44 protein-coding genes, 1 pseudogene and 1 riboswitch (2 of these 46 only partly in view) are annotated in these 57671 nt (G+C 62.0%); of the genes and pseudogenes, 23 read left to right on the top strand and 22 right to left on the bottom strand.

What is annotated here, in order from left to right; all coding sequences use genetic code 11:
* Positions 1-1130, bottom strand: the 5' portion of a protein-coding gene (locus tag KIO76_RS19245; protein ID WP_213324747.1) for an autotransporter outer membrane beta-barrel domain-containing protein. Its footprint begins 304 nt before the window's first position; the window shows 1130 of its 1434 coding nt (coding positions 1-1130); the start codon lies at positions 1128-1130; its stop codon lies beyond the left edge, outside the window.
* Positions 1131-1337: 207 nt separating this feature from the next.
* Complete coding sequence (locus KIO76_RS19250) at positions 1338-2537, bottom strand: pyridoxal phosphate-dependent aminotransferase (RefSeq protein ID WP_213324748.1); 1200 nt, start codon at positions 2535-2537, stop codon at positions 1338-1340.
* A 308-nt stretch (positions 2538-2845) separates the two neighbouring features.
* On the opposite strand from KIO76_RS19250, the gene KIO76_RS19255 reads away from it, so the two are divergent.
* The 6 genes from KIO76_RS19255 to aat all read left to right on the top strand — a co-directional run bounded on the left by KIO76_RS19255 (position 2846) and on the right by aat (position 8349).
* Positions 2846-4129 carry a M48 family metalloprotease gene (locus KIO76_RS19255; RefSeq protein WP_249729650.1) on the top strand — a complete coding sequence of 428 codons (1284 nt, stop codon included), beginning with the start codon at positions 2846-2848 and terminating at the stop codon, positions 4127-4129.
* 52 nt (positions 4130-4181) lie between these two features.
* Positions 4182-4964: a DsbA family protein gene (locus KIO76_RS19260; RefSeq protein WP_213324749.1), complete on the top strand. Its 783-nt coding sequence runs from the start codon at positions 4182-4184 to the stop codon at positions 4962-4964.
* A 262-nt stretch (positions 4965-5226) separates the two neighbouring features.
* Positions 5227-5721 (top strand): type II 3-dehydroquinate dehydratase, encoded by a 495-nt coding sequence (gene aroQ / locus KIO76_RS19265; RefSeq protein ID WP_213324750.1) that lies wholly within the window; start codon positions 5227-5229, stop codon positions 5719-5721.
* Positions 5718-6194 carry an acetyl-CoA carboxylase biotin carboxyl carrier protein gene (gene accB, locus KIO76_RS19270; RefSeq protein ID WP_213324751.1) on the top strand — a complete coding sequence of 159 codons (477 nt, stop codon included), beginning with the start codon at positions 5718-5720 and terminating at the stop codon, positions 6192-6194. Before aroQ ends, accB begins: the two co-directional genes overlap by 4 nt.
* A gap of 8 nt (positions 6195-6202) precedes the next feature.
* Positions 6203-7570 (top strand): acetyl-CoA carboxylase biotin carboxylase subunit, encoded by a 1368-nt coding sequence (accC, locus tag KIO76_RS19275; protein ID WP_213324752.1) that lies wholly within the window; start codon positions 6203-6205, stop codon positions 7568-7570.
* A 119-nt stretch (positions 7571-7689) separates the two neighbouring features.
* Positions 7690-8349 carry a leucyl/phenylalanyl-tRNA--protein transferase gene (gene aat / locus KIO76_RS19280; RefSeq protein ID WP_213324753.1) on the top strand — a complete coding sequence of 220 codons (660 nt, stop codon included), beginning with the start codon at positions 7690-7692 and terminating at the stop codon, positions 8347-8349.
* 78 nt (positions 8350-8427) lie between these two features.
* Here the strand turns inward: aat and KIO76_RS19285 are convergent.
* From KIO76_RS19285 to KIO76_RS19300, 4 genes and pseudogenes are all read right to left on the bottom strand, one after another.
* Positions 8428-8802: pseudogene (locus tag KIO76_RS19285) on the bottom strand (DUF2155 domain-containing protein); the annotation flags it as partial.
* Positions 8803-8947: 145 nt separating this feature from the next.
* The gene (locus KIO76_RS19290; protein WP_213324755.1) at positions 8948-9475 is read right to left on the bottom strand and encodes a GNAT family N-acetyltransferase; all 528 of its coding nucleotides are present in this window, start codon (positions 9473-9475) and stop codon (positions 8948-8950) included.
* Between the two features lie 72 nt (positions 9476-9547).
* Entirely contained in the window at positions 9548-10123 is a 576-nt protein-coding gene (locus KIO76_RS19295; protein WP_213324756.1) for a GNAT family N-acetyltransferase, read from the bottom strand.
* 280 nt (positions 10124-10403) lie between these two features.
* Positions 10404-10808 carry an NADH:ubiquinone oxidoreductase subunit NDUFA12 gene (locus KIO76_RS19300; protein ID WP_213324757.1) on the bottom strand — a complete coding sequence of 135 codons (405 nt, stop codon included), beginning with the start codon at positions 10806-10808 and terminating at the stop codon, positions 10404-10406.
* 813 nt (positions 10809-11621) lie between these two features.
* Between KIO76_RS19300 and KIO76_RS19305 the strand changes: the two genes are divergently transcribed.
* On the top strand, positions 11622-15392 hold the full coding sequence (locus KIO76_RS19305; RefSeq protein ID WP_213324758.1) for a vitamin B12-dependent ribonucleotide reductase: 3771 nt from the start codon (positions 11622-11624) through the stop codon (positions 15390-15392).
* Between the two features lie 226 nt (positions 15393-15618).
* Positions 15619-16878 (top strand): GGDEF domain-containing protein, encoded by a 1260-nt coding sequence (locus KIO76_RS19310; RefSeq protein WP_213324759.1) that lies wholly within the window; start codon positions 15619-15621, stop codon positions 16876-16878.
* 91 nt (positions 16879-16969) lie between these two features.
* Here the strand turns inward: KIO76_RS19310 and ggt are convergent, their stop codons facing one another.
* The 3 genes from ggt to KIO76_RS19325 all read right to left on the bottom strand — a co-directional run bounded on the left by ggt (position 16970) and on the right by KIO76_RS19325 (position 21157).
* Positions 16970-18673, bottom strand: coding sequence for a gamma-glutamyltransferase (gene ggt, locus KIO76_RS19315; protein ID WP_249729651.1), 1704 nt, complete (start codon positions 18671-18673; stop codon positions 16970-16972).
* 1018 nt (positions 18674-19691) lie between these two features.
* A complete protein-coding gene (locus KIO76_RS19320; protein WP_249729652.1) occupies positions 19692-20882 on the bottom strand; it encodes a lytic murein transglycosylase in 1191 nt (396 codons plus the stop codon).
* A 50-nt stretch (positions 20883-20932) separates the two neighbouring features.
* Entirely contained in the window at positions 20933-21157 is a 225-nt protein-coding gene (locus tag KIO76_RS19325) for a hypothetical protein (RefSeq protein WP_213324761.1), read from the bottom strand.
* Positions 21158-21164: 7 nt separating this feature from the next.
* Positions 21165-21267, top strand: a riboswitch (TPP riboswitch).
* Positions 21268-21399: 132 nt separating this feature from the next.
* Here KIO76_RS19325 and KIO76_RS19330 point away from each other — a divergent pair.
* Together KIO76_RS19330 and KIO76_RS19335 are read left to right on the top strand one after the other, a co-directional pair.
* The gene (locus KIO76_RS19330; protein WP_213324762.1) at positions 21400-22143 is read left to right on the top strand and encodes an ABC transporter permease; all 744 of its coding nucleotides are present in this window, start codon (positions 21400-21402) and stop codon (positions 22141-22143) included.
* 28 nt (positions 22144-22171) lie between these two features.
* A complete protein-coding gene (locus KIO76_RS19335; protein ID WP_291976464.1) occupies positions 22172-23131 on the top strand; it encodes an ABC transporter substrate-binding protein in 960 nt (319 codons plus the stop codon).
* A 202-nt stretch (positions 23132-23333) separates the two neighbouring features.
* On the opposite strand, the gene KIO76_RS19340 is transcribed toward KIO76_RS19335, so the two are convergent.
* Positions 23334-25808 (bottom strand): DUF4214 domain-containing protein, encoded by a 2475-nt coding sequence (locus KIO76_RS19340; RefSeq protein WP_213324764.1) that lies wholly within the window; start codon positions 25806-25808, stop codon positions 23334-23336.
* 445 nt (positions 25809-26253) lie between these two features.
* On the opposite strand from KIO76_RS19340, the gene KIO76_RS19345 reads away from it, so the two are divergent.
* The gene (locus KIO76_RS19345; RefSeq protein ID WP_213324765.1) at positions 26254-27099 is read left to right on the top strand and encodes an HD domain-containing protein; all 846 of its coding nucleotides are present in this window, start codon (positions 26254-26256) and stop codon (positions 27097-27099) included.
* A 115-nt stretch (positions 27100-27214) separates the two neighbouring features.
* Here KIO76_RS19345 and KIO76_RS19350 read toward each other — a convergent pair whose 3' ends face one another.
* Entirely contained in the window at positions 27215-27733 is a 519-nt protein-coding gene (locus KIO76_RS19350) for a hypothetical protein (protein WP_213324766.1), read from the bottom strand.
* A gap of 146 nt (positions 27734-27879) precedes the next feature.
* On the opposite strand from KIO76_RS19350, the gene KIO76_RS19355 reads away from it, so the two are divergent.
* The 7 genes from KIO76_RS19355 (at position 27880) to KIO76_RS19385 (ending at position 38635) form a co-directional block, all read left to right on the top strand.
* On the top strand, positions 27880-29028 hold the full coding sequence (locus KIO76_RS19355) for an alpha/beta hydrolase (protein WP_213324767.1): 1149 nt from the start codon (positions 27880-27882) through the stop codon (positions 29026-29028).
* A gap of 474 nt (positions 29029-29502) precedes the next feature.
* Positions 29503-30528: a helix-turn-helix transcriptional regulator gene (locus tag KIO76_RS19360; RefSeq protein WP_213324768.1), complete on the top strand. Its 1026-nt coding sequence runs from the start codon at positions 29503-29505 to the stop codon at positions 30526-30528.
* Between the two features lie 475 nt (positions 30529-31003).
* Positions 31004-32098, top strand: coding sequence for an efflux RND transporter periplasmic adaptor subunit (locus KIO76_RS19365; RefSeq protein WP_213324769.1), 1095 nt, complete (start codon positions 31004-31006; stop codon positions 32096-32098).
* Positions 32095-35184 (top strand): efflux RND transporter permease subunit, encoded by a 3090-nt coding sequence (locus tag KIO76_RS19370; RefSeq protein WP_213324770.1) that lies wholly within the window; start codon positions 32095-32097, stop codon positions 35182-35184. The genes KIO76_RS19365 and KIO76_RS19370 overlap by 4 nt, the downstream gene beginning before the upstream one ends.
* Complete coding sequence (locus KIO76_RS19375; RefSeq protein WP_249729653.1) at positions 35181-36359, top strand: efflux RND transporter periplasmic adaptor subunit; 1179 nt, start codon at positions 35181-35183, stop codon at positions 36357-36359. Before KIO76_RS19370 ends, KIO76_RS19375 begins: the two co-directional genes overlap by 4 nt.
* 93 nt (positions 36360-36452) lie before the next feature.
* On the top strand, positions 36453-37517 hold the full coding sequence (locus KIO76_RS19380; protein ID WP_213324771.1) for a patatin-like phospholipase family protein: 1065 nt from the start codon (positions 36453-36455) through the stop codon (positions 37515-37517).
* A 56-nt stretch (positions 37518-37573) separates the two neighbouring features.
* Positions 37574-38635, top strand: coding sequence for an AI-2E family transporter (locus tag KIO76_RS19385; protein ID WP_213324772.1), 1062 nt, complete (start codon positions 37574-37576; stop codon positions 38633-38635).
* Here KIO76_RS19385 and KIO76_RS19390 read toward each other — a convergent pair.
* Positions 38630-40396: a metallophosphoesterase family protein gene (locus KIO76_RS19390; protein ID WP_213324773.1), complete on the bottom strand. Its 1767-nt coding sequence runs from the start codon at positions 40394-40396 to the stop codon at positions 38630-38632. The genes KIO76_RS19385 and KIO76_RS19390 overlap by 6 nt on opposite strands.
* A 332-nt stretch (positions 40397-40728) precedes the next feature.
* On the opposite strand from KIO76_RS19390, the gene KIO76_RS19395 reads away from it, so the two are divergent.
* A complete protein-coding gene (locus tag KIO76_RS19395; RefSeq protein ID WP_213324774.1) occupies positions 40729-40941 on the top strand; it encodes a hypothetical protein in 213 nt (70 codons plus the stop codon).
* Positions 40942-41079: 138 nt separating this feature from the next.
* Here the strand turns inward: KIO76_RS19395 and KIO76_RS19400 are convergent, their stop codons facing one another.
* Positions 41080-42552 (bottom strand): alpha/beta hydrolase, encoded by a 1473-nt coding sequence (locus KIO76_RS19400; RefSeq protein ID WP_213324776.1) that lies wholly within the window; start codon positions 42550-42552, stop codon positions 41080-41082.
* Positions 42553-42914: 362 nt separating this feature from the next.
* On the opposite strand from KIO76_RS19400, the gene KIO76_RS19405 reads away from it, so the two are divergent.
* Both KIO76_RS19405 and KIO76_RS19410 read left to right on the top strand, forming a co-directional pair.
* A complete protein-coding gene (locus tag KIO76_RS19405) occupies positions 42915-43175 on the top strand; it encodes a YMGG-like glycine zipper-containing protein (RefSeq protein WP_213324777.1) in 261 nt (86 codons plus the stop codon).
* 246 nt (positions 43176-43421) lie between these two features.
* Complete coding sequence (locus KIO76_RS19410; protein ID WP_213324778.1) at positions 43422-43559, top strand: hypothetical protein; 138 nt, start codon at positions 43422-43424, stop codon at positions 43557-43559.
* A gap of 283 nt (positions 43560-43842) precedes the next feature.
* Here the strand turns inward: KIO76_RS19410 and KIO76_RS19415 are convergent, their stop codons facing one another.
* Both KIO76_RS19415 and KIO76_RS19420 read right to left on the bottom strand, forming a co-directional pair.
* Positions 43843-44277, bottom strand: a complete 435-nt coding sequence (locus tag KIO76_RS19415) for an acyl-CoA thioesterase (protein WP_213324779.1) — start codon at positions 44275-44277, stop codon at positions 43843-43845.
* A complete protein-coding gene (locus tag KIO76_RS19420; protein ID WP_291976462.1) occupies positions 44278-45435 on the bottom strand; it encodes an iron-containing alcohol dehydrogenase in 1158 nt (385 codons plus the stop codon).
* Between the two features lie 333 nt (positions 45436-45768).
* Here KIO76_RS19420 and KIO76_RS19425 point away from each other — a divergent pair, with 333 nt between their 5' ends.
* Positions 45769-47103 (top strand): MFS transporter, encoded by a 1335-nt coding sequence (locus KIO76_RS19425; protein WP_213324783.1) that lies wholly within the window; start codon positions 45769-45771, stop codon positions 47101-47103.
* A 483-nt stretch (positions 47104-47586) separates the two neighbouring features.
* A complete protein-coding gene (locus tag KIO76_RS19430) occupies positions 47587-49170 on the top strand; it encodes an arylsulfatase (protein WP_213325351.1) in 1584 nt (527 codons plus the stop codon).
* A 209-nt stretch (positions 49171-49379) separates the two neighbouring features.
* Here the strand turns inward: KIO76_RS19430 and KIO76_RS19435 are convergent, their stop codons facing one another.
* From KIO76_RS19435 to KIO76_RS19465, 7 genes are all read right to left on the bottom strand, one after another.
* Positions 49380-49667, bottom strand: coding sequence for a hypothetical protein (locus KIO76_RS19435; protein ID WP_213324784.1), 288 nt, complete (start codon positions 49665-49667; stop codon positions 49380-49382).
* A gap of 269 nt (positions 49668-49936) precedes the next feature.
* Positions 49937-50296 (bottom strand): hypothetical protein, encoded by a 360-nt coding sequence (locus tag KIO76_RS19440; RefSeq protein WP_213324785.1) that lies wholly within the window; start codon positions 50294-50296, stop codon positions 49937-49939.
* 96 nt (positions 50297-50392) lie between these two features.
* Entirely contained in the window at positions 50393-52183 is a 1791-nt protein-coding gene (locus KIO76_RS19445) for an aq_1923 C-terminal domain (RefSeq protein ID WP_213324786.1), read from the bottom strand.
* A gap of 363 nt (positions 52184-52546) precedes the next feature.
* Positions 52547-53656 (bottom strand): hypothetical protein, encoded by a 1110-nt coding sequence (locus KIO76_RS19450; RefSeq protein WP_249729654.1) that lies wholly within the window; start codon positions 53654-53656, stop codon positions 52547-52549.
* A 110-nt stretch (positions 53657-53766) separates the two neighbouring features.
* The gene (locus KIO76_RS19455) at positions 53767-54387 is read right to left on the bottom strand and encodes an Isoquinoline 1-oxidoreductase subunit (protein ID WP_213324787.1); all 621 of its coding nucleotides are present in this window, start codon (positions 54385-54387) and stop codon (positions 53767-53769) included.
* On the bottom strand, positions 54384-54953 hold the full coding sequence (locus tag KIO76_RS19460) for a (2Fe-2S)-binding protein (RefSeq protein ID WP_213324788.1): 570 nt from the start codon (positions 54951-54953) through the stop codon (positions 54384-54386). Before KIO76_RS19460 ends, KIO76_RS19455 begins: the two co-directional genes overlap by 4 nt.
* A protein-coding gene (locus tag KIO76_RS19465) for a xanthine dehydrogenase family protein molybdopterin-binding subunit (protein WP_213324791.1) crosses the window boundary here: on the bottom strand, positions 54950-57671 show its 3' portion. 41 nt of this gene lie beyond the right edge of the window; only the last 2722 of its 2763 coding nucleotides appear in the window; its start codon lies beyond the right edge, outside the window; its stop codon occupies positions 54950-54952. The genes KIO76_RS19460 and KIO76_RS19465 overlap by 4 nt, the downstream gene beginning before the upstream one ends.

Below are 57671 nucleotides of genomic sequence, written 5' to 3' on the forward strand. Positions count from 1 at the left end.
AGGCGTCCACCGACAAGCCCCCGGAGATTGTCGGCCGTCATGGTGCGAGCGAGTTCGGCACGAGCGGCCTCGGCTGCAGCTCCTGACCCCGCCAACACGATCCGGTCGAATTCCAGGCCGATTTCCGGAACGACCCGCATCCCCCACATCTTCACGACATAGCCGGCGAAGGCACTTCCCGACAGTCCGTAACCCGTCGCGCCGAGACGTTGCGTTGTATCAGTGGCAAAGACCCTCGGCCTAAGACCGTAGGAACTGAGCGATACGCCGAAATCGCCGCGTAGGATAAACGATCCGAGATCCGCGCGGCCGTAGATGGCCGCCTGGATGCCGTGGTGATCGACTGTGCCATTCGGGCTTCGACCGGAGGTAGAAAGATGGCCGATCATGCCGCCGACGAGCAGATTGCCGTAGTTTCGGTCAATCCCGGCGAAAACGCCCTTGCTGTCGTAGCGCAGCGCCCCGCCGCCAGTCGCGGTGGTATGCCCCAATCCGAGCACCGGTGACATCCAGAGCGTTCCGTCCGGGCGGCCGGGGGCCTTCGTGTCATTGGACGCTTGAGTTCCGCCTGCGTTCAGTTGATGCTGCGTCACGAGCGCTCGTCTGAAGCGTTGCGCCGAGAGCGCCATCTGCGCCACATCGATCCGCGAGGGGCCATGCCGCACATCGTTGCGCGCGGTCATGTCATCGGTATCGGCGGAAGGCGTTTGGGCACTGCTCTCGGCCTTCTGGCCTTCGCTCTGAGCGTTTGGCTCGTTACCCTTGTGATCGCCCTTATCGGCTTCTTTCGGCTGCTGCGTCCCAGTAACCGTGCTCCCGTTGTTGCCATTGCTGCCAGCTATAGCCGTCGTTCCAGTTGCGCCAGAATTCGCCGTCGGGCACGACGAAGGCGAAGGTTGGCGTGTATGCGAGCCGTCGCTGACCCATCCGGGATTGAGTTTGCCATTGCAATCGATCGGTCCAGACGGAGTGCCGGTTGGCCCCTGGGTTGCAACATCGCCTGTCACTTGCTCAAGCGTATACGCCCCCTGAAACGGCGGTGGAGCAAAGGGTAAGAAGGCCGCGCCCATAGGCATGTGAGTGTAGGTCGCGAGAAGAAGTCCACCGACCGAAGAAATAATATCCGTCATGAAAAACTCTTAAAAAAAGCAAAATAATCCACCTCAAATTGCATAAATATCTGCGGACAATAACGTTATCTGCGCCGGAATTAATGCATGATGCGCGAATATAAATATTTAATAGAAACTTCAGCGATTTATCAGATCGACATCAATTGTATAGTGATGCATGCTCACCCAGCCTCAGTCTCCACTCCAGAACATCACGGGTATGCTTCAGATATGCGGCAACCAATTGCGGAGCCGCTCGACAGTTCCCCGGCAATCTTCTTCTGAACCCGCAAATGAAAGCCTGAGATAGCGATGACCTTCGTCCTGATTGAAATCGAGCCCGGGCGTCGCTGCCACGCCCGTATCCGCCAGCAGGCGTTGGCAGAAGTCCATTGAATCGTTCGTGAAACGTGAGATGTCGGCATAGACGTAAAATGCGCCGTCTGCCGGCGCGAGGCGGCCGAGGCCGATCCCTGGCAGCTCGTTGAGGAGCAACGCGCGGTTGGCAGCATAGCCTGCCTTGATCGCCTCCAGCTCCTCCTCCGCGCCAAAGGCCGCTTCAGCAGCGATCTGGCTGAGGTACGGCGCGGAAATGAAGAGATTCTGCGCGAGCCTTTCGACAGGACGCACGATCCGCTCCGGCATGACGAGCCAGCCGATACGCCAGCCCGTCATGCAGAAGTATTTGGAGAATGAATTGACGATAATGGCATCATCATCGAAGGCAAGTGCTGTTTCAGCAGGCGCCTCATAGGTGAGGCCGTGATAAATTTCGTCGGAGATGAACCAGAGACCAAGCTCCCGGCAGAGCCGCCCCACCGCTTCGAGAGCCTCGCGGCCCATGAGGGTGCCGGTGGGATTTCCAGGGCTCATGGTCAGGACGCCCGAGAGCGGCGCCTCGGCATGGAGGCTGCGCAGCATCTCTGCCTGCATGACCCAGCCGGATGAGGCACTGGCTGGGACGGGCACCGGCTCAAGACCAAGCGCGAGCAGGATGTTGCGGTAGGCCGGATAGCCGGGCGAGGCGATCGCGACCCTTGCGCCCGGCTCGAAGAGCGCCAGGAACGCCAGCACGAATCCCCCCGAGGAGCCCGTCGTCACCGCTATGCGCTCAGGTGCCAGGCTGAGCCCGTAAAGCCGACGATAGTGACTGGCGATCGCCTCGCGCAGGCTCGGCAGGCCCAGTGCCTCGGTGTAACCGATGCGGCCGAGGGAGAGTGCGGCCTGAGCGGCCTCCCGGGCAAGACGGGGGGCAGCTGCGGTCGGCTCACCGATCTCCATGTGGATCACGCTGTCCCCCGCGCGCTCCTTGGTCTTGGCCGCGGACAGGACATCCATGGCCAAGAACGGGGCGACATGCGCCATCCGCGCGGCAAGACGAGGGCCGACCGGGTCTTGGGAAGCGGACGACAGCGGCTTGATCATGATAGACAAGGTCCTTGCAACAAGCAGGCGTCCGTTGTGATGACGCCTTTCTGATTTGACTGAATTTCGGCAATTTGTCCCGATAGCATGTCGTCGCGTGGGTCTGACGTGCAATCCTGGTCCTGATCTAAGAAAGAGTGCGTTTTATCAGCATGCGTTTCTCCCGATCTTTTCGCTTTCTCCGGCCGTCGCTGGCTCCGCTGAGGACGGCAACCACCATCACGCGGGGCCTGATTGCGGGCGTCAGTTGCGCAGCCATGATCGCGGTACCCGTCGCGGTCCGAGCCCAAAGTGGCGAACGGAACCAGATGATCGTACGGGACGCGGAGATCGAGAAGCTCCTCATGGACTATGCCACGCCGGTTCTGAAAGCGGCGGGCATTCGCGTCAGTGCTGTCAAGGTCATTCTGATTCAGAACCCCACTTTCAATGCCTTCGTCGCCAATGGGCAGAAGATCTTCGTCAATACCGGCGCGTTGATCGATTCGCGCACCCCCAACGAAATCATCGGCGTGCTCGCCCATGAAAGCGGCCATATCGCCGGCGGGCATCTCGCGCGCTTGCACCAGCAAATTGCCAATGCGAAAATCCTGTCGGTAGTCGGCATGCTGGCCGGTGCGGGTGCCCTGGTCGGCTCCGCCGGCGGGCGTGTGGGCCAGGGTGGCGTCGGTGCGGGCGGCGTGCTGGCCGGATCACAGGAACTCGTTCGGCGTAATCTCCTATCCTACCAGCGCTCGGAGGAACAAGCCGCGGATCAGGCGGCCGTTCGCTATCTGACCGCGACCGGGCAATCGGCCAAGGGCCTGCTCGACACAATGAAGCGCATGGGGGACAACGCGCTGTTCCGCACGTCCGGCCTCGACCCTTATGTGCTCAGCCATCCTCTGCCCCAGGAGCGGATGTCGGCCCTTGAGCTGCTGGCCACCAAGAGCCCTGCTTACAACGCGAAAGATTCCGCATCCCTCGTCGCCAGGCATGAGCTGATGCGCGCCAAGTTGTCGGGCTTCACAGAGCGGCCCGAGACGGTGATGCGCCGCTATCCCCCCAGCGACCGTTCGGTGGCGGCGCGCTATGCCCGCGCGATCCTCGCCTACAGGACAGCCCGATCCAGCCAGGCCGTGACCTTGATGGACGAACTTTTGCGGGAACAGCCCAAAAATCCCTATTTCTGGGAAATGAAGGGCCAGGCTCTGCTAGAGAGCGGCCGGGCACGCGAGGCAATCGCGCCCTTGCGTCAGGCCGTCGCCCTCGCCCCGTCCTCTTCGCTGATTCGTGCCATGCTCGGTCGCGCTATGGTCGCCTCCGGCGATCCAAGCACCACCGACCAAGCCATACGGGAGCTGTCGAACGCGACCCAACGTGAGCCGGAGCTCGCCGGCGCATTCCGCGATCTGTCGACGGCCTACGCCCGGAAGGGAGATATCGGCATGGCCGAGCTTGCGGCGAGCCAGTACTATTTCGCCCGAGGCGAATGGGACCAAGCCGCCACGCAGGCGACCCGCGCGAAAGCGAAGCTCAAGCCGAATTCGCCAGCCTGGCTGCGCGCCGATGACATTTTAGCCTATCAACCGGAGCGGCCGCCGGGTAAGTGACACAATCCGGGCGCACAGGGTGTGAACGCTTTTGACAGATTGGATATCGTGCATGCGCTTTTCGTTCCTTTCGCGCGCCGCAACCATCGCCGCGGTGCTCATCGCGACACCGCCACTTTTCTCTGTGCCAGCCGCGGCCGCGGAACTGTCGGCCACGGAAAAGACGGCGATCGAGCAGGTCGTGCGGGAGTATCTCCTTCGCAATCCCGAGGTGCTTCAGGAAGCTATGGTCGAGCTGGAGAAGCGCCAGCAGGAGAGCCAGCGCAAGGCGCAGGAAGATGCCGTGGCGGGGGAGATGGCCGCCCTCTACGAGGCCGAGGGCAATATCGTCGTCGGCAATCCGAAGGGCGACGTCACCCTTGTCGAGTTCTTCGACTATAACTGCGGCTACTGCAAGCGCGCTCTTGACGATGTCACCATGCTCGTGAAGCAGGACCCCAAGCTGCGCGTCATCCTGAAGGATTTCCCAATTCTCCGCCCTGAATCGCTGGATGCTGCGCTCTACGCGCGGGCTGCCCAGCATCAGCTCCCAGGAGAGAAGTTCTTCGACTATCACAGCCGCCTGATGAGCTCGAAGGGTCTCGTCGGCAAAGAGCGGGCGGTCGCCGTCGCGAAGGAAATGGGGCTCGATATGGCCCGCCTCGAGAAGGACGCGACCTCAGAAGCGCTCAAGGCGGAAGTAAGGGACACGCTCGCGCTGGGAGACCGGCTTTCCCTGACTGGAACTCCGGCCTTCGTGCTCGGCAAGGATGTGGTCTTCGGCGCGGTTGGGCATGATCCGCTGAAACAGGCCATTGCCGCTGTCCGTCAATGCGGGCGTACCACCTGTTCCTAACCCGATAGCGAGCCCTGCGCCGGTCGTTTGGGAGACGAGGTCGTCGCGCGACGATCGGTGCGGACCGCCTGCTCTTCCCCTCGCTCGCGGTTCGCGCTAATACGCGCCCTTGCGATGGAGCGGCAGGGCACCGTCGTGGCTCGGGAATTCTGTTGGCAGTTTGATCGCAGCCACCAAGTTCTCTTGCCATTGGGTCAATCTTGCCACTGAACTCAATCAGCCAAGACCCCCGTTTTCGTTTTGGCGTAACCTTCGAGCGGATATGGTCGCGATTCACGTCATCAACGGCCCCAATCTCAACCTGCTGGGACGGCGCGAGCCTGAAACCTATGGCAGCTTGACCCTGGCCGATATCGAGCAGCGCCTGCGCGATCGTGCGGCCGCTCAGGGTGACGTCGCATTGACCTTCCGCCAGAGCAACAGCGAAGGCGATTTGGTCACCTTCATCCAGGAAGCGGGGTTGGCCGGCGCCGGCATCATCCTGAACGCGGCCGCCTATACCCATACCTCCATCGCTTTGCGCGACGCGATCAAGAGCGTCGATGCCCTCGCCATCGAAGTGCATCTCTCGAATGTGCATGCGCGTGAGGAATTTCGCCACCACTCCACAATCGCTGCAGTCGCGATCGGGGTCATCTGCGGCTTCGGCGCAGCGAGCTACGATCTGGCCTTTGACGCGCTCGTGCCAATCCTTGAAAAGCGCGATCGTACCAAAGCTCACAAGACTGCCGCCAAGGCTACCGGAACCTCTCAATGACGAAACTGCCAACAGCCAAGCAAAGCCCGATCGATCCTGAACTCGTCCACGAACTGGCCCGCCTGATTTCCGAGACAGATCTCACCGAGATCGAAGTCGAGAAGGGGGACTTGCGCATTCGTGTGGCGCGCAACGTGACGACGGCGGTGCATGTGCCTGTTGCAGCTGCCCCCGTCCCGGTAGCGCCGGCCCCGATCCCGGCTGCGGTTTCCGCGCCGGCCAAACCCGACGCGCATCATCCCGGCAATGTGACGTCACCGATGGTTGGCACCGCCTACCTCCGCCCCTCCCCCGACGCCAAACCGTTTATTGATATCGGGACGCGTGTCGAAAAGGGCGACAAGCTTTTGCTCGTTGAGGCGATGAAGACCTTCAACGACATCGTGGCACCACGTGCAGGCGTCGTGACCGCCATTCTGGTCGAAGACGGGCAGCCGGTAGAATACGGCGAGCCGCTTCTCGTGATCGAATGACGATGCCGATGTTCGACAAGATCCTCATCGCCAATCGCGGGGAAATCGCCCTGCGAATTTTGCGCGCGTGCAAGGAACTCGGCATCGCGACGGTTGCGGTGCACTCCACGGCGGATGCGGATGCCATGCATGTGCGGCTCGCCGACGAAAGCGTATGCATCGGCCCGCCTGCTGCGCGCGAGAGCTACCTGAATATCCCCTCCCTGATCGCAGCCTGCGAGATCACGGGCGCCGATGCCATTCATCCCGGCTATGGCTTTCTCTCGGAGAACGCCCATTTCGCCGAGGTCCTCAACGATCACGGCATCACCTTCATCGGTCCGAAAGCTGAGCACATTCGGCTGATGGGCGACAAGATCGAAGCCAAGCGCACAGCACGCAGCCTTGGCATCCCTTGCGTGCCGGGGTCGGATGGTGGCATCACCGACGCCGAGGAGGCTGCACGGGTTGCGGCTGATATCGGCTATCCCGTGCTCATCAAGGCGGCGGCCGGCGGCGGCGGTCGCGGCATGAAAGTGGCACGCTCGGCCGGCGAATTGGAGCACGCCCTCGCAACCGCCCGTGCGGAAGCGCAAGCTGCCTTCGGCGATGACGCGGTCTATATCGAGAAATATCTCGAGAAGCCCCGTCACATTGAAATTCAGGTGCTCGGGGACGGCAAGGGCAACGCCATCCACCTCGGCGAGCGCGATTGCTCGTTGCAGCGCCGCCACCAGAAGGTGTGGGAGGAAGGGCCCTCGCCCGCGCTCAACCATTCCGAGCGCGAGCGCATCGGCGATACAGTCGCCAAGGCGATGCAGAAGCTCGGCTATCTCGGCGCGGGCACGGTCGAGTTCCTCTACGAGAACGGCGAGTTCTATTTCATCGAGATGAACACGCGCATCCAGGTGGAGCATCCGGTCACCGAGATGATCACCGGGATTGATCTGGTCAACGAGCAGATCCGGATAGCGGCCGGCAACCCGCTCTCGATCTCCCAGAAGGACGTCCAGATCGAGGGTCACGCCGTCGAATGCCGGATCAACGCCGAGCATCCCGCCACCTTCCGCCCTTCGCCGGGCACGATCACCTATTTTCACCCGCCGGGCGGTCTCGGTGTGCGTGTCGATTCGGCCGTCTATCAAGGCTACCGTATTCCCCCGCATTACGATTCGCTCGTCGGCAAGCTGATCGTCCACGGGCGCACACGTACAGAATGCCTGATGCGGTTGCGACGTGCGCTGGATGAATTCGTGGTGGATGGCATCGAGACAACCCTGCCACTTTTCCGGACCCTGGTCCGCAACCAGGATATCCAGAACGGGATCTATGATATCCACTGGCTGGAGCATTTCCTGAATGATGGCGGGGTCGACGAGATCATGGCCTCCGCCTAAGAGAAAAGCTAAAGCTATCTGACCAGATCAGCATAACGCTGTATCTATTTGATTTTCATTATGTTCTCTGGATATGGATCACCACTGATCCCTATCCTCCGTCTCGGCATAGGGCGGTGATGAATCGGTCGTCGGTCGAAATCACGCCGGAGATCCTGCTCAGGGCTTATGCGAGCGGGCTTTTTCCAATGGCTGAGAACGCCGACGATCCCAGCCTGTTCTGGGTCGAGCCGAAAGAGCGCGGAATCATTCCTCTCGACGGCTTCCACATCCCGCAGCGCCTGGCGCGCACCGTCGCGCTGGACCGTTTCGAGGTCACCGTCGACCAGGACTTCGATGCGGTGATTGCGGGTTGCGCCGCGCCGGACGATGGCCGCGAAGAAACCTGGATCAACGGCCGCATCCGCGAGCTTTATGGTGAGCTGTTCGACCTAGGCTATTGCCACACCGTCGAAGTCCGTGATGCAGGCCGCCTCGTCGGGGGTCTCTACGGCGTCTCGCTAGGCGCTGCCTTTTTCGGCGAGAGCATGTTTCACCGCGAGCGGGACACCTCGAAGATTGCCCTGGTGCATCTAGTCGCACGCCTCAGGCGCGGCGGCTACACCTTGCTCGACACCCAGTTCGTCACGGATCACCTGGCTCGTTTCGGCGCGCTCGCCGTGCCCCGCAAGGCCTATATGGCGGAGCTCGAGGCCGCGCTTGAGCTCCGAGGTGATTGGTGGAGCTGGCCCGCCGGACTGCGCGTCAGCGGAGCCGAAGCGCTGGCGGAGCTCGCCTGATAACCCATGACCTCAGCGGCGTGCTGACGGGGGACGCTGCGCAGCGGGCGCCTCTGGGGGGGCGGCATCGCCGCTTCCCTCTTTGGGTTCAACGATGACCTCGGTCCCCCCTTTGCAATCCGTCAGCCAGATATCGTAGACGGCATGTTCGATGCCGTGCAGACCGGGGCTCGCCGCGTACATCCAGCCTGAAAACAAGCGGCGGCGCTCGTTGCTGGCCGTCGTCACCTCATCCACGATCACGAAAGCGGTGGTGTTGGGGGTCTCGGTTGCCGGCCGGGTGTAGCAAGCGCGGGGCGTGAGCTGCAGGGCACCGAACTGAACGGTCTCATCGACAGCTGCTTCGAAAGAGACGATCCGACCCGTGATTTTGTCCAGGCCTGAGAAAACCGCGATGGGGTTTTTGATTCGGTCCGCCATGGCGGCATGGCTGGTGCCCACGAGACAGGCCATCGCCAGGGTAAGGACAGGCAAGAGCTTGGAATTCATCGTTCAATCTTACCGCAGCTCGATCAGGAGGGAAGCCGACGTGCCTGCATACACCTTCCGGCATCCCTTGCGACAGCCCTGCAGCGCGATTCGGGCGATGCCACTGATCTTAAATGGCCATATAGCCACAGGTGCTCGCATAAGCGGCGATGCGCCAGCGGCCATTCACTCTTCGCCACGCGCTGGTCGATTCTAGGTCGAGCTCCATGACATGGCCATCGCGCAAGAAGCCGAGCCGTTCATAGAATCCCCGGCTTTCGGGCGAACTCCTCAGCTTCAATCGGCGCATGCCTGGAATCGCGTTCACCGCGTGTTCGATCAGCGTTGAGCCCGCACCTTGCTGCCCCGGGTGGGTCATCAAGATCTCGACGGTGCCGATATCATCCGACACGGTGATCGATATAAGGCCGATAGCGCCCTGGCCGAAGAAGTAGCCGAAGTGAAACTCACCTCGGTCGAAATGTGTCAGCATGCGTGTCGACCCGATCCGGAAATTCCAGGCTTTGGCCGCTGGATCGTTTGTCTCCCCCCGGCAGCGCCAGAGATCAAGCTCGTGGCGGAAAGCGACACGGACCCGATCGAATTCATGATCGTCGATGGCGCGGATCGGCGGTTGCGGCAGCCATCTTAGGTCCATCAAGTACCCCCTTCTTGCCTGCCGCTGGTGGCTCCGTGCCATCTCTCGAGCGGGATAGCCACCGCTGCTCGCCTATTGCAGCCTCGCCTTCGGGGGCAACGGAGACGCCTCCTCACTCCAGGTCGCGAAACGTGGCAGATTGGCATAGGCTTTCAAGCGCCATCGCCCCTCAGCCCATTCCCACTGTGGGCTCCTGGCGAGGTCAAGGCACATCTGATTTCGCTCGAGCGACAGGAAGCCGAGACGCATATAGAAGGCCCTTGCCTCATCCAGCGTCGTGAGGCGAACCTCGGCGACCGGCGCCGGCCAGTCGTTGACGATATGCTCGATCAGAAGCGATCCGGCACCCTGCTGGCCAGGGTGTGTGGACAATGCCTTCAAGCGGATAACGTTCGCCGTCCCGTTGTCAGCGACCGCAAGGCCCGTCACAGACGCGCCCAGCATGCATACGAAATGTGCCGAACCCCTGAAGCGACCAATCATCGCCCTGACCATGCGAATCCGGTAATTCCAGACACTTGCATCATGATCCCGCGAGGACGGGAGCAGCCATGCCTCGACATCGGCCGCGAAGGCCCTCTCCAGACGGGCGAATTCCGTCGGATCGACGCGCCGCACAGGATTCCGACCGCTCCACACTACTGACATTCCGCTAACCTCCCGTCTGGGCACGATGGCGACGACGGTGGGCAGCAGCCTCAAACAGGAACGGCGAGGTACAGCTCTAACTCCGCGCCGCAACCGCGCGCGATAAGCTAACCTGATATCTTCGGAGTATAACAGGCAATCCAAGAAGAGCGGGTTGCCATCGCTGCCGGTCCCGCCGATGCATCGCGTTCATCAGCAGGGACGGCACCGGCGGCTTCCATGGCGGACGGCGCGGATTGCCGAGATTTAGGGATCTTGATCGGCGAGACTGTGTTTTCGGTCAGGGCGTCCAGGCGCTGTAGTCACCTGTTGCCTGTGGGCGGCGCCCTTCGGCGAGCGTCGAACCGGCCGGGCGATACGCCTCGGGCGTGCCCGTCATGTTCTCGCGATGCGGTCGCTGCCATTCCTTCGCCTGGTAGCCGTCCTGCGTGGGCGGCACGTCGGTCGTGTGGTGTATCCACCCATGCCAGCCCGGCGGGATGGCCGATGCTTCGGCATAGCCGGCGTAGACGACCCAGCGACGCTCGAAACCGAGCGCGGGATCCTTTGCCCCGCCCTTTGTCCGATAATAGGTGTTGCCGAACTCGTCCTGACCGACCCGTTCGCCAAACCGCCACGTCCAGAACTGCGTTCCGAACGTCTGCTTGTTCCACCAGGTGAACATGCGCAGGAGAAAGTCTTTCATCACCACATATCCCAAAAGCCGGGCCCGAGCCGACGATCGTCGCCGAGGTTATGGCCCCGTCGGTGTTGCTTGTCCAGTACGGCAGCTTGTCTCCCCTAGGGCTGCGAGCCGCGCCGGCACGTTGCTGACGGCATAATCTCTCAACCCTTTGACCTGAGATCGCCCGTCGCGGTGATGCCCAGCGACATGCCGTGACGTCTTGCTGCGATTCGCGCCAGACGCGCTGCCACAGGTACCCGCCGCGGTCGAGCGAGAATCACGAAAAGGCGCGCAAATACGACGCCGCAGCTGCATCCTATGGGGATGGAGGTGGAAAAATATATTGTGGTGAACAAATGGTGACACTGTGGCCCCTTTCCCCAGGAATGGGGAAAAGCCTTGTTTCCCATTACCATCAGCCGCGTTTATTCTAGTGGTGATGAAACGACGGTAAGGCAGGACAACGGCTCTAGAGATTGCGCGTCAAAAAACTTGAACCCCCTAGATATTGACGCACGGGGCAGGATCGCTCTAACTTCCAGCCATATTGCGTCAGGCGCGTTTTTGCTGATGCATCTCCGAATAAGTTTCACAAATGTGTCCAGCGGCAGGCGGTGTTGCAAAACAGCGTGGGCTGTTGCGTGTCTAAAATGTCCCCCGGGCCTGTCGGTACCGAGGCTTAAACGCGGCCTTTCATCGCGGCTCATCCCGCTGAGGAAGGACGCGGATGGAGCGCCACCCCCGGCGCCTCTATCCGTAGCGTTCAAGCTTGGTTCATGGCGAGCCACCCCCCATATATAGCGATGGCGGGCGACCGCCAAAGGGATCACATCAATGCGGATCGAGCGCCGGTACACCGAAGAGGGACAGTCCCCCTACGCCTCCATCGAGTTTCGAGCCGCGACAAGCGAGATCCGCAACCCCGATGGATCGACGGTTTTCAAGCTCGACGCCTTTGATGTCCCCGCGAGCTGGAGCCAGGTCGCCAGCGACGTCATCGCCCAGAAGTATTTTCGCAAGGCCGGCGTTCCCGCGCGCCTCAAGCGTGTCGAGGAGAACGACGTTCCCTCCTTCCTCTGGCCGTCCGTCGCCGACACCGAAGCCCTCGCACTCCTACCAGAGGCCGAGCGGTATACGTCCGAAACATCGGCGCAGCAGGTCTTCGACCGTCTTGCGGGCTGCTGGACCTATTGGGGCTGGAAGGGCGGCTATTTCTCCTCCGAGGCCGACGCCAGCGCCTTCTTCGACGAACTGCGCTTCATGCTGGCGAACCAGATGGTCGCCCCGAACTCCCCACAGTGGTTCAACACCGGCCTGCACTGGGCCTATGGCATCGATGGGCCGAGCCAGGGCCACTACTATGTGGACTTCAAGACCGGCAAGCTGACGAAATCCAAGTCGTCCTACGAACACCCTCAGCCGCATGCATGCTTCATCCAGTCCGTGAGCGACGACCTCGTCAACGAGGGCGGCATCATGGACCTGTGGGTGCGTGAGGCGCGGCTTTTCAAATATGGCTCCGGCACCGGCTCCAACTTCTCGAAGCTGCGCGGCGAAGGCGAGAAACTGTCGGGCGGCGGGCGTTCCTCCGGGCTCATGTCGTTCCTCAAGATCGGCGATCGCGCCGCCGGCGCCATCAAATCGGGCGGCACCACACGCCGCGCCGCCAAGATGGTGGTGGTCGATGTCGACCATCCCGACATCGAGACCTATATTGATTGGAAGGTGAAGGAGGAGCAGAAGGTCGCGGCGCTCGTCGCGGGCTCCAAGGCTTGCCAGAAGCATCTGAAGGCGGTGCTCAAGGCCTGCGTCAACTGCGAATCCCAGGGCGGCGAGAAGCCCGATTCCTGCTACGATCCGGAAAAGAACCCGGCGTTGAAGCGCGAGATCAAACTCGCCCGCCGCGCCTTCGTGCCCGACAACTACATCAAGCGCGTCATTCAGTTCGCCCGGCAGGGCTACACCGATATCTCCTTCGACGTCTATGACACCGACTGGGATTCGGAGGCCTATGCGACCGTCGCCGGCCAGAACTCCAACAATTCCGTGCGAGTGGACGACGATTTCCTGAACGCCGTGGAAGCGGACGGCGATTTCGCTCTGAAGGCGCGCCTTACCGGCAAGCCGGTCAAGACCCTGAAGGCCCGTGAGCTTTGGGAGAAGATCGGCTATGCGGCCTGGGCCTCGGCCGATCCGGGCATCCAGTTCCACACGACCATCAACGACTGGCACACCTGCCCTGCCTCGGGACCGATCGTCGCATCGAACCCGTGCTCGGAGTACATGTTCCTCGACGATACGGCCTGCAATCTCGCCTCGGCGAACCTCCTGCAGTTCTATGACCGCGCCACGCGCCGCTTCGACGTGGAGGCCTTCGAGCACGCCTGCCGCTTGTGGACGCTCGTCCTCGAAATCTCGGTGACGATGGCGCAGTTCCCCTCCAAGGAGATCGCGGAGCTTTCCTACAAGTACCGCACGCTTGGTCTTGGTTACGCGAATATCGGCGGCCTTCTGATGACGATGGGCCTCCCCTATGATTCAGCTGAGGCGAGAGCACTTGCCGGCGCGATCACCGCTGTGATGACCGGCACCTCCTATGCCACCTCTGCGGAGATGGCGCAGGAGCTCGGCCCTTTCCCAGGCTATGCCAAGAACTCGCCCCACATGTTGCGCGTCATCCGCAACCACCGCCGCGCGGCGCACGGCGAGGCCGCGGGATATGAGAAGCTGGCGACCGATCCCGTGCCGCTCGACCATGCCTCCGCCGCCAAGCTGGGCGAGCTCGGGACCACTCTGGTTGCCCATGCCGTCGCCGCCTGGGACAAGGCGCTGACGCTCGGCAAGGCCCATGGCTACCGCAACGCCCAGACGACTGTGCTCGCGCCCACCGGCACGATCGGCCTCGTCATGGATTGCGACACCACCGGCATCGAGCCGGACTTTGCACTGGTGAAGTTCAAGAAGCTCGCCGGTGGCGGCTATTTCAAGATCATCAACCGCGCGGTGCCGGATGCGCTGCGCTCCCTCGGCTACCGCGAGTCGGAAATTGCCGAGATCGAGGCTTACGCGGTCGGCCACGGCTCGCTCGCGCAAGCCCCTGCCATCAACAAGACGACCCTCGCAGCCAAGGGGTTCCCGGAAGAGAAGATCGCAACCCTTGAAGCGGGCATGAAGTCGGCGTTCGACATCAAGTTCGTTTTCAACAAATGGACCCTCGGCGAGGACTTCCTCACGGGCACCCTCGAAATCCCGGCCGAGCGTCTCAACGATCCGAGCTTCGATCTCCTCGCCCATCTCGGCTTCTCGAAGGCCGATGTCGAAGCGGCGAACATCCACATCTGCGGGGCGATGACGCTGGAGGGCGCGCCGCATCTCAAAACCGAGCACTATGCTGTCTTCGACTGCGCCAATCCGTGCGGCCGCACCGGCAAGCGCTACCTTTCGGTCGAGAGCCATATCCGCATGATGGCGGCGGCGCAGCCCTTCATCACGGGCGCCATCTCCAAGACCATCAACATGCCGAATGACGCGACCGTCGAGGACTGCAAGGAGGCCTATCTCCTCTCCTGGCGGCTCGCGCTGAAGGCGAACGCGCTCTACCGCGACGGTTCCAAGCTGTCGCAGCCGCTGAACTCCGCCCTCATCAACGAGGAAGAGGATGAGGTCGAGGACGCCGTCGATGCCCTTCTCGCCCAGCCCACCGCCGCACGGACCGCGCAGGTCGCAGAGCGCATCGTCGAGAAGATCATCGAGCGCGTCGAGCGGGTCCGCGAGCGCGAGAAGATGCCGGACCGCCGCAAGGGTTACACCCAGAAGGCCGTTGTCGGCGGCCACAAGGTCTATCTGCGCACCGGCGAGTATGCCGACGGCCGACTTGGGGAAATCTTCATCGACATGCATAAGGAAGGCGCAGCCTTCCGGGCGATGATGAACAACTTCGCCATCGCCGTGTCGCTTGGCCTGCAGTATGGCGTCCCGCTCGAGGAATATGTCGAAGCTTTCACCTTCACGCGCTTCGAGCCCGCCGGCTTTGTCGCCGGCAATCAGTCGATCAAGAACGCCACCTCGATCCTTGACTATGTGTTCCGCGAGCTGGCGATCTCCTATCTCTCGCGCTACGACCTCGCGCATGTCGATCCGAGCGAAATCGGCTTCGACGTGATCGGCAAGGGCGAGAACCAGGCCAAAGCCCCGGAGGGCACGCCTGCCCCCACCCAGCAGGTGATCTCCAAGGGTTTCGTGCGCGGCAAGCCGACGAACTTCCTCACCATTCCCGGTGACAAGCGCGATGCCCCAAAAGCTCCCGGCGCTACAGCCACCGCCCAGCCGTCCAGCGCCACCGTGGTGGCCTTCGCCGGCACAGGCGCCGTGGCATTGAAGAGCGAGCCGGAGCAGGATGAGGAGCCAGCGGGTGAAGAAGCCTTTGCCTCGCTCGGCTTCGCCGCCCCGGCCAATCAGCAGCGCAGCGTGTCCGACCGCCGGGCCGAGGCGCGGATGAAGGGCTACGAGGGCGAGGCCTGCCCTGAATGCGCGAACTTCACCCTGGTTCGCAACGGCACCTGCATGAAATGCGACACCTGCGGCTCGACGACCGGCTGCAGCTGAGCCTCACGCGCGTCTTCGCATTCGACACCGTCTCCATGGCCGGGCTCGTCCCGGCCATTTTCATGGGGCGTGATGGCGCCGCCGGTCGTTGCATCGCCGTCCCTCTTGCGCGGCATACCGCCTACGCTACAAGCAAAAGGATTGAAGGTTGCTGTCGTGGGTGCTGAGGGCAGCCTCGATGAGACAGCCTTGCCGGTAGGCCGAGGGAGTGAAGGTTGGCCGCCTCATGATGCTCGATGTACGGACCCTGTTCGTCGTGGTGGTTTTCATCACCATCGTTGCTGGCGCGTGGCTCAGCTTCTCGGCGCTGCAACACCGCGACCGGCGCCCGCTCGCCCTGTGGGGAGGCTGCTACTTTCTGGTCGGCTTCGGCGTCGCTGTCCTCGCGACCCATGAACTCATGCCCGATGCCGTGCGAATCATCATCGGAAACAGCCTTATCCTCTTAGGTTATGGCGCAGCCTGGCAGGGCGCGCGCGCCTTCGATGGGCGCCCGATGCAATGGACCGGCTTTTCCCTGGGCACCGTCATCTGGCTTGGCGCCTGCCTGATACCGACATTCCTGGAAACCCTCGCACTCAGGGTCATGCTCGTCTCGGGCGTCGTCGCCGCCTATTCCTTCGCGACCGCCATGGAGCTGTGGCGGGGGCGCGGTGAACTGGCGTCTCGCGTGCCGGGTGTCGTTTTGCTCTGCGTCCATGCGGCGATTTTCATCATCCGAGCCATCGACGCGCCGAACCTGCCTCTTCCCGACAGCGGTTTCCTGACCGCCTGGAATTGGAACATGGTTCTTGCCTTCGAGACCCTCATCTTCATGCTCGGCATGGCTTTCATCGCCACCGCCATCATGAAGGAGAAGCTCAGCTTCGAACATCGGCGCGAGGCATTGGTCGATCCGTTGACGGAAGCTCTCAACCGGCGCGGCTTCGAGCTGCGTGGCCTGCAGGTCTTGCGCCGGCATGCGGCGGCGCATGAGCCGATCGCGGTCATCGCTTTCGACCTCGATCACTTCAAGTCCGTCAACGACACATTCGGCCACGCCATGGGCGATGCGGTCCTCGTGCAATTCAGTCAGATCGCGTCCCGCCATCTCAGGTCAAGCGACATGCTGTTTCGCATGGGTGGCGAGGAATTCACCGCCTTGCTCCCTGGAGCAAGCGCCGATGATGCGCGTCTGGTCGCTGACCGGATCAGGAAGTCCTTCGTCGAAGCCGTGAGGCACTCCTGCGACGGTCGTGTGGTCACAGTCAGCGCCGGGATCGCCTCGTCCGGAACCCACGGTTACGACGCGCGGGAGCTTCTGTCGGCGGCCGACAAGGCGCTCTATCGCTCCAAGAACGAGGGCCGTAACCGCGTGACACAAGACGGCGATCCGCTACCGCCTCCCCCTCCGAGTGGAAGCAATATTGCGATCTTCCCCAATCGCGGTCGTAACGGCGCCCTGCCCCGCTCGGCCAATGGCAGCTCGTCCGAACCAGGGCGATAGATCGACCACGCCTCTCGCGCCGTCTCCAAACAAACGCAGACGAGTCGGCGCGACGCCGCGAATTGGTCCGGCGCGATTACGGTCGCGTGGCTCAATCGCCGATAGCAACGCCCTCCCGCCGGCTATCGGCCCCGCCCAGAAAACCGGACGGCGTCAGGACGATCGCCTGGGTGCCTGAGGTCATCTGCATGACGGAGACCTGATGGCCGAGCGCCTCGAGGGGAGCCTTCCAGGCCTCCGCTTCCGTCCCCGCCTCCAGCTCCGTCGGCCCATTGCGGCTTCCAACATTCGGCCAATCCACTGCGACCTGCGGATCGAGCTTCCAGTCGAGAATGGCGACGAGCGTCTTCGCGACAAAATTGATGATCTGGCTCCCGCCGGGGGATCCAGTGACCACGTAGAGCCGATCGAACGCATCAAAGACGATGGTCGGCGCCATTGAGCTGCGCGGCCGCTTGCCGGGTTCGACTCTGTTGGCGACCGGCTTGCCTCCTTCGTTCGGCGCAAAGTTGAAATCGGTGAGCTCGTTGTTCAGGAGGAACCCGCTCGCCGTCATGATACGCGCGCCGAAACCGCTCTCGATCGTCGTCGTCATCGACACGGCATTGCCGTTACCATCGACAATCGAAATATGGCTGGTGCCGTTCTCTATACCCTCGGAGGGCGCGAACAATTGCGATCGGCGGGCAAAGGGCGGTTCGCCCGCGGTGGCGCGGCCGATGGACCGGTCTGGCCGCATCAGTGCTCCACGACCCCGCAGATAGTCCGCATCGATGAGCCCCCGCACCGGCACAGACAGAAAATCCGGATCCCCGAGATACTGAGCCCGATCGGCATAGGCCAGGCGTCCCGCTTCGGCGATCCAATGAACAGCCTCCGCGCCCTGCCCCATACGAGGAAGATTCTGCTTCTCAAGCATCGCCAGCATCTGCGCGATCGCAATGCCGCCGGAGCTGGGCGGCCCCATGCCGCAGACTGTGTAGACCCGATAGGGGTGGCATATCGCCGGGCGCTCGGCGACCGCATAAGCCTTCAGATCCGCCAGTGTCATCCCGCCTGGGTTTTTCGGGTGGCCGGCAACGCTGGCAACGATGTCCTCCGCGATGGGCCCATTATAGAAAGCATCCATGCCATCCCGCGCCAGCATTCGCAGAGTCCCGGCCAAAGCCGGGCTCTTCAACAGGGTCCCCACCGCTTTCGGCTGACCATCCTCGCCATAGAAATAGGCGCTTGCGCGCGCATCCGCCCGCAGCGCCTGCTCCTGGCCAAGAAGCCCGTTCAGCCGCGGCGAAATCGCGAAGCCCTCTTCCGCCAACCGGATCGCCGGCTCGAACAAGCGCGCCCATGGCAACCTTCCCCAGCGCTTGTGGGCTGCCTCGAGCAGGCGCGGCGTGCCTGGAATACCCACGGAGCGTCCGCCAACGACGGCCTCCATAAAGGGCATCGGCTTGCCATCCCTTGTCAGGAAAAGGTCCGGCGTCGCGGCTGCGGGCGCGGTCTCACGCCCGTCGAGGGTCACAAGCGCACGCTTTGCCGCGTCCCAATGGAGCATGAAGGCACCGCCGCCGAGGCCGGAACTCTGCGGCTCTACGAGATTGAGGACGAGCTGCACCGCAATGGCGGCGTCCACTGCGCTGCCGCCCGCGCGCAAAATCTCGCGCCCGGCCTCGGCAGCCAGCGGATTGGCGGCGGCGACCATGAACTGGCGCGCCTCACCAAGAACACGGCTCGCGTGCTTGGTCGCGCCTTCCGGCGCGGGCGCGAGAGCCTGTGCCTCGACCGGGGATGATCCCATTGTCGCTGCCAGGGACATTCCAAGCACTGCTGCGCTGCACGCCCGGAAGAAAGACGCGTGCCAAGAGAAAAACGCGTGCCAAGAGGAAAACTGGCTCATTGTCGAGGCCCCTGTGCCATCAAGCGAACGGCATTATGGCCCGAGGAAAGGCGACTGCAAATTCTCCTCAACTCTCGCCTTTTCCTCAGTGGCGGAAGCCGGATCATCTGGAAGGCGTCGGTACGCCCCCTGCCTGCGGTGCCAAGCCTAGCATCCCCCCTGGAAGCGTAACTGTTCATTATCATGATGTGTTGGGAGCTGCGGCTTGTGGCGCGAGGACCGAACCGCAACTCTCCTCCGCATTTCTGGCGCCCATCTCCGACTTCAGACGTGGCGAAGATCAGATCGGGATCAGGCGGGCAGGCCCAAGGCGCTTGCCCAGACGCCGATCATGCTGACGAAAAGACCGAGAGAGGCGAGTTCGATCACGCGACCGAAGAACCATTGAACCATCGTCCTGCTCCTCTATGTTTTCTGTTTGTTCTCAATAATTCACTGTTTGTTCCTTCGCAATCCAAAGGGGCGCTTATGGATAATGGGGAATGAATCGCCCAATTCGCACATGTTTACTTTTTGTTCCGACCTGGCCACAGCCTCCGCCCGCGATCGCTCGTGCGCTGAGCGAACTCATGGCGAGCCCCGCCGACGACTGTCCGAAACCGCAGGCTTAATAAAAGGTAAATTGCCGGCTAAACGAAAAGCGTTTGGGCCTCGGGGCACCGGTGTCCCGACGTCCGCCGTCACCGTCCGCTCTCGGGAAAATGCCCGTCTTCTCAAGTTCTTGCTACGGCAACACATAGCCGACGTGAAAGTACGGCATAGAGGTGCCTTGGCGTTCGTGCGCAGAGAAATCAGTTAACCGGCTAATTGTTGGCACACAGGCTTGAACTTCGGATACCGCCTGCCATTTAGCTGCGGTCGACCGTCGCTGGCGATGCCAGCGACGGTGCACGCAAATCATTGCTTTGTCGCTTCTGCCCTATCTGCCGCCAAGCGCGCGGTAGATTTTGCTCCCGGCCCGACCTGTCGGCGGCATGCCTAGCGCCTGCTCGGCCGCGGCAATCGCCGCGCGGGACTGGGCGCCGATCTTGCCGTCTGGCTCTCCGACATCATAACCGCGCGCGGCCAGGAGCTTCTGCAACTGGAGACGCTGCGCCCGCGACAACCCCGGATCATCGGTCGGCCAAGGCGTCCGCAACGCGGGATAGCCGGCCATCCGATCGGCGAGATGCGAGATCGCGAGGGCGTAGGATTCCGCCTGGTTGTAGGCATAGATGGCGTTGAAATTTGGATAGACGAGGAAGCCTGGCCCGTTGGGGCCGGCCGGCAGCAGGAGCCCCGCCTCCCCCCCGCCCGATAGTGGACGGCCATCGGCCCGCGTCACTCCGCGACCGGACCACGTGGCGAGCGAAGCGCGATTGTTGCGGCCGGTCGGTCCCTTGTAACCCGACGGCACCGCCACCTCGATCATCCACGGCTGACCGGTGCGCCAGCCAGCCCGTTTGAGGTAATTAGCCGTCGAACCCAGCGCGTCCGGAACCGACTTCACCAGGTCGCGCCGGCCGTCCCCATCGAAATCCACCGCCAGCCGCTGATACGTGGTCGGAATGAACTGGGTCTGGCCGAAGGCCCCCGCCCAGGAGCCATAAAGCTCATCGAGCGTGAGATCCCCCTGGTCCACGAGCTTCAGCGCCGCCATGAGCTCGCCCCGCCAGAAGGCCTGCCGCCGCCCACCTTCGCACACGAGCGTCGCGAGCGCATGCGGAAGGAAGTTGTCGCCGGCCTCCGTCCCGAAATTGGTTTCGACGCCCCAGACCGCGGCAATGACGTGGCGATCAACCCCGAAGCGCTGTTCGGCGGCACGCAAGACGCGATCATATTTACGCATCATTGCCTGGCCATCCCGCACACGCTCCTCATCGACGAGGAAGCCTATGTAATCCCAGATCGGGGTCTTGAACTCCGGCTGGACCTTGGAAAGCCGCAGGACCTTGTCGTCGGGCTGGTTGATCGCCAACGCTTGGGAGATGACATTCTGGCTGATGCCGGAGCGCGCCGCATCAGCCCGGAGCTGGCTGATGCATTGCGTGAAATTCGCCGCCGCAGCGCCCGTTCCCATCATCCAGGCTGTCGCGATCAGGACCATGTGCCGCATATAAATCCTACCCATGCTATCGAGGGTTCACCATGACTTGGATCAGGCTATCATGGTTAATCCTTTTAAAATGTTACCACCGCCCGTAGTTGCGTAAGCGGACCTGATGCAAGATCCGGATTAAGGGTCTGGTCGACCACAACTCCCTGCAACCGGGAAGGTTGCTCCACCATCATCGATTGCCAGCACAGGCGCGCGCGATGCGCGAGGATGGCGGCGAGGCCAGATACTGCAACGGGCCGGCGCCTCCCTTCCACCTCCGGCTTGACACCCTCGGTGGCTTTTCCCATAGAGTGCTCTTATTCCGAGGGGCGTGCCGTACGGCACTGAGATAGCGATGAGCTGGACCCTTGAACCTGATCCGGGTGATGCCGGCGTAGGAACGGAATTGGGGACTTCCCGACACCCCTCTCTCCTCTTCGCATCGCCCTGGTCCTGGCCATTCGCTAAGGTTCACGCCATGCGTCTTGCAAGACCACATCGAGCCGCCGTCGAGCTACCCCACTTTAGCTTGTCCTGAAGGCAGGGCCGCATGCGCGTCACCATGGCCGCTCTTCGGATCACTGCAACGCTTCTCTTGGCTTGGCAGGCGCTGATCTGGATCGGCCGCCCCCCGGCCTATATCGTGCCGCCGCCGCTGGACGTGGCGGCCGTCTTCCTGCGCCAGCCCTCCTTCCTGCTGGCGAACAGCCTCATCACGCTTTCGGAGATCATGGCCGGATTCGCGCTGGGCGCCGTTCTTGGCATGGGCACCGCCATTGCCATTGCCGCCCTACCCCGCTTCGGCCGGCTGGTGTGGCCGCTGATGCTGGTACTGCAGGCTTTCCCCGTCTTCGTGCTTGCTCCGGTCCTGGTGCTGTGGTTCGGCTTCGGGCTCGCTTCCAAAGTGGTGATGACGACGATCATCATCTTCTTTCCCGTAGCTTCGGCTTTTGCCGATGGCCTCCGGCGCACCGATCCCGACCTGCTCGATGCCACAGCCCTGACCACCGCCACCCATTGGCAGACGCTCATTCATGTGCGCCTGCCTCTGGCACTGCCTTTCCTTGCGTCGGGCCTGAAGGTCGCCGCACCGCTCGCACCGCTTGGCGCAGTCGTTGGCGAATGGGTTGGTGCTTCAGCGGGCCTTGGCTTCGTCATGGTACAGGCCAACGCCCGCATGCAGACCGAGACGATGTTTGCCGCGATGCTCATCCTGGCTGCGGTGACGCTCGCGCTGCGCGCCATCGTCGATCACCTCACCCCCTATCTCACCCCTTGGACGCAGAACACCTGAACCGAGCCGCGCAGAGGAACCCACGATGATCCGCAGAACCCTCCTTGCAATAGCCGTCGGCCTCGCAACGACCGCAGGCGCCCTCGCGCAGGCGACGCCTCAGCCTCCACCTTCCGAGAAGGTGAAGGTTCTGCTTGAATGGTTCGTCAATCCGGACCACGCGCCGATGGTTGTGGCCAAAGAGCTTGGTCTTTTCACCAAGGCAGGTCTCGAGGTCGAGCTGCTGCCGCCGTCGGATCCGTCGATCGTGCCGCGCGCTGTCGCGTCCGGCCAGGCCGACATCGGCGTTCACTACCAGCCAAGCCTTTATCTCGACCACGCGGCGGGCATTCCCCTCGTGCGCTTCGGCACCCTTGTGGAAACGCCGCTCAACACCGTGACGGTGCTGGCGAATGGCCCGATCAAGTCATTGGCGGATCTCAAGGGCAAGAAGGTCGGCTTCTCCGTCTCGGGCTTCGAGGATGCCCTTCTGCAACGCATGCTGGCCTCGGCCGGCGTCGACAGGGCCGATGTCGAACTCGTCAATGTCAATTTTGCGTTGTCGCCCTCGCTGATCAGCGGTCAGGTCGACGCCACGATCGGCGGCTTTCGCAATTTCGAGCTCACGCAGATGCGCCTCAAGGGGCATGAAGGGCGCGCCTTCCTGCCGGAGGACAGCGGTGTGCCGGCTTATGACGAACTGATCTTCGTGACGCGGCCCGATCTCCTCAAGGACAGCCGCCTGACGCGTTTCCTCGACGCGGTGGAACAAGGTGCGATTTATCTCACCAACCATCCGGAGGAAGGCTGGAGACTGTTCACGAAGGCCTACCCAGATCTCGACGATGCCCTGAACCGACAGGCCTGGATCGACACATTGCCTCGCTTCGCCAAGCGCCCGTCGGCGCTCGACCGGCGCCGTTACGAACGCTTCGGTCAGTTCATGCTAGAGGCCGGTCTGATCAAGGCTGCGCCTCGCGTCGACGACATCGCTGTCGCGTTGCAGTAGCAGGCACGAGTATCCATGCGGGGAACGCGGCATCAGGGCAGCGGGAGGCCGCGCTGTTTCTTCCAAGGAGAGCAACTCCTATCACCTTGCGATAAAGGGAGCTTCTCTCCGTGGCCGCTCAAAGCGACGGTGTAAATCGCAGGTCGTATCGCTTGAGATCTGCTGCGAGACGGGCTTGTGCTGCTCCAGACAGGACTCGGGATCACTCGTAGAAATCCGGGTTTCGCGATACGCCGGCTGGGGCGATATCATCATAGGTATATTGCTCTTCTAACCCGAAATTCTGGCTATTGAAGATGATGCTCTTCGAAATTTCCATTTCGAGCAGTGCATTGTCTTCCCCCTCAAACGGACCGGCCTTCTGTGTGTAGACGCGTTCGCCGTTCAAAACCCAGCTATGCTCGCCCTTGCCGAAATGGAACTGCAACGTCACCCAGCCATTATCTTCGAAAGGTAGATAATAGTCCCAGCCGCCATCGGAATTCCCGAAACGGAAGCCCGTGAAGGTCTCTCCCTCGTCAAGTCCGGCAGCGGTACGCTCCGTCTGAGGCAATCCCAGCGAGGCCTCGGCATCAATATATTCGGCAATGACATATCGTCGGCCATTCGAGAGCGCCCCGCCGAGGTTCTGCAACTGGATCCAGACGCCGCTGAACTGCGCCTGACCATCGGCGAGCCAGTCCGCATCAATATAGAACTTGTACTCTGCGGTGCTAGCATCGGTGATATCGATGGGACCCGTCGCGAGGTCACGGACCAGCGTGCCTCGATACCTATTAGTCCCCGTCTTATCACCATCCGGGCTGATGACGAAATCGATCGCTTGGCCCGGATCATCGGCGTTGCCGGTGCGAATCTGCTGAAGCGCAGCGCAGTCCTTGATCCATTGGTCAACAACGCTGTTGCCTGCAGGGCTGTCGGGCCTACCGGGGCTCCCAAGCGATAGCCCATCGTTCATAGCGTCGAGATCGGCAACGATACGCACCAAATCAGGCCGATAGACATCGTGGTCGGCATCCCATTGATCGGCCTCCGAAAATTCCAGCGGCGGATAACCATCCTCATAGGGCCGGATACCGAACACCTTCGCGGCCTCAGAGCGCGGGTCGGGCTGCCCGGGGAAGCGGCCTTCTATCGCTGCATCCATCACGTTGGCCAGGAGATTGTCGTGCAGGGACTGCTGGCGCGCGCTGAAATCCGGCACGCCCCCCACTTTCGTCCGCACGATATCAGTGATCGCCGGCCCGCCCCTCTTAAGATACTCAACATAGAACTCAGACAGTATAAAAGATGATGCACTAGTATTCATTTTATATTCATTCCCACCGAGCGCTCCATCGTAGTGCTGTGCGTCTTCGTTAGCCCAAAACAGGATGAATTTCTCAGCGAGCTCGCCGCTTGTCGTACTCACGACATTCCATACAGCTGCTAGGCTGTTGTCGCCTGCAACGCGGACCGCCGAAAGATTCAACGCCTGATGCGATTGATGGCTTGCCGTAAGTGCAGGATAGGAGATATCGACAATCAGTTGTGCATCAACATCGACATCAATCTGCCGTGCTGATGTAAAAATCGCCTCGCTTCCGGCAACCGTAACCCTAGCTCCGTCAGTGATTGCTATTACCAGAAGGCTAGCTAACGGCACCTCCAGTGAAGCTCGTCCGGCGGCGCTCACGATGGCCGTCGTTCCATCGGCACTCAAGGCAACCGTCGCGTCGACCGCAGCGATTTCCAACCGACTTCTCTCCGAATTGAGAACAGCGACAGGTGTCAAACTTGTGTCCTCAACCGTCACCATGGCCTGAGTACTACCCGACACGCTCAGCGATAGCGTCTCACGGCCCTCGGTCAGCCCATCAGCGTGAAAATGGACCGTGATGTCGGCAAGCCCGCTCTCGCAGACGGTGAAGCTCGCAGGAAGCGAGCCGTCGATATCGCCCGGACCGACAGTTCCACCCCAATCAAGTTCCACCACGCTACCCGCAGCGACATGGGCAGTCGCGAGGGTAAAAGTGACACTTCCACCTTCATCAGCTGTTGAGGTGGAAGCCGCCGCTGCATAAGTCGGTGCTGGTTCTGGCCCCGGATCTGGTTCGGGTGGTCCTATCAGTGCACTATGGTTGTCGCCGATCACACCGTCCGCGAGATCTTCCAGAAGAGCCCTGAGGTTGTTGCCGGCAAGCTTTTGAAATTCCGCGCTTGTGAGGAAGGCCGCAGAAAGCTGATTGCCTGTGATTTGCCCGCTGTTGATGAGCTTGACCCAGAAATCAAAGCCCGCCGGATCGGGTTCGCGCTTAAGAATGTTTTTGTAGAACATACCGACGAGATCACACGCTGAGATACCGCCACCGTGGCTCGGATGGAGTTCTCGAAACTCCTCGGAACGCGCGAAAGAATGCAGGACATCAGAAAATGATGCCGCTCCACTGCGAAATTGTTCGGCCCACGACGCCAGCCCTGCCGCATCAGGCGCGCGTCGCAGCACTCCCAGAAAGAGAGCGATAACCGGAAACTTAACCTCATGAAGATAAATGTATTCGGCAGATCCACGAAACGTGGATTCAAAACCCTCGAAGGAAGTTCCGTTCGCGAGAGCACCTTCCCAAAAGGCAACCTCATTCGCACCTGGCGTGCGCAGCAGCAGTCTTTTATAAAGACCAACAATATATTCGTTCATGTCTTCCCTAAACTCGTAACGCGGACATCCGCGATGTATGCCGCGCTTCCTGAATCTACCCCTTATAAATAATATGTGTTCTCGGCAATAGATCCTATACTCCAGAGTACCGATAAAACTGATGTGCGCTCGCCTTGGACCGCGTTGCAGCTGGTGAAATCGCGAGAGCGCCTGCAAAACTGCAGAGCAGCCTCGACCGCCCCTCGCCAGCCCGTGACACGTTTCCAGTACTTCAGGCGGGGCATGCCATTCTTTGTACCGGCTCACCGAAATGGCCGCCTACCCGGGAACAGAATAGCAAATGCGGGCGCACAGCCTTGCTGTGCGCCGTCCAATGCACTGCGCAGCACTGCAGCAGACGATTTTTAGACGTATCGCACAGGAGACCTGTCACAAGAAGAGCGCTATAGTCACGCAGTCTCACAAGAATGCTCGAGGGCCTTCCATGATGACGATGCCGGCCATGATGGCTTTGGAGCTTGGCAGGGAGATTGCCGAAGATTTCCGACGCCTGTACGGCTCGTCGGCCAACGACGAGGCCGAGCGGCTGGGTTGCGCCGCGCAGATCGCCTTGGAATGCATAGGCCGCAGCGATGCCCTCTACCACAATGTCGAGCACACATTTCTCGTCACGTTGGTAGGACGGGACATCCTTCACGGTCGCATGTTGAGCGAGCGCGTCGATGCGCAGGATTACGCGCATATCATCGTCGCTTGTCTCCTTCACGACATCGGATATGTCCGCGGTATTCTGAAAGGCGACACCCGTGATCGCTTCATCGTCGATGCGGATGGCGCGACGATCACACTCCCGCGCGGGGCCTCCGACGCGGCGCTTGCCCTTCACCATGTAGACCGTTCCAAGCTCTACGCGCGGGAGCGTATCGGGCAGTGGTACAACCTTGATGCTGAACGCGTCGCCCATGCGATCGAATACACCCGCTTTCCAAGCGGGCCGATCGATCATGATGGGTACAACTCACGCGAGGGGCGGCTTGTGCAGGCGGCCGATCTGATCGGCCAGCTCGGCGACCCGCTCTATCTGAAAAAGGCCAACGCCTTATTTCACGAGTTTCAGGAATGTGGCCTCGATAGCCAGCTTGGCTATGCGACGCCGGCCGATATGGTTGAGCAATATCCAGACTTCTACTGGTCTAGCGTCTCGCCGCACCTTGAAGAGGCGATCTCATATCTGAATGTTACTGCCGCCGGCCGGCAATGGATCGCAAATCTGCACAGTCATGTTTTTTGTGCTGAACACGCTTTCACCCTGATGGGCCCGCAACGGTAGCTGGTAGGCCTCGCGCGTCGAATGGGATGGGCCGGACATCAGGCGTTCGCCATTCCCGCACGGCGCTCCTCAAGGGCGAGCGTCGACGCTCGCGAGGTATTGCAAGGCTTGCTATTCAGCGCAGGCAGACCTGGACCCGGCGCACAACCCAGCGCCCCCTGTGGTCCCTCATGCGACGATTTTCCCACCAGCAGCGTCTGGGGGCCGGCCGCACATGCCTTGGCGGCGGCGGGCGTCCCCATTGGGCCAATTCCACACCCGTCTGCGGAACGATCAACTCCGACGGCGCCACGGGACCAGCGACAGCGCCGCCTGAGTAGGCTATCGACATGAAACAACCGGCGATTATCATCGCCCCGAACTTGTAGGCCAATTCTTCCTCCTTCGAGTAACCCGGCGATCCGTGTCGCGTCATTTCTGCGGGGATCAGCAAGCGACGGGCGCCGATTTGAGCGTCTTCCTGCTTTGCATCCTCTCCGCCGATATCGGCCTCACTGAGCATGTACTCACCATAACGCATTTTATAGGAATAGGCTTCTCGCCAGGTCTCTCCAAGCCGAGAAAATTGAACAGTGTCTCGCTCGGATATGACTTCGTCGCTTCGAAAGGCTTTACAAGTTTCGATCATCAGCACCTGAGTTCCCTGTCCCGCATTTTATCGGTATGGTGCGAACCGTTCGATCCTTCGGGAGTGACGAAGCCAGATCTCGCCCGGACAGCACGGGCCCGGACCCTTGCCCCCCTTGACCTGCGATGTTCATGTTCCGGAGCCTATGAATAATGTCAGCCGGCTTCTTGAGGTGGCGCAACGGGTTGTTTCTCCTGGCTCTTGCACTTGGCCTCGGCGCCTGCGCCTCCATTCCCCGGGGCATGCTGCAGCCGGTCACACCGGTCCCGGGCGCAGATCGGGTGGATATGCTTACCGCGACGACAAGAGCGCCATCGAGCGATCCTGGCGTTCTCTTCAGCGGTGATCGCGGGGAAACGGTATCCTTCGCGAATATCGTCGTGTCTATTCCCCGCGACCGCCAGGTCGGAACCATCCAGTTTCCCCGCTCCTTGCCTGGCAACCCCGTGACAGACTTCACGGTGACCTCTGCAACGCCGATATCGAGGGCTCATCTTGCGGATTGGTTCAGATCCAAGAACGGCCGGAAAAGGCGCGTCTTCGTCTTCGTGCACGGCTTCAACACGCCGTTCGACCGCGCGGTCTTCCGTTTTGCCCAGCTAACGCACGATGCGGACGCCGACGCAGCTCCCGTCCTCTTTTCATGGCCCTCACGCGGGCGCCTTCTTGACTACAGCCGGGATTTTGACAACGCGTCCTACTCCCGGTCAGATCTCGCCCATCTCTTGAGGGTCGCAGCGAACAGTCCGTCTGTGGGCGAAATCACAATTCTCGCGCATTCCATGGGCAGCTGGCCCGCCGTCGAGGCGCTACGCCAGCTCGCTCTGGAGAAGGGTGGCGTGCCCAGCAAAATCGACAATCTCATACTCGCGTCGCCCGACCTCGACATCGGCGTCTTCAGACGTCAAATTGAGGATATGGGGCCGAGGCGCCCACGCGTGACCCTGTTTGTCGCGCAGCATGACAGGGCCTTGCAGCTTTCCCGGTTTATTTCGAGAGGGGCCACACGCCTGGGGGGAATAGATCTCACACGTGGCGAGTATCAACAGCAGCTGGCAGGCCTGTCGGGGATTACTGTCCTTGACCTCAGTGCCCTCAATGCCGGCGATCGCATCAATCATGATCTCTATGCCGCGAGCCCCGAAGCCGTCCGCCTCATCGGCGACAGGCTATTGCAAGGCCAGGTGATTACCGACTCCGATATCTCGTCCCCGCTCGCTGCCGCAGATGCGCTTGGCTCCGCCGCGAGCCTTCTCATCACCGCCCCCATCCGCATCTTCGATACGGCGACCCCCAACTAGCGTCCTCTCGCACCATTATCTGCGGCGGTAAAAGGGTCTTTGATGGACTTGCCTAGGACCTCAACCGGGCCATTTGCCATGTCAAAAGTACTGTTCGCGACAAACCGGTCTGCAAGAGCTCGCAGAAGCGCGGTCGATTTCGACGGTAGGGTTCATAGCAGATTTCAGACGGCGCCTAGGGCGAAGCGCTTGTCGCGAAGGTATGAGGAGGGTTCCCACGGCGCGCGGCGACGTTCCGGTTTGTTTCCACTTTCACACTTGCCAATATAAACGCATGGCGGCACATTTTTGCTGTCGATGAGTTCCGCTCTAACGCCATGTCTGGTGCTTCAGTTGACACAATAGAGCTGGAAGGAAGCTGTCGTGCCGCCCCCGTCTCACCCCAGTTCGCGCAGTTCGGCCGGAGGCGTTTTCGTTGAGCACTTCTCCACCAGGACATTGCCGCCCCGGGAGCAGTTCGATGCATGGCGATCGATGCTGTCGGAAACAATCGATCTCGTGCCGACAACGGGGTCGTCAGAGATATTCGAGGCCGATTTTTCATCCTGGGCCTTCGGCGATCTCGTCCTGACAAGGACGCTCTACGGGAATGCGCCCGCGCGCCATTGGCGGCACAGGCCCAAGTCTTTCCTGGATCACTGGTGTGTGGTGCTCGCCTATGAAGGCGCAGACAGTGCTTCTTCGCCACAAGTCCGCCAGCCCGGATCCCTGAGTTTCCGCTCGCTCTCCCAGCCGTTTGAGGGAAGGGCCAAAGATGCGGAAGTATTGACACTATATCTGCCGCGAAGCTTCCATCGGGACGAGCGCGAAAACCTCGATCGCCAGCACGACCTCAAGATCAATCCCGAACTCGGCGCTCTGCTCGCCGGCCATATTGAGAATCTCGCCCGGCACCTTCCGCATATTCCGACAGACCAGGCAAATGGTCTGGCCGAAGCAACGCGTTCGTTGGTGGCGGCCTGCATCGCACCCCGAAGGGACCATGCAAAGGCAGCTGAGGTACCGCTTAGCGCCCTTCTGATTGATCGCGTTCGCCTCATTGTCCGCCAGAACATGGCTTCCCCGGACTTCGACCCGGAGCAGCTCGCCCGCCTTGTGGCGATGTCCCGCTCGAAGCTCTATCGGCTTTTCGAACATGTCGGCGGCGTTGCGCATTTCATCAACCGCGAGCGATTGAGGGAAGCGCATCGCCACCTCACTTCATCGGCGGGCTCATTGCCGATCCACGTGGTTGGCGCTGAGGTCGGCTTCACCGATCACTCCACTTTCAGCCGGGCCTTCCGTCGCGAGTTCGGTTACAGCCCCAGCGAAGTGCGTGAGCGCAGCTTGGCAGAGCACGCCCTGACACCGTTTGGATGCCCGCCAGACGATGAAAGTCCCGCGTACACAAGCAGGTGGGCCCCTCCCCTGGAGAGTACGAATGTAAGCGATGAAACCTCGCCCCCGGACGTGGCGCCTCAAGGCGCAATAATCCGCTCCTTATCCCGGCCCGCTGCCTAGCCGACGGCTGGGGCAAGTTTCGCATTGCCGGCCGCGCGGCCTATGACTGCTTTGAGCCAGCTTGCTGACCGTTCCCGTCAGCTCAGGGGTGAACATATCGACGGCTGATTGAACCGGCTCCGCCACCCGAATTCTACTGCAGCCTCATTTGCTTCCGCCTCAGACCCGGAGTTCCGTTGCCACGCGGCGTCACAGGCTAATCCGGGTTCACCAAATTGGGATGAGCAGCGAAGGACTGGGATTCTGAGCTCATCTCACCGTGCATAACTATTGCTAGCTTTCCTTGCTGCTTCAAAAAAAGCGGCGCGATGGCGTTTGCCTAGCATCTGCGTTTTGCGGACCATGCCCGCCGGCCTGTCAGGGGAAGTGAAGTGATGTATCCGAACGGTTCTCCGGGACAAGGCCTTCCGACCAGCGGATGGATGGGAACGGCGACGCAGGATGCCACCGTCGCCGCACAGGCTAAGTCTTAGGCATGACGGTGCGTGCTAAACATTATCTTTCAGCCACCGTTATTGGGATCATCCTGCCTGGATTAGCCGCCTGCCAGCAAGAGAAAGCGGGGCCTCCTCCCCCGGTCCGGATCGTCCGCACGATCACGGTGGAAAAGCAGCCCCAGTTACCAAATGCGAGTTTCACCGGCTATGTCGAGGCCCAGGATAGAGCAGCCCTCTCATTCCGCATCGGCGGGCGAATGGCGGAACGGACCGTCGGGGTCGGCTCGACGGTTCGTCAGGGAGAGCTGGTGGCTCGCCTCGATCCGGAGAATGAGCTCAACGATCTGCGCTCCGCGCGCGCCGCGCTCACGGCCGCCCAAGGCTTCCTGCGCAAGGCGGAGAACCACCTTCAACGTCAGAGCCATCTCCTTGCACGCAATGTCACGACCCGTGCCGATTTCGAGCTCGCGGAGCAGGCACGCACAGCGGCGCGCGCACAAGTCGATGCCGCACAAGCGCGCGTCACTTCGGCCGAGGATATCGTCGGCTTCACGACCTTGAAGGCTGACGCGCCGGGACTTGTCACAGGGGTCGGTGCCGAACCGGGCGAGGTTGTCTCGCCCGGCCACATGATCGTGCAGCTCGCCCGGCGCGAGGGTCGCGATGCCGTGTTCGAAGTGCCCGCAGACGTCGTTCGCTCCCTCACCCCCAACACGCCTGTCCGCGTGGCGCTTTCAAGCGATCCCAGCGTCACGGCCTCTGGCCGCGTACGCGAGATAGCCCCCCAGGCGGACCCGGTGACGAGAACCTTCCAGATCAGGGTGGGGCTATCCGACCCACCACAGGCGTTCCGGCTTGGTTCGACGGTTTCAGGTACGATTACCGGCAGCGACCAATCCGTCATCGCCATCCCCTCAACAGCGCTGAGCCAACATGGACAGGAACTCGGCGTCTGGATCGTTGATCCCGAGAAACTCACCGTCTCGCTGCGGAACATCGAGGTGATGAGCGCTGATCCGGCGACGGCCGTGGTCGGGAATGGGCTCTCACCCGGCGACATCGTCGTCACGGCCGGCGTCAGCCAGTTACGTGATGGTCAGCAGGTGCGGCTGACGGGAACGGAAATGCGATGACTTTCAATCTTTCCGAATGGGCGCTCAAAAACCGTTCCGTCGTCATCTATCTCATGATCGTCGCTGTCGCTGCCGGCGTGTTCGCCTTCCAGCGCCTTGGCCGCAACGAGGATCCCTCGTTCGTCATCAAGTCGATGGTGGTGTCCGCGGCATGGCCGGGCGCGACGATGGAAGACACGCTGACTCAGGTCACCGAGCGTCTTGAGCGTCAGCTGGAAGAGACGCCCGGCCTCAACACCGTGCGCAGCTTCACCACGCCTGGTGTGACAACCATCTTTGTCGAGCTGAAGCAGTCGGTCCCGGCGCGGGATGTGCAGGACACCTGGTACCGGGTCCGCAATCTCGTTGCCGATATGCGCCACACACTGCCCTCCGGTACTCTCGGGCCCTTCTTCAACGACCGTTTCGGGGATACCTTCGGCATCATCTATGGCTTCACCGCGGACGGCTTTTCCGGCCGCGAGCTGCGTGACTACGTCGAGGCGGCCCGTTCACGTCTCCTGCTTGTGCCGGATGTCTCCAAGATCGAGATCATCGGCGCTCAGGACGAGCGCATCTTCGTGGAGTTTTCAGTCCGGGAACTGGCCAATCTCGGCATTGACCGGAACACGTTGCTCGCTGCCCTGCAGAGTCAGAACGTGGTACGTCCGGCCGGCGTCATTCAGACCGAGGACGAAAAGCTTTCGCTGCGCGTCTCCGGCGCATTCCAGTCGGAAGCTGACCTCATGAACGTCAACTTCCCCGTTGGCGACCGCATGGTGCGCCTCGCGGATATCGCCACCGTGCGACGCGGCCATGCCGACCCACCCCAGCCAATGTTCCGCGTCAATGGTGAGGAGGCGATCGGCCTCGGCATCGCGATGCGCGATGGGGGCGACATTCTGGCTCTTGGAAGAAACATCAAGAGCGCGATGGCCGACATCACGGGCAGTCTGCCGCTCGGGATCGAGCCCCGGCTGGTCGCTGACCAGGCCGTGACGGTAGACCATGCGATCGCTGATTTCATGACCTCACTCTGGCAGTCGATCGCCATTATCATGGCCGTGAGCTTCATCAGTCTCGGCGTGCGTCCGGGTCTTGTGGTTGCGCTGTCGATTCCGCTGACCCTCGCCGTCGTATTTGCTGTGATGCTGGTCAGCGGCATCGACATGCAACGCATCTCGCTGGGCGCGCTCATCATCGCTCTGGCGCTCCTCGTCGATGACGCCATGACGACGACTGACGCGATGGTCACGCGCCTTGCGGCGGGTGAGGAAAAGACAGAGGCGGCAACCTATGCGTTCAAAAAATACGCCATAGCGATGCTTGCCGGTACTTTGGTCACGATCGCGGGCTTTGTGCCCATCGGATTTGCGGCGAGTTCCGCCGGCGAATACACATTCACCCTCTTCGCTGTGGTCAGCATCGCGCTCGTTATTTCCTGGTTTGTCGCGATCATCTTCGCGCCGGTGCTCGGTGTCGCCATGCTGAAGCCCCCCGACCGCAAGGCGGCGACAGCTGAGCCAGGACGTATGGAGCGCACCTTCCGGCAGTTGTTGTCCGGTGCCATCAAGCTGCGCTGGGTCACGATCGCCGTCACGCTAGCGCTGTTTGCCCTGTCCATATTGGCACTTCCCCTGGTTCCACGCCAATTCTTCCCGGCGTCCGACCGGCCTGAGCTGCTCGTCGACCTGACGCTCCCGCAGAACGCGTCGATCTACGCCAGCGAGGATCTCGTCTCCCGGTTCGATGCGGCCTTGAAAGACAATCCGGACATCGAGCGCTGGAGCAGCTACATCGGGCGCGGCGCGATCCGTTTCTACCTGCCCTTGAACGCACGGCTTCCCAACGATTTCTTCAGCCAGGCCGTCATCGTCGCAAAGGACGTGCAGGCCCGTGAGCGGCTGCAGGTCAGGCTGGAGGAGATGCTGGCGAATGACTTCCCGAATGTCGTCGCGCGTGTCTATCCGCTCGAACTGGGACCGCCGGTGGGCTGGCCGGTTCAGTACCGTGTCAGCGGGCCTGACATTACCGAAGTCCGCTCGATCGCCATGAAGGTGGCGCAGGTGATTGCCGCCAATCCGCAGGCGGAGCAGGTCAATTTCGATTGGATCGAGCCTGCACGGGAATTGCGCCTCCGCGTCGACCAGGACGAAGCGCGCCGTCTCGGCCTGAGCTCCCAGGCCCTGGCCTCTCACCTGAACGCAGTGGTGTCCGGTACGGTTGTGACGCAGGTGCGAGACAACATCTATCTCGTCGACGTGGTAGTACGCGCGCAGGATGCCGACCGCGTTTCCCTGGAGACGTTGCGGACGATGCAGGTCGCCCTGCCCGGAGGCCGCTCCGCGCCACTCTCGCAGTTTGTCACCTTCGATTACGGACTAGACGCTCCCTTGATCTGGAGGCGCGATCGCATCCCCAATCTGACCGTGGCGGCGGACGTCAAACAGAACGTTCTGCCCGAAACGGTCGTGTCCGCGCTGAAACCATCGATCGAGGCTTTGAACAAGACACTTCCGCCCGGATACGCGATCACCGTCGGCGGTACCGTCGAGGAGAGCGCCACGTCGCAAGCCTCGGTCATGGCGGTCGTACCGGTCATGCTCCTGATTATGTTCACGGTCCTGATGGCCCAGCTCCGGAGCTTCAGGCTGCTCGCCATCGTGCTGAGCATCGCGCCGCTCGGTCTCATCGGCGTGGTGGGTGCACTGCTCCTGGCCGGCAAGCCTCTCGGTTTCGTCGCGCTTCTCGGGATTCTCGCCCTGATCGGGATCATCACCAAGAATGCGGTGATCCTGATCGGGCAGATCGAAGCGGAGCGCGAAAGCGGCAAGACCGTCGTGGCGGCCGCGCTGGATGCCAGCAGCACCCGGTTCCGGCCGATCATGCTGACGGCGATCTCCACCGTCCTCGGCATGATCCCCATCGCTCCCACGGTGTTCTGGGGCCCGATGGCTTTCGCCATCATGGGTGGACTGCTGGTTGCGACCGTGCTCACACTGATCCTGCTGCCGGTGCTGTATGTCGCCGTGTTCGACAGGAGGATCGCCTCGAAGGACAGGCTGACCGCGGGAAGAACACCCGCCGCTGGAGTATCGGCGCCATGATTCCGATGTTCAATCATCAGGTCAGCGGCCATCGTCGCATCGGTGGTTTGTTCGTCGGAATGGCCTGCGCGCTCGTGCTGCCGTCACTCGGCGCATGCCAGCAGGAGACGGCCGCGCCTGCCGAAGGTCGCCCCGTCAGCGTGGTCAAGGTGGAGGCGGGCAAGCTGTCCAGCGATCTCAAGCTCAGTGGCGAGATCCAGGCTGAAAAAAATGTGGGGCTGGCGTTCCGGATCGCGGGACGCGTGACCGAGCGGCTAGTCAATGTGGGGGATCGCGTCTCCGCCGGACAGGTCCTGGCGCGGCTCGACCCCTCTCTTGAGCGCAATCAGCTCGCCGCCGCGAAAGCGGCAATGGAAGCGGCAAGAGGCGAAGTCAACACCACGCGCAACACCTTCGAGCGCCAGGAACGGCTGATGGCACAGGGCTTCACCACGCGCCCGCGCTTCGACCAGGCGCTCAAAGCGCAGGAGGCCGCCCAGGCACAGCTCGAAAACGCCGAGGCGCAGCTCGATCTCGCACAGGACAGGCTTGGCTTTACAGAGCTGCGGTCCGGCATCGAGGGGGTTGTCACCGCACGGACGATCGAGCCAGGTGAGGTCGTGCAGCCCGGGCAAGTTGTCCTCCAGGTGGCGCGGGAGGATGGTCGCGACGCGGTCTTCAACGTTCCCGCGCGGCTGCTTGAGACACAAACCGAAGACGGCACGGTTCTCGTCGCCTTGGCGGATGCTCCGACCGTAACGGCCACGGGCCATGTCCGCGAAGTCTCTCCGCAGGCGGACCCCGTGACACGCACCTTCACAGTGAGGGTCGGCCTGCACAATCCGCCAGAGGCGATGCAACTCGGAGCGACGGTCGTGGGGAGGCTGGAGATCTCGACGGCAGCAATCATCGCAATCCCGGCCAGTTCCTTGACGCAGCAAGGCCAATCACCAGCCGTATGGATCGTCGACCCCGCCACATCGACGGTTTCAATGCGAAATATCGATATCCTGCGCTTCGATCCGGGGCAGGTCATCGTTTCGCAGGGCCTCGAACCGGGAGAGATCATCGTCTCGGGCGGCATTCAAGCTCTGCACCCCGGGCAGCGGGTACGTCAACTGACGACAGCGCCCGCAGCCGATCGCGCGGCCGCAGCTGACCCACAAACGCTGAAGCGCGCGGTCCCTCCGGCATAGGGGAGGAATTGCACACGCCGCCCTTGGTGGTGGTGAGAGGTGGGCCGTGCGGCTAACATCGACACCTCCGCTCGACAGCCGGATGAGAACGACGTGACCCAAACTGCCTCACCGGCCCCCGCGGCCCACCATGACGGCGGCACGCGAAGGCCGCTGACGATCGATCTCGCCCTTCAGGGCGGTGGAGCCCACGGTGCGTTCACCTGGGGTGTCCTCGGCAGAATTCTCGAGGAGGAATGGCTCGACATCAGCGCCATCTCCGGAACTTCTGCAGGCGCCATGAACGCTGCGGTGCTGGCATCGGGCTACGTAGCCGGTGGGCGCCGGGGCGCTCGGGACGCGCTCGATCTATTCTGGCGAAGGGTGTCCGAAGCAGCCCGCTTCAGCCCCTTCCAGCGCAGCCCGCTCGACGTCCTGCTCGGCCGCTGGACGCTCGACAACTCCCCGCTCTTCGTCGCGATGGATATGATGTCGCGCGTGGTTTCCCCCTACCGCCTCAACCCCGCCGGCACCAATCCGCTGACGGACATCTTGTCCGAAGTCATTGATTTCGACAGCCTCGCACGGTGCCCGATCAAGCTTTTCATCACGGCAACCAATGTCCGCACCGGCCGGGGGCGCGTGTTCCGCAATGCCGAGATCACGCCGCAGGTGCTCCTGGCCTCCGCCTGCTTGCCTACCTTGTTCCAGGCCGTGGACATCGATGGCGAGAGCTACTGGGACGGTGGCTATTCCGGCAACCCAACCATGACGCCATTGATCAAGGAGAGCGACGCGCTGGACACCATACTCGTTCAGATCAATCCGGTGGAGCGCCCCGGCACGCCGCGTACGGCACGCGACATCCTGAACCGCCTCAATGAGGTATCCTTCAATGCAGTCCTCCTCAAGGAACTAAGGATGATGGCGTTGCTGCGCCAAAAGGCCAATCCGGAAAGCGGCGAAGGGGCGCGTTGGGCCCGCATGCGATTGCACCGCATCACCAGTGATGCCATGGCCGATCTGGGATATTCCTCGAAGCTGAACGCCGAGTGGGAATTTCTGACCATGCTGCACGATGAGGGGCGTCGCGCCGCTGAAACCTTTTATCGCACGCATCGGGACGCCATCGGCAAGACATCGACATTGAACCTCGATGAACTGACCGAAGGGATCTGATAGTAGCGATAGACGGTGACCGCGGCCGCCTCAATCAACGCTCAGCAGGAACGCAGATGACCACCGGTAAAATCTTCCAGAGCGCCCAGGTCCTGATTGCGGTTGTCCTGGTTGTCGCCGCGCTATCCATTGCAAGTTCGGTCTTTGCACCGGTCGCGTTCGCACTTTTCATCATCGCCCTCGTATGGCCGATGCAGAAGGGCCTGCAAACCTTCCTGCCGAAGATGCTGGCTTTAGCCATCAGCGTCATCGTTATGGTCGCCGTCTTTCTAGCCTTCGGCTCGTTGATACTCTGGGCCTTTGGCCGCGTCGGCCGTTGGATCGTCAGTGACGCTGCCCGCTTTCAGGCGTTCTATGACCAAGTCACGATCTGGCTGGAAGGCCACGGCGTGGCCGTTGCCGGAATGTGGTCCGAGACGTTCAATGTCGGTTGGATCCTGCGCACGGCCCAGACAATCACCGGGCGCCTCAACAGCACGATGAGCTTCTGGTTGGTTGTGCTCGTCTACGTGATCCTCGGCCTGCTTGAGGTCGACGACTTCGGGCGGAAATTGCGTGGCATGCGCAACCGCGAAATCAGCAGGGTTCTCCTCCTCGGCAGCACGGAAACCGCGCGCAAGATCGGCCGCTACATGCTTGTCAGAACATGGATGAGCCTGATTACGGGCCTGCTGGTCTTCGCCTTTGCCAAGCTCGTCGGCCTGCAGCTCGCCGAGGAATGGGGGTTCATCGCGTTCTCGCTGAACTATATCCCCTTCATCGGCCCGTTGGTCGCGACAGTCTTCCCGACGCTCTTTGCCATGGCGCATTTCGAATCTTGGCAGGCGGTCTTCGCGGTCTTCGCCTGCCTCAACCTGATCCAGTTCATAGTCGGCAGCTACATCGAACCTCGCGTTGCTGGCAACGCGCTCTCGGTCTCACCGGCAGTCGTCTTGTTCTCCGTATTCTTCTGGAGCTATCTGTGGGGCATCTTCGGCGCGTTCATCGGAGTGCCGATCACGATCGCCCTCATCACCTTCTGCGCCCAGCATCCTTCAAGCTTGTGGATCGCCGAACTGTTCGGCTCTGCTGAAAGAACGGAACAGCCGCCCATTGAAAGCGCTATCGGCGATTCATGAGCCGGCCAGGTTCAGGCTCAAAGTTGTGGTCGTCTCAGGTGCCATGTCGATCCGTTCCGGCTCGAGGAGGGCAAGACCGCCATCCGGAGCCGCGGCGAGCGTATGAATGTAGAAACGGGTAGGCTCGTTATCGGTCGCTTCCATGACCGGCGATGGCGCGGAGATGATCTTCAGCGGACCGCACCGCCCGATCCAATCTATGTGCCGGTGGCCATGCATCGCGACGATCCGATGGCCGTTGGGCTTGAGCTGTCGCACGAAGAGACTGCCGTTGATGAGCGCGGTGCCGACACGTTCGGAGAATGCCTTGGCCGGCATCGGATATTCGACTGGGTGGTGATGCAGCGCCACAATCCAGCGGGCGTTAGGAAATTGCCCGAGCACCGAGACCATGGCCCGCATGTCCTCTTCACCAACCATCCCGAGCGCATTGGTGAAGGAGAAATGCGTTTCCGCGTTCGAATTCAGGATCACCACGCCGAGCCCATCAGCCTCCGTCGGCGGCAAGACCATGGGGAAAGCCCTCGCCCAGAGGTCGCCGAGCCCCACCGACAGGCGCAAGCCTCCGGTATCCGCGAAAGCCGCGATCTGTGCCCGGTGAGGCTCGAGAACATCGGCCAGACTTTTACCGAGACCCGAACCAGCGGGGTCGACGACATGCACGCGGTTGCCTTGCATGCTCACGATGGCCGACAATGCCCGCATCTGCCGCAATGTTTTGCCGGGGGTGCCGGGAATTTCCAGGCGGGCGGGATTAGCCCGGTCGACAATGTTCACGTCATGATTTCCTGGCAGGATAACGCTGCGGGCGGCCAGCCCTGGATAACGCGCCATAACGTCGAAGAACTCCGCCCATTCCGCTGAGCGGCCCGCGTCGGTCATGTCCCCCGTAATCAGGAGGAGATCCAGCGGGGCGCGGGCATGGATGGCAGCGAGCCGCGCGAAAACCTGGTGAAGCCGCTCGTTGCCGCGCGGACCGGCGCGGCCGCTCTCGATCCGAAAGCCATAGCGCTCCCCGACGACGTGAATGTCCGAGAGATGAGCCACGCGCCACCTGCGGGCATTCGCCGGCACCTCGTCGAAACTCAGCAGATTGCGCGGCTGGTCCATTAGCCCGTCAGCCAACCCCCAGGCCAGCGACGCGGCCGCCAGATAGGCCGCCATCACCGTAACCGTGTTCGCGAGTGCGGGAACGATCAAACGTAACGGATCGACGAGATCAGCCACCCCGCCGGACCAGCGGGTTTGCGGCCATGCGGTCAGCGCAATGGCGGATGCGACGCCGCAAGCGAGCACACCTGCACCGATCGCAGTCGCTGCCCTCAGATCAGCGCGGCTAGCCTCATTGGCATGCGGCGGCAGAAAACGCTCGGCAAGATGGCGAAGCCCCTCTCGGCATAACGCGTAACCCGGTTGCACCACCAGCGAGTTCAATGACCAGAAGCTTCGCTCGGCGGCGCGAAAGAGTGGGCGGAAGCCATACCAGCCGATGACCGCCACGAGAACCAGAAGCAGCAACGATCCGATGCCTGCGACCGCCTGCACGCGGCCCGATACGGTCGAGAACCATGCTGTGGCGACCAGGGGCACAAGTCCAAGCAGGACACCGGGAAGCAGCGCCAGGATGACCCACGCCAGCGCCAGCTTGGGGAGATTGATTTCGCCGAGCAGACTTCCCGCAATCGCAAACAACGACCGCTTCTTGGAACTGCACGCGTCATCTTCCACGTCGCCTGCGCGCGGATCGATGATCGGGCTCATTGGTCAACGGCCATTACGATTGCACCCATCCCTTCGGCGACGTCCTCTCGCCGTTATCCCAACGGGCATACTGTTGTCCGCGTATTTTGCCCAGAGTTTCGATCATCCCGGCGTAGGAAAGCTCGAGAATGGGACGCCTTGCACAGCGGTGAGATCCTCGATCAGCCTCAGCTTCTTCATGTACTTCCTCGCTGTGGCCCGGCGTGCGATGGCGACGCCGCTGGGTTGCTCCGCTTTGCCGAGCCGCTTAGTCGGGGTTGATCCTGACGAGCCTGTTGCAGCCTGACGCTCTGTGAAAAATCCTCTGACCGATGCTGATCGGGGGCATTGCGATGCTGATGGTGAGGCGCCTGACGCGCCTTCCGGGACCAATCCCGGAGGGGGACATCGTCGTCCTCGCGGAAAGTGGCAAGTCCATCGTTCACCGATTGGTCAGCGGAATTGCGCGGGGTGACAGGGTCCTGCGCCGCGGGTCGACGGCCGGGATCTCGCTGACCGGCCTCGTTATCCTGATCGGCGACCGCCTGATGTTTCGGGCTGGTTAGGCACCAAGCGGCGCGCCCGCCGCGCCCCATCAAACTCGAGAGTGCATGCAGCCTCAGGCCTGCTGCGCTGATCCATCAGAGTGTTGGATCGGGGCTGGCGCCAACACGAGCAGGCACCGCCGCTCCGGCCCTATCGCGTCATGGCCCCCGCCCCCGCGACGGCTCCTGAAGCACCTGGTCGACCCTGTCGATCAGATAGGGAAAGAAGGGATTCGAGGACATCCGCAAGAGGCTGTCGAGATCCATGATCAGCGTCCCGCGCTCGCCATGTGCAGCTATCGCGCCGAGCCTTATGCCGAAATCTTCAGTCAGGTCAGGCTGTAGCCCATAGAGCGGATCGGTGACCGGAAACGGCAGCGCGATATGAGACAGCGAGAAGACGTCAGGGGGATAGGACAGGCCGAGCTCGCGCACTGTCTCATCGGTGGAGCCTGCTTCGGTCATCCGTGCGGCGACCTCACGGGAATCTTCGTTCACATTCGAAATCACCGAGACGCTGAAATTACGGGGAGGCGGCGGCAGAAGTCGCGCGAGCACCGTTTCTGACGCCGGTCTCAGTAGAGGCCCGAGCTTCGTCGCGCGATTGAGATCGAACAGGACGAGCTCGCTGCCGTTCGCAGGCAGAAACGCGTAGAGCGAGGAGACGATCGCGCGCGTGCTCACGGTGAAGTCCACCACCGACTGGAACGTGATGATGGGGGCGAGATCCGCCAGCCGCTTCTCGCGCGCGAGCCGCTGCACCGTGCGCTGAACGGCCGTGCTCAGCAGATGTGACTGGCGCGCGCCGTTCACCGGGAACGAATTATATTTGAAGGGGTTGAATTCCGGCAGCACGCTCAGCCAAGCCGCCTTGGCGAAGGCTGGCAGGATCGCCGGAAGCCCCGCCAATCCGGCGAAACGCGCGAAAGCCGTCACGCCGATCATCGGAGATAGCAGGATGACCCGGTCGGGCCGGGCCAGATCCTTATCCTCAAGGGCCTCGAGCGCATACATCACGGCCAGCGCCCCGCCATTCGAATAGCCGACGAGATGAAGCGGCGCGGGGGCCTCGACCCGCGCCCTCGCCTCTCTCACGGCAAGACGCGTCGCGGCGAGCCAGTCTTCCCACTCAATATCCGTCAGCCCGGCGGGAACCGTGCCATGGCCAGGCAGGCGTATGGCGATGGCGAGGAAACCGCGGTCGCGGTAGTGGCGCGCGAGTTGGAGCAAACTGTAGGGCGAATCCGTCAAGCCGTGGAGAAAGACCGCGGCGCCGACCGGCTTGCCCCGCGGCTCCAGGATGAAAGAGCGGTTCCAGTCCTGCTTGAAATGCGCGGGATGGATGGCACTGCCCTCAAAATAGCGATTGACCGGGACTCGATCGCGGGGCGGCAGCTTTTCCGTCACGTCGGTGCGTACCTGCGCAAAGACATCGTCCTCCGCCTTCAGATATCCCCTCCAGTCGGCATGATCGAGCTCGTTGATCGACAGCTCATCGGGAACGAAGGTATGCCAGGGCTCAAGCGGTGGTCCCCGCTGACTGTCGTAGACGCGCAGGCCGAAGAGCGAGACAGCCACGATGGCAAGCACGACCGCCCCGCGCTTCAGCGTCCTGCTGATAAAACCGAGCATGCAAAATGCCCTCAGAAACAATCCGAAATCGATCTTTGGTGGAAAATTGGTGCCATGCCTCCCGATTGCCTATGTTATGGCCGCGCCAGCGACAAGGCTAGTTGTCCCACGCCAGACCGAACAAGCCCGAATCATGAGGATGCCCCCTGCCCCACCATTTCCAAGCTTCGCCCTGCACAAGTGCAAAATGCCACCGCCCTATACCAAGAGACTCGCGAGGCCGTTCATATAAACGCAAATAAAAGCCCTCGTTAGCCGCGACTTTAACTATTAAGGTCAGCCGGACATGGAAAATACGGCATTTCCACTGCCATAAAATCATGATAATTCGTGCTCATATCGCGTTAGCTCGGAGATATGACATGAAGCGTTTTATCGCCCTCGGCCTTCTCGCCGTCGGACTGGCTGCCTGCAACCCGAATGATCGGACCGACCGGACCATCGGCGGCGCGGCCATCGGTGCCGGCGCTGGCGCGCTTGTCGGTGGCCTCGCGTCAGGCACGGCAGGCGGCGCACTTGCCGGTGCCGCGATTGGCGGTGTTGGCGGCGCCATTGTCGGCAACGCGACGACACCTACCTGCCGCACCTATATCTATCGCGGCCGCCGCTACCAGGAATGCTGACAGGCAATCCGTCCGCGGGAGCCCTGCTCTAGCAAGAATCGAAGGAAACTCCGGCGCATAGTAATGCGGCCGGAGTTTTCGTTCTTGCGCATGCCGGCTTGCTAGTGGCGCCTCGCTTGGCGACATCTGCGTGCTCTCGTAGGGACCAGCTGATCCTGTCGCCTCGGGGTCAGGTATGTCGTCGGCCTCTGCGCTTTTTCCGCGGGATGTTTTATGCTCCTTTCTCGGAAGAACGGAGATGAGCCCGTGCGCCATATACCCAACGACGACTACGAGTACCCCGAACGGACGTGGATGGGGATCGCCGGAAAGATCCTGCTGTCGAAAGTCACGATTGCCGTCCTCGTCGGCCTCGCGCTCTTCGCCGCCTACGAGTTTCTCTAGAAGAGCCTTCTGAACAGCCGCGGTGCAGTCTTCGTGCCCTGAGCGGCCAGCGATGTGCTGATTTGAGCGCCCCGCATTTGCGGGCCAGCTTGCGTTTCATAGATCAGTTCGTTGCCGAGCCCGGCTATCGATTGAGCGTCGTCCCGATGCCGGAAATGACCATTCTCCCCAAGACACCCATCCGCGCTGGTGCCGAGCGGTTCGGCGTCAGAGATTGCTGAGAAACAAGAAGTTTGATCGGCTACGGCTGACCCGAGATTGGGGTACGCGCGGAATTCTTAGGCTAATCCCTCTGAATACTGGCCATCGCCGCGCGCGTCGCCTCCGGGATCGGGCAGGGACGATGGTTTTTCGCATCGACATAGACATGAACGAAGAAGCCTTCCGCTGAAGCTTCATCGTTGTCATCGGCAAACAGCGCGAGTTCGTAGCGCACCGATGAGCGGCCGATCTGCGCCACACGCAAGCCAGCTGAAATGACCGATGGATAGCTCATTTCACGAAGATAGCGGCAACCGGTCTCCGCCACGAAGCCTATGGCCGAGCTTTCCTGAGGCGAGAGAAGCCCCTGGGAGATCAGCCACTGGTTCACCGTGGTGTCGAATAGCATGTAGTGGATGACATTGTTCAGATGGCCATAAGCGTCGTTGTCGGCCCAACGGGTCGTATGGCGCTGGAAGTGGGGATAATCGGCGCGACGAGACGGCGGAGCGCGCATTCACCAGGCCTCCGCATAGATCGCCAGCGCATCTGCCTCGGTCACAGGACGGGGGTTGTTGACGAGCAGCCGCTGCTGCTTCATCGCATCGGCTGCGAGTTGGGGAAGCGCGTCCCTTGGAATGTGCACGTCACGCAAACGCCGGGGCATCTCGAGGCGGGCAATGAGATCGTCTAACGCCGCAATGAACGCGCCGGCGAGACCTTCCGCCGGCTGTTCCGCCAAATGCGGGAACGCGTCCGCCGCGATTTTCGCATAGGTCGCGGCCGCTACAGGAAGGTTGAAGCGCAGCACGGCCGTTAGAACGAGCGCGTTTGACAGGCCGTGCGGGATGTGGAACGTCCCGCCGATCGGATAAGCCAGCGCATGGACGGCCGCGACCGGCGAGTTAGCGAAGGCCTGCCCTGCCAGCATTGAGCCAAGTAGCATCGCTTCGCGCGCCGGCCTGTCCGCCCCGCTCCTCACCGCCCTTTCGATATGGCTGCCGAGTAGCCGCAGGGCCTCACGCGCCAGCATTCGCGATAGAGGGTTATTGTTGGGATTGGCCGATGCGTAGGCCTCGATTGCGTGCACCATGGCATCCACGCCGGTGGCGGCCGTGATCGCCGGCGGCAAGCCGAACGTCAGCGCCGCATCGAGCACCGCGATATCCGGCAGCAGTACCGGACTGGAAACACCCCGCTTCTCGTCAGCGCCCACCGTGATGATGGCGACGGGGGTGACCTCCGATCCCGTCCCAGCGGTTGTCGGCACCAGGACCAGCGGCAGACGCGGCCCCCGTGCGTTGCGCACGCCCCAGACCTCGTCCAATGGCTGCCCCGAGCCCAAAAGCAGCGCCACCATCTTGGCAACATCCAGCGATGAGCCGCCACCGAAGCCGATCACTCCGGTGGAACCCATTCGTCGTCCCATTTCGCAGGCGGCCATCACAGTCGCCTGAGACGGGTCCGCCTCGACGCGATCGAAGATCTCGACGTCGATCCCGTCTCTGCGCAGCGAAGCAACGGCAGGGTCGCATAGTCCCAGTTTATGGATGCCATCATCCGTCAGGAGCAACACCCGTTGGCCCAGACGACCAGCCGCAATTTCGGCGAGCCTTGAGGTGCTGCCTGTCTCGACAATGATCGAGGCCGTGGACTGGAAGGAGAAGGCGGCGATCCCGGTAGGTGGCATGTAACAAGCTCCGGTGCTGATAGCCGAGCGGGATTACAGGGGCCGATTAACTTGGTCGGGCCGTGCCTTATCGTTGTGCCTCAAACCGCTCATTTGGCAAAGACCTCATTGGCTAACCTGAGCCATAAGCACCCGCTGAAAAGCGGTCCAGACGGCGCCGCCCGCAGCCTCGGCGCCCGCAAGGCATGGCTGAACCGAATGCTTAAGCAGAAGCTCCCTCGAAGATATTCCTTTCTTCTATCGGGGAGTGGCCGACTCGGTGACAGTGCTCCGAATGAATTGGCGTGGACTGTGTGGCCGGGCCGGGGGAGCAAAAGAATGAAATCGCAAACGGGATTTGGCCTGCTCCTCTGGTCATCCTGTCTGGCAATGTTGGCCGTCGGCGCCAACAGCACGGCGATCATGGCCGCGTTGCCGCTCATGAAGGGCGAACTGTCTCTCACCTCCGCCGGCCTGGAATGGGCCGTGAATGCCTATCTCGTCATGTCCGCCGCCTGCGTCGTGCTGGGCGGAAAGGCCGCGGATCGATTGACCGCTCGGGTGAGCTCGACCGTCGGACTGGCGGTATTCGGTCTCGCGTCCTGCGTAATCGCCTCCGCCGAGACGCAGGCCGCACTTCTGGTCGGGCGCGGGCTTCAGGGTTTGGGGGCGGCTTTCGCCGTTCCAGGCACGCTCGCTGCGATCAACGGAGGCGCAGTGCCAGAACGTCGGGATAGCGCTATAGGGGCCTGGACGGGATTTCTGATGCTCGGCTTCAGCATCGGCCCCCTCGTTGGTGGCAGTCTGACTCATATCGCGGGTTGGCGTGTGGTCTTCTGGTTCAATGTTCCGTTGGTCGTGGCCGCCCTCGCCGGGTTCATCATGGCCGGGCAGCCAGCGCAAGGAAGAAAGGCATCGTCTGAAGGTATCGATGCGACCGGCTTCGTCCTGCTTGCCACGTTTATGATATCTATTATCTTCGGACTTCACGCCCTGCCGCATGCCAAGACAACTCCACTTTCCCTCATCCTTCCGTCCGTCCTGGCGATCGGCGCCTTCACGCTGCTGCTGATTGTGGAGAGACGCGTGAAGGCGCCTATGGTGGACCTCAGTTTCTTCACCCAGCGGGGCTTCGTTGTCGGAACGATGATGGGAGCGCTGTCGATGTTATGCATCATGGCCCTGCTGCTATACTTCAATCTTTATGCGCAAAGTCAGGATGGGCTCGACCTCACCGCGCTTGAGGCCGGAGCGTTGTTGCTTCCGCTTGGAGCGGCGTTGCTCGGATTGGCGCTTTCGGCTTCCGCCATTTCAGCGCGAACGGGGCTTCGCAATGCGATGACGGGCGGAATGGCGCTCGTCGTACTCGCCAGCCTCCTTACCAGTGCGGCAGTCGCAGCAGCCGACATGAGCCTTCTCGCCGTCGGCTTCTTTGTGATGGGCAGCGGTTTGGCAGTTCCCTACGCGTTGGCCCCGCGCCTGGCACTCTCGGCGCTGCCGCCGTCCCAAGCTGGACAGGGCGCCGGCGTTGTCAACGCCAGCACTTTTCTGGGCGGGAGCATCGGCGTGGCAGCCGGCGCGATCGCTTTCGCGATAGCTGGCTTTACCGGTGTTCTCACAATGATCGCGCTCGCGGGCGCAGCCGGTGCCGCGCTCAGCCGCAGGATCCCTTAGACCCTCGTGAAGCCGATCGGGTGAGAGGTCGAGATCCGCAACCGGTAGCCAGCATCCGGGAATCCAGCTCTTGCCGGCATGTCACCTGGAAACAATATAAGGATTTATAACATAAAGATAATTCTGCATTTGCGACAGTATTGCAACATGATGTCTTTCAGGGCAAAGCTTCAGCTAGTCGTTATTGACGAGCTTCGAACAGAGATCGTCTATTCTCGTGGGTTGGTGTCGATTCCGCGCCCCGAGGGGTGAGGTGACTGTGCCTTGCACCGCCTCCGCGTTCCACGGCGTGAGCGACGCTTTCTTCGGAGGAAGCAAGCGGTCCCGGGAAACTTTTCTCCGATTGACAGTTTAACTTGCCAGGTCCTGCTGATGTAGCTGACATTGCGGCTCGTTGTTCGTGCTCGGCTTTCCGAGCCGAAGTGAGTGGAGGACGCCGTGAGACTAAAACTGTTGGCATCGGTTGTATTCGCCAGCGTGAGTATGGGAGCCTCGGCTATGCCCGCGCAGGCGCAACAACCAAGCCCTCCCCAAGCCCAGCCGCAGCCTCAACGCGCCGCGCCGTCCCAACCCAATATTCTCGTCATCTTCGGGGACGACGTCGGGCAAACCAACCTCAGCGCCTATGGCTTCGGTGTTGTCGGCTATCAGACGCCGAACATCGATCGTATCGCGCGGGAAGGCATGAAATTCACGGACTATTACGCGGAGAACAGCTGCACGGCCGGGCGCTCGTCCTTCATCACAGGACAGACGCCGAAGCGCACGGGGCTGTCGAAAGTCGGCGTTCCCGGCGCCACGGTGGGTCTCCAGGATCGGGACGTCACGATGGCGCAGGTCCTGAAATCGATGGGCTATGCCACCGGCCAGTTCGGCAAGAATCATCTGGGCGATCGCGACGAATACCTTCCGACCAACCACGGTTTCGACGAGTTCTTCGGAAACCTCTATCATCTCAATGCAGAAGAGGAGCCCGAGCGGCCTTACTGGCCCAAGGATGACCCCGAGTTCGTGCGGATGAACTCACCGCGCGGTGTCCTCAGAGCCTCCGCCGATGGCAAGATCGAAGACACCGGTCCTCTCGACAAGAAGCGGATGGAGACGATCGACGACGAGACGACGAATGCCGCGGCAGACTTCATGGAGCGGCAGGTCCGGGCGGGAAAGCCGTTCTTCACCTGGATGAACACGACGCGCATGCATCTGTTCACGCATGTTCGCCCGTCGATGCAAGGCCAGAGTGGGATGCCGGGTAATGACTACGCGGATGGCATGATCGAGCATGACGGCCATGTCGGCCAGTTGCTGAAGAAGCTGGACGATCTAGGCATCGCGGACAATACCATCGTCCTTTACACCACCGACAACGGCCCGAACCAGTTCTCCTGGCCGGACGCGGCAACGACCCCGTTCCGCAGCGAGAAGGACTCAAACTGGGAGGGCGCATTCCGCGTTCCGGCCATGATCCGCTGGCCCGGCAAGATCAAGCCCGGCACAGTGTCGACGGAGATCTTCTCCGGCCTCGACTGGTTCCCGACGTTGATTGCAGCGGCAGGCGATTCCGACATCAAGGCGAAGCTCCTGCGCGGTACGGCGATCGGCGCCCAAGGCAAGCAGTTCAAGGTCCACCTCGATGGCTATAACCAGCTGCCTTATCTCACAGGCGAGCAGCCCAAAGGGGCCCGGAACGAGTTCGCCTACTTCAACGACGATGGCGTGCTCGTTGCCTATCGGCGCGGAGATTGGAAGGGCGTTTTCTGCGAAATGACGCACCCCGGCGGTTTTGCGGTGTGGCAGCAGCCCTTCACTTGCTTGCGGATCCCGAAGCTGTTCAACCTGCGGATGGACCCGTATGAGCGCGCTGACGTGGTATCCGATCAGTACAACGATTGGCTCGTGAAGAACGACTATTTGCTGGCACAGCTGACGTTCCACGCGGCTCAGTTCCTCGAGACCTTCGTCGAGTTCCCGCCGAGTCAGGAGCCTGCGAGCTTCTCGATTGATCAGATTGCGCGGGACGTGGAAGCCAAGATCAAGGCGAATGCCGCTAAGGCGCCCTCGCCCTGATCTGAGGCGCTCTCGCACCGGGGCCGCCCCTTCCCTTGGGATGGGCGGCCCTTTTCTTTTAAGGCCAAAGCTTCACGCGTCATTTGCCGTTATGCCCGGGCCGTGAAAGCAGCCTTCGATCGAGACGCTCACCGTGGGTGCCGCGGAGGTGAGCAGGCCACAGCTCGATCCTTAGTCGTGGTGCTCGCTGGACTGAAATCGGTCGTCGCTCATTCGGCGGTGCAGGACACCTTCCAGGTGCCGTTCCCCGGCATCTTGAGCGTGCCGCGATAGACCACAAGGTCCCCCCGCTTGCCTCGTCGCAAACGGAGCTCGCCCAACAAGCGCTCGCCGGGATCGACTACGAAATCCAGACCGATCCCGGTATCACTCGCAATCCCCCGCGCATGTCGGATCGCAAAAGGCTTGCCTGTGCCGTGGTGCTCGCTCGTCGTGTAGTCTTCCTTCGGGGTTTCCAGCGTCGCCGCTGCCACCGATACAGTGTCAGCAAGCCCCAACAACATTCCTATGCTGATCTTTGAGCGAGCATCGTGGCAGAACATCCATTCCGTCGCGCTCGCATTATGAGGAGCAAACACGCTGAGCAGGCTGGCCGCAACCAAACCCGTGAGCCTGGGGACGGCCGGATGGCGTCGGGCCCGCAACCAGGCTGCGGAGACAGGTGTTCGGCACATTGGAGGAGGCTCGTGCAGACGATGATCCGGCGGGATCGACGGAGGCAACGCCAGCGCGCCTGCCAGAGCCAAACGGGTTCGAGGGTGTGCCATCATTCCACCGGGACGACGCGCAGCGGCGTGCGATAAGGCTCCACACGCAGATTGCCCTGTGCCTGCACGCTGATCTTCGCTAAGGGCGCCTGTTCCAGCTCCCCGTCCTTGGCTTTGCGCACCGCATAGCGCCAGACCGTCATCGCACCGCGCTCTCGGAGCGCCTTGCCGATCGCAGTCGCATCATCACCGAGCAAGGCGTCTTCCTTCGTCAAGGCGGCGACGATCTCATCCTTCTCGCTGACGAAGGTGAAGAGCTTGGCGCCTTTCTCAGCGGAGAGAACAGGACTGGCAAGAGTGACCAAAAGACCGGCGAAGAGGGGGCCTGCAATGAACAGGCGGCTGATGCGCTTCCGCATTGGCTATCCTTTCAAGACTATCCGCCTGTACTCTGCCGGTGTTCCGTTTCGCGCGCTTTTCTCCTTGCATCCGCCCATGTTGCAAACATGGCGGGGCTACTTTGCCTCGGCGTCGATCCTCACCCTCCCCAACAGCGCCGGATAGGCCCGCGCGATGTCCGACAGATCATTCATATCAAGCCCGGTCCCGTGCGCCTGGATTGTTATGTTGAGGTTTTTCCGGGAGCCGCTGGCGAATGAACCTACGGCGTCGGAGATCGCTGCAACGGAGGGGGACGCTGCGAGCGTGCTGCTGACCATGGCCCTCACTACTTCGGCCAGGACCTCTCTTACGGCCGCAGGGTCGCTGCCCTGAAGCCGCGCGACATACCGCGCCATCAGATCGCCAAGGCCGGAATCGATGGCAGAGACCGTAACGAATTTGACGGCAAGATCCGGAACCACCGCTAGTGCTTCATGAGGATCCGCTGAAAACAGAGCCTTGCCTACATTTACGATCTCGCCACTGACAAAGACCCCGCCGAGTTCCCGCCCCGTAAGCGACAGCTCGCGGATGCTGATCGTTTCATCGTTCTCGTTCCAGATAAACGCGACGCGCGCTGTGCCATTGATGCCCGTAAGGCCCACCTCCCTCAAGGCAGCGACCCCAGGCAGGCTGACGCCCTGCGGTATAGCGAAGCTAATCCCGAAGCTGTCGATCTCAACCGACGTCGGGATAGCGCTGCGATAATTCGCAAACTTCGCATCGAAGCTCAGGATTTCCAACTTTTGCCGACCTCCTCGGTCGGCGGGAAGCGGGATGAAGAACACCGCGTCCTCGAATGAAAGGCTCTCAATCGCGGCGATAGCCGAGCGGAGTTCGGCGGTCAGGGAGAGAAAGTTGAGTTCCTTGGGCGCGGCCTTCAGTGCGTTGATGGAACCCATCAGATCGATCGGCTTCAGGGCGACTTTGCGCATGGAGCCAAGGGGTTCACCGGCGAACCGGACCGAAAGGCTGTCCATGGCGAGTGCAGGATTGACGCCGCCGCGTATGGGACCCGTTGCCATCCCTTTGACATCGACCGTCATCTCGGGTGTGCCAGAGGTCCTCGCCTCACAGTGCAAATCTTGCAGGTGGCCCTCATCGGCTTCGAAACCGGCAACCACGCTCTGATAGGCGGACAGAAGCCACGCCAACTGCGCGATGGTAGCCGAGTTGCGCGCCTGATCGAGGTCCGACATCAGCGCCGCGAAAGCGCGGGACGGCGTTGAGTTCGGCTGAAGCTTCATCGCACCAACGGCAATTGCGCCGATCGTGCAATTGACGTCCCGCGAGGTAATCTTGCCGCCAGCGACAGTTGTCTTCGCAGCGATGTCGCTTGCGCGTGCCGCATCGCCCGGCCCGCTTCCGTCGTAAAGCGTCAGCAGGGCTTCCATACTGACGTCGCGCATGACCACATTCGCAAGGTGCGCGCCTCCCGTCCGCATTCCCAACGTTATGCGTTCGATTGTAACGATCGCGGCCCGGCCGGCACGAATGTCCTCCAGGACAATGTTGGTCAGGCTGAGGCCCGGTGAGCCGCCCTGCCCCACCCCATCGCCTGGAGCGGCGAAGGATATCGTTATTTCCGGAACAGAAATACGCTTCGCGTTGATTGCTTTCATTCCGCGAAGTCCGCGCGCGCCGCTGTTCAGAATAGCTTTCAACCGCTCCCCTGTCAGATTCATGCCCGGCAGCGCGATTGTGGGGATCGACAGCGACTTCACGAAACTATCTGGGGCCAGATCGCCTTGCGCGGTCGTCGGTCGCTGTCGGGGATCGGCGGTGTCGGAAGCCGCTGAAGCCTGAGCGGCGCCGAGTGCCGCTAGCGCGACAAGGACGCTACGAAAAATCCCGTTTATCCTCATGACGCTCCCCTTCCGCAAAACGAGCAGGTCGTAAGAAGCAAGATCGGATATTTGCAGATATCGGCTCTGAGAAAGAGAAAGACAGACGGCGTATGCAGCGGGAACCGGCGGTCTGAGCAATCAACCAGCCGTACGACGCGGCCCTAAGCCTTTGGATACCGGCGCAGCCATCGGTGATAGTTCAATGGCATGCATGCTTGCTTTTCGAGGCGCCAACGATGGAACGTCGCATGCCATTGGGTATTGCGGCATTCGTTCCGCCGCCACCTTCGGCGGTTCTGGTCCGGGAAGGCCGGCCTTCACAATTGCGCGTCGATACTGACGCCTGTTCACGAATAAATGCCCACCGAGGACGGATGCCGTTCAGGGCAGATCAGCCAGAGAAGCAGGGCCAGGACCGGGCGTGATCAGTGTCGGCCACTGGTTGGACCCGAAAGGCACCTTGGGCGGCAGGTGGGTCGTGATGCCGCGCGCCTTGGTTTCAGCCACGATGCTGTCACGCGCATCGCCCCCCATGAGCTCATAGTCCATCAAATAACGGCTGCCGAAGAAGGTTTCACCCACGGTCCGGTCCGCGATGATGCGCGTCAACGACTCGAGCATGTCCTGCGGAGTGGAGGTGAAGGAAACCGTCTCGATCAGGATCAGCCGCGAGTTGATGTCCTCCGGCGAGAAGAACTGGGCGAGCACGCTGTACAGGACGTTGTTCTGCCGCGCGACATAGATCGTGTTGCTGGCGGCGTAGACCTTGCCCCAGTCATCACCCAGCTGCTTCTTCCAATCCGCCAGCACGCCCATCCAGTGCTTCACCTGCGTGTCGGCTGCCCAGCGAATGTTGAGCTTCAGGCGGCTTTTTTGGTTTGCCGCGAAAGCCTGGACCTCCGCGAAGCTGACAACCTTGCCGTCGGTTACCTTGTCGATGAAGGCGATATTTTCCTCGATCAGTTCGCGATTGTTGGCACGCCATTCATCGGGCATGCTGGTTCTGTCGAGGCTCTCCAAAGCTGCCTTCAGCCGCACCCGATAGGCGAGAAGCGAGGGCTGGAAGGAACCGTCGTCCTGTTTGCCGATATGGGGGCCCGCGACGACACCGAGGGCCATCGCGCTGTGGCCGACCGACTTCAGAAGCTGATAGACATCAGGTACCTGCGGCGCCTCTAGAGGCGGCTTGCCCGGTCGGTACAAGACGAAGCGGCCGCCGGCGCCGGAGAACAACCCGAGGATCACCGGATGTTGCGACAAAATGCTGGCCTGCACCAGCTTGCTGGCATCGCCGTAGAGCTGGAACATGCCCGTGTTGAGGGCGATGACATTCTGCTTGGCGGTTTCGGCGGCGTCGGGAACCCTGGCTCCCACGATCACGTCCATATAGCCGGGAATGCCCGATTGACCCTGCGCCCATGCGGAACCAGCCCCGACACCGCACAACAACGCCGAAAGTACGGCACCGCATAATGTTTTCACGCAAGTCATCGACGTTTCCCCCAGCTCTTGATGATCTGAGACGCTGTTCCGCTCTCGACCATTTTCATGCGTTAGAACGACGCTTTACGGCATATGACGCATCTCGGCCGTGACCCTGGCTATGGACAGGCGGCACCGCTTTTGACCCAGGCCTCGACGAGCCCCTTCGCTTCCTTCTGTGTGCCCGGAGCCGGCGTGCGGCCGACGCCAGGCGACCACGCCCAGCCGACAAGGCCGTCGTCGCCGATGTGATGCACAATGTCGGGGAGGGACATGCCGCCATTGCGTGCCGGATCCTTCATCTGCACGCAGATTTGCCCGAGTGTCTTGCCCTCCCAGACCATCTCGACCGGGGCCATCGCCCACGGCTCGTGGCCAGGCATGCGGGCCGGGTCGAAATTGCCCTTTTGGTGGCAGGTCGCGCAACGCATCGCCGGCAGGCCCATGCCATCGGCGCCACGGAACACCGGCGGTTGGTGCGGACGCTGGTTATCCCCCTGTCGCGGACGGTCACCGGCGGAATGGCAGTTCATGCAGCGCGGGCTCATGATCACCTTGCCAATTTCGCCGAACAGCGCCACGGAGCGGGCGCGCTCGTCAGTGATGGTCGCGAAGCTCTCCGGCGCTGCGAGCGTGTTCGCGGGCGCGCCACGCACCGAATGGGCCGCGACGAAACCGCCAACGAGGCTCACGGCCACGGTGGCCAGACAATGGCATGAGAAGCGCGAGATGGAGATCATTGCCGCCCCCCCTTGAGAGGAGGCGCCGTCTCCCCGGCCTTACCGGTCTCGCTCTGAAGGTAGCGGGCGGTATCCGCGAGAATCACATCACGGACCGCCTGATGGTAGCGAACGTAGCCCGTGCAGCGGCACAGATGCCCATCAAGTGCTTCAAGGATCGTCTGCTCGAGCGCGGCGCGGGGAATGGGGTTGGCCGCGAGACGCTCCAGCAGCACCTGCCCCTCATTGAGAAAGCCGGCGGTGCAATAGCCGCATTGGAAGGAGAAGTGTTCAATGAATGCGGTCTGCAGCGGCGTGAGCGTCCCCCCCGCCGCATGGCCCTCCACCGTCCGGATACGCCTGCCATTGAAGTTGACCGCCGGCACGACGCAGGTCGGATTGGTGTAGCTGGTGCCGTCCGGCTCGTCGATGATCACGACGCAACTCAGGCACTGGGCCGCACCGCAGCCGAACTTGGTGCCGGTCATGCCCAGCACCTCGCGCAAGAAGTCGTTCATCGACAGATCGTCACGAACCTCGATGGGACCGTGCGCACGGCCATTGATGGTCAAGGACAGGGCAGTCACGTCAGGACCCTCTTCAGCATATCCGGCGTGACAGGCAGAGACTGGAAGCGGTGGCCAGTTGCATCGTGGATGGCGTTCAACAACGCCGGCACGACGGGAATCATGATGACCTCGGCCATGCCCTTGGGTTGCTCCCGGGTCGAGACGGCGGGCAGCACCTCGATCTCCAGGCTATGCAGCGGCAGATCCGAGGCGCGCGCGACCACGTAATCGCCGAGATTCCAGCGTCCATTGCCGGGGCCATCCTCGAAAGGCGGCAGGGATTCGAGCAGCGTATAGCCGACGCCCATGGCAAATCCTCCCTGCGCCTGGCCCTCGACCAGCTCCGGCACGAGCACCTCGCCGCATTCGAACACGCTGTAGGCTTCAGCGATGCGCACCGCGCCGCTCGCCGGGGTGATCTCGATGCGCACCGCCGTCCCGCAGGACGACGTGAACGCGGTGCCGATACGGTTGTAATCCGTTGGTGGGAAGAAAACGAAACTGCGGTCCAGCGCCGCGAACGCGCCGCTGCCGCGGCGTACCGCCAGCGCGTCGATATCCGCCGCCCAGTTCATGCCGCCGAGCGGAAATGCCGCCTGTGCCCAGGCCCATCGCGAAAAGGCATGTGCCATCGCGCCGGTAACGTCGCCCCGCTGATGGGCTCTCGCCGCCACATCGGCCTGGGCGAGCGGCGGCAGGCCGGACAGGATGAGCTCGTTATCCTGCCAGAAGGCCTGCTCAAACAGGAATTCACGCGGATCGCCGGCCTTGATACCCCACAGGTCCAGCGCCGCCGGCCACAGCCCGAAGCGAAAGACAACCCGCGCAGCCTTCGCCGCCGCCTGTGTGCCGACATGCGCACCGATGGAGGCGCTTGTGGCGGACGAGATCTCCGGCACCCAGCGCGGGTTCTTCGCTGCCGCGTCCTGTTCGGCCTGGCTCATCGTGTAGGGATCGCCTGTCGTGACGAGGCCAAGCTCATCGAACATGTTGATGCGTGCGACGTTCACCGCATCGGCCGTTCGCCCAAGGATCGCCGCGACGCGCCGCGAGATGGCTGTGCCGATGCCATTGCCCATCTCCACCGCGTCCGCATGGATCGTGATGGCGCCGTCGGGCGCGACCTCCACCCGACCGAGCGAGCAGTCGGCGCCCGTGCCGTAATCCTTGGTGCAGCAGGCAATCCCTGTGCCCACCAGTACACCCTTGGCCGAGGCCTTCCGTGCTGCGCGATCACGCCAGATGGGGTGAGCCGCAAGCTTGTCCAGGATCTCCGGCGTGCGTACCGAAACGGTCCACGGATTCCCCGTCATGGTGCGGCCGCCGGTCTTGAGGAGATTGCGCCGCCGAAGCTCGATCGGGTCGATCTTCAGAGCGCTGGCCGCCTCATCGATCAAGGTCTCCAGCGCGGTCAGCGTCTGCAACGTGCCATAACCACGCATCGAGCCGGCGGTCACGCCGCGCGTGTATTCCGCGACCGTAGTCACGTCCACCTTGGGGATGTCATAGATGCCGATGGCGGCGGTCGCGCCGACCACCGCGACGCTCGCCGAATAATTGGCGAGGCCGCCTCCATCGAGAACGTGATCGGCGGCGAAAGCCAGCATTTTGCCGGTCGCGCGGTCGATGGCGATCTGCGAGCGCATCTGGAACGCGTGCCGCTTGATCCCGCCCTGAAACTGCTGGAAGCGGTCATGGGCAAGCCGGACCGCGCGGCCAGGCATGAACATCGCCGCGAGTGCGACATAAAGCGGAAAAGGTGTATGATCGCGCCCGCCGAATCCACCGCCGATCGAGGCAAACCGCGCGTTGATGCGCGCGGGTCGAAAGCCGGGTTGCGCCTCACCCAATAAGAAGGCCACGGAACTTGCAGCCTCGAAGGGTGATTGCACGCCGAGCAGGATGTCCAACGTCCGAGAACCCGGCTCATACCAGGCAAGCCCGCTTTCCGGCTCGAGGAACATCGGGTCGATCGACTGCGTCTCGAAGCTCCGGTCGAGCACGAACAGGTTCGGCGCCGGCGTCGCGAGAGACTGGCGGATCTCCTCGCCGAAGGCTGCGCCCTTGGCATAATCGCCGCCCTGGGCCACGGGAAGCGGCTTCCAGATCGGACGGCCGGAGCTCTCCGTGAAGCCGGGGCCGACCCAGCCTTCCTGCACGGGGGAATAGATATCGGGGGCCTCCGGGGTTGGGCCGGCAACCCGCGTAAAGCGGAGAGCCGCATAGTTGGGCTGCTTGATCGGCCCGGTCTCGCCACCGAAGCGCACGAGCTCGCGGTTGCGGAACGCTGTGCGGGCCCGGTCGAACGCGTCGAACCCCTCAAAAAGCAAGAGCGCCACCGGCTGGCCGAGATAAAGCGGCGTCTGCCCCGGTGGGCAGAACAGATCCCCGGCATAGAACGGGGGAACCTGCACGCCTGCCTTGGCGAGATCCTCCGCTGTCACAACCACCGTCGGCCTGGACCCGGCTTCGAGCGCAGAAAGGTCAATGCCCTCGTAGGTATGCGTCGCATCCGGTGCCCGCACCAGCAATGCATGAGCCGTCTCCGCCGGCCAGCCGGGCATGTCGGCAGCACGGAAATCCGAGGGATAGAGCTTGGCCCCTGTCACCTTGGCAAAGCCGTCGATCCGCCCCTTGGGCGGGAACGGCGAAGACTGACCACCCACCGGCGCGCCCGCGGTTGTACCAGGGTTCTGTGCACCCGCAAAGCGGCTCATGCTGAGCATGATGCCGCTC

Source organism: Chelatococcus sp. YT9, from assembly GCF_018398315.1.
In the GTDB taxonomy this organism is placed as follows: domain Bacteria; phylum Pseudomonadota; class Alphaproteobacteria; order Rhizobiales; family Beijerinckiaceae; genus Chelatococcus.

Coding starts and splice junctions, on each gene's coding strand:
- KIO76_RS19370 (WP_213324770.1), top strand. CDS start 32,095: ATGACTTTCAATCTTTCCGAATGGGCGCTCAAAAACCGTTCCGTCGTC.
- KIO76_RS19440 (WP_213324785.1), bottom strand. CDS start 50,296: ATGCGGAAGCGCATCAGCCGCCTGTTCATTGCAGGCCCCCTCTTCGCC.
- KIO76_RS19325 (WP_213324761.1), bottom strand. CDS start 21,157: ATGGGAAAAGCCACCGAGGGTGTCAAGCCGGAGGTGGAAGGGAGGCGC.
- KIO76_RS19360 (WP_213324768.1), top strand. CDS start 29,503: ATGCTGTCGGAAACAATCGATCTCGTGCCGACAACGGGGTCGTCAGAG.
- accB (WP_213324751.1), top strand. CDS start 5,718: ATGACGAAACTGCCAACAGCCAAGCAAAGCCCGATCGATCCTGAACTC.
- KIO76_RS19390 (WP_213324773.1), bottom strand. CDS start 40,396: ATGAGCCCGATCATCGATCCGCGCGCAGGCGACGTGGAAGATGACGCG.
- KIO76_RS19340 (WP_213324764.1), bottom strand. CDS start 25,808: ATGAACGAATATATTGTTGGTCTTTATAAAAGACTGCTGCTGCGCACG.
- KIO76_RS19445 (WP_213324786.1), bottom strand. CDS start 52,183: ATGAGGATAAACGGGATTTTTCGTAGCGTCCTTGTCGCGCTAGCGGCA.
- KIO76_RS19365 (WP_213324769.1), top strand. CDS start 31,004: ATGACGGTGCGTGCTAAACATTATCTTTCAGCCACCGTTATTGGGATC.
- KIO76_RS19295 (WP_213324756.1), bottom strand. CDS start 10,123: ATGTCAGTAGTGTGGAGCGGTCGGAATCCTGTGCGGCGCGTCGATCCG.
- KIO76_RS19290 (WP_213324755.1), bottom strand. CDS start 9,475: ATGGACCTAAGATGGCTGCCGCAACCGCCGATCCGCGCCATCGACGAT.
- KIO76_RS19320 (WP_249729652.1), bottom strand. CDS start 20,882: ATGGGTAGGATTTATATGCGGCACATGGTCCTGATCGCGACAGCCTGG.
- KIO76_RS19255 (WP_249729650.1), top strand. CDS start 2,846: ATGATCGTACGGGACGCGGAGATCGAGAAGCTCCTCATGGACTATGCC.
- KIO76_RS19400 (WP_213324776.1), bottom strand. CDS start 42,552: ATGCTCGGTTTTATCAGCAGGACGCTGAAGCGCGGGGCGGTCGTGCTT.
- KIO76_RS19305 (WP_213324758.1), top strand. CDS start 11,622: ATGCGGATCGAGCGCCGGTACACCGAAGAGGGACAGTCCCCCTACGCC.
- KIO76_RS19385 (WP_213324772.1), top strand. CDS start 37,574: ATGACCACCGGTAAAATCTTCCAGAGCGCCCAGGTCCTGATTGCGGTT.
- KIO76_RS19375 (WP_249729653.1), top strand. CDS start 35,181: ATGATTCCGATGTTCAATCATCAGGTCAGCGGCCATCGTCGCATCGGT.
- KIO76_RS19345 (WP_213324765.1), top strand. CDS start 26,254: ATGATGACGATGCCGGCCATGATGGCTTTGGAGCTTGGCAGGGAGATT.
- KIO76_RS19450 (WP_249729654.1), bottom strand. CDS start 53,656: ATGACTTGCGTGAAAACATTATGCGGTGCCGTACTTTCGGCGTTGTTG.
- KIO76_RS19430 (WP_213325351.1), top strand. CDS start 47,587: ATGGGAGCCTCGGCTATGCCCGCGCAGGCGCAACAACCAAGCCCTCCC.
- aroQ (WP_213324750.1), top strand. CDS start 5,227: ATGGTCGCGATTCACGTCATCAACGGCCCCAATCTCAACCTGCTGGGA.
- aat (WP_213324753.1), top strand. CDS start 7,690: ATGAATCGGTCGTCGGTCGAAATCACGCCGGAGATCCTGCTCAGGGCT.
- KIO76_RS19425 (WP_213324783.1), top strand. CDS start 45,769: ATGAAATCGCAAACGGGATTTGGCCTGCTCCTCTGGTCATCCTGTCTG.
- accC (WP_213324752.1), top strand. CDS start 6,203: ATGTTCGACAAGATCCTCATCGCCAATCGCGGGGAAATCGCCCTGCGA.
- KIO76_RS19355 (WP_213324767.1), top strand. CDS start 27,880: ATGTCAGCCGGCTTCTTGAGGTGGCGCAACGGGTTGTTTCTCCTGGCT.
- KIO76_RS19330 (WP_213324762.1), top strand. CDS start 21,400: ATGCGCGTCACCATGGCCGCTCTTCGGATCACTGCAACGCTTCTCTTG.
- KIO76_RS19405 (WP_213324777.1), top strand. CDS start 42,915: ATGAAGCGTTTTATCGCCCTCGGCCTTCTCGCCGTCGGACTGGCTGCC.
- KIO76_RS19415 (WP_213324779.1), bottom strand. CDS start 44,277: ATGCGCGCTCCGCCGTCTCGTCGCGCCGATTATCCCCACTTCCAGCGC.
- KIO76_RS19310 (WP_213324759.1), top strand. CDS start 15,619: ATGATGCTCGATGTACGGACCCTGTTCGTCGTGGTGGTTTTCATCACC.
- KIO76_RS19250 (WP_213324748.1), bottom strand. CDS start 2,537: ATGATCAAGCCGCTGTCGTCCGCTTCCCAAGACCCGGTCGGCCCTCGT.
- ggt (WP_249729651.1), bottom strand. CDS start 18,673: ATGGGATCATCCCCGGTCGAGGCACAGGCTCTCGCGCCCGCGCCGGAA.
- KIO76_RS19395 (WP_213324774.1), top strand. CDS start 40,729: ATGCTGATGGTGAGGCGCCTGACGCGCCTTCCGGGACCAATCCCGGAG.
- KIO76_RS19300 (WP_213324757.1), bottom strand. CDS start 10,808: ATGAAAGACTTTCTCCTGCGCATGTTCACCTGGTGGAACAAGCAGACG.
- KIO76_RS19260 (WP_213324749.1), top strand. CDS start 4,182: ATGCGCTTTTCGTTCCTTTCGCGCGCCGCAACCATCGCCGCGGTGCTC.
- KIO76_RS19455 (WP_213324787.1), bottom strand. CDS start 54,387: ATGATCTCCATCTCGCGCTTCTCATGCCATTGTCTGGCCACCGTGGCC.